The sequence below is a fragment of the Gilliamella sp. B3172 genome (assembly GCF_026536465.1).
Taxonomy (GTDB): Bacteria; Pseudomonadota; Gammaproteobacteria; order Enterobacterales; family Orbaceae; genus Gilliamella.
Genome location: NZ_JAFNOA010000006.1, coordinates 57,672 through 115,342 on the forward strand (window position 1 = coordinate 57,672; position 57,671 = coordinate 115,342).

Genomic DNA, 57,671 nt, shown 5'->3' on the forward strand with positions numbered 1-57,671 from the left:
TAATAACATATGGATTTGTTGCCGATAAACTTTAACACCAATACTAAAATTTATCGCATGAACATTGGCAACTAAGAGTTGTTCTGAAGAATTTTCAATAGGATAAAGCGTGATTAACGCCGACTTAGGTACACGTATAAGCGGCTCTTTTTCACGAAACGACCACAAAGCACTTGGCAATGAATCGGATATCGTCATGACACCTGCATAAATATCATTCAAACAATAGGCGGGGACATGGTCAGCGATTTTATTGTGCTGACTGATAAAGTTAAGCAGCAAAGGGGTATTTTGCGCTTCCTGTAACAATATCAATTTAGCCTTGCTGGCATACAGTTCAAGGATATGGATACAGTCAGCTCTTTTTTGCTTGAAAATATTCCACACTAAAACTGAAAACGACATCTGGTTAACCAATGGTGTGTTAACCATAATTTGATGATTGGGCAATATTAATTCAATATCACTATCACTTTGATATCGTAGTGTATAGTCACGCTGTTTAAACATTTTATATCGTCATTTTTTGTTTTAAATAATCATCAAATGATATTTTGTCACTTTGCTCGATCATCACCTGTTTTTCAAGCGATAAATTGCGTTGTTGAATAAAATCACTATCTGTAAGTAAGCTTAATGGTTCTGTGATAAGCTGTTTTTTATATTGAGTCGCTAAAGCTAAGCCAAATTTAGCCGTGCCTAAATCACTGATAGCCTCAAGCGTTCTTGCAGAAAGCGTTAATTCAGGTTGATCAAACATCAAATCAAGCCGTTCGCAAACTTTACGATAATGTTGTTTATCATCTTGATGATCCAATACATCAGCAACACGGAGCAAATCTTTAAATAATTCGTGGCCGACTTTTGATAATGGCTCACGATAGCTATCACAGCCGATACCAATTTCAAGACCAGGTTTACGCCCTTCCATAATAACTCGATTCCAATTTAATTTTGTACACTCAAGCTCCTCACTACTCATTTCTGGGGCTGGCGCTAGCGCACACCATATTAAAAACAGATCAATAAAGCGAATCTGTTCTTCGGTAATGCCTATCGGTGAAAACGGATTAACATCGAGCGCTCGTACTTCAATATACTCAATTCCACCACGTAGTAAGGCATCAGAAGGTAACTCCCCTGCTCTAGGCACACGTTTAGGGCGAATTGGTGCATAAAACTCATTTTCAATCTGTAATACATTATCATTTAACTGCCGATAATGACCATCAACTTTAATGCCTAACTTTTTAAATGCTTCTGATTTAGTTTGAGTAGCACGTTTTAATCCTTCTACATAAGTATCAAGATGATTAAACGTAATACCCAGTTGTTTCTGGGCATTGTTGGTATAGCCGATATCACTTAATCTTAATGAAGTTGCATAAGGCAAGAAGCAGTTACCATTGGTTTGTTCAATAAAGGCCTTAGCTTTTTGCTTATCTTGAATAAATGAAGAGCACATGGAAGGCGATGCGCCAAACAGGTAAGGAATCACCCAACCAAATCGATAATAATTACGTATTAAAGTAAAATAACCTTCAGAAATGACAGCCTTGCCTTCTTCGGCGTTTTTTACTCCAAATCGGGCTTGCCAAAATGCCATAGGCAAAGAGAAGTTATAATGCACGCCGGATATGGTTTGCATCATGGCGCCATAACGATTTTTCAATCCTTCCCGATAAACCGTTTTAAAACGCCCTTCATTTGAGCTGCCATATTGCGCCAAAATAATATCGTCTTCATTTGCCACAAAACAAGGCATACTTAATGGCCACATCATCTCATCGCCGATACTGACACTGGCATAACGATGTAAATCACGCAAAAACGTGAGCATATAATCAATATTTGTATTAACCGGCGTAATAAATTCAAGCATCGATTCGGCAAAATCGGTTGTTATCCAAGGGTGAGTTAAAGCTGAACCAATTTTATTAGGAAAAGGGGTTTTTGCTAAAGAGCCGTCTGGTAAAATACGAAGTGTTTCACGTTCAACACCCCGTTGAATTCCCTGTAAAATAGTATAGTGCTTTTCCAACCAATTGAGCGCTTTAGAAACGTCAGGAATCATAATATCTCATTTCCTAAATTCAGTTTAAATTGGCTTAATTTTAGCATAGTTTAAGGGTTTAGATAGGCTGTTTTGTGACTATCAAAAAGAAAATAGAAATCTATCAATCGACAAAATTATTTAGATTATTTGAAAATCGCCAACAATAAACCATTACCTATAAAATAGATAATGGTAAGTATCTTTGCGAGTAATTTAGCTTAGTTACTGGCTTGTTGGCTTTTTTGATTAGCGACATAATCTTCATCAACCGGTGTGATAAGATTATTTTGATGATCAACAATATAGGTTTTTCCAAAACCTAACACTAATCTACCGGCTGTCGGTGTGATTTTAAATAAATTAAAATCTTTCATTTCGGCTAACATATAGACCATTTTACTCACCCTTTTAGCAAGCTGGTCAATAATGTTATCAAATAGCTCAGTTTCTCTTTCAACAATGCTTGTTTTTGCATGGAAAGATAGTCGTCTACGAGCATAGATATTCTTAGTATTACTTTCATCATCAATGATTAAAAAAGAGATATTTGAATTATCTTTCATATTCTGACTATGAGGCGCTAAATCTGATATTAAAATATAATAATCATTACCGTCAAAATAATAAGGCGAATAACTCGTATCTACCTCTCCGTTTTTAGTCATTGTTGATAAGATGACTGTGCGGATTGTTTCATGTAAATTTTCTATTGTCTTTTCAACAACATCATTTTTGGACTCAGCCATAATTACTCCTTGTTTTTGTCAATATTGAGTTAATTCATCTAACTACATTGTTATAAATTCAACTGGTAGCATTTATCAAAATAGTTCGAAATATCAGTATGAGAAATTATAATAAAACTACTGTTCGGTAGGTTTGTCTTTAACAATTTCAGCAATTGTTTTTCGGACTGTTTATCTAATGCATTGGTTGTTTCATCCATAAAAATCCAATCAGGTTTATGCATTAAAATTCTTGCAATCATTAGACGTTGCATTTCACCACCGGAAAGTGTTTTTAAATTATCACTGAGTAAATTTCTATCGATAAATTCTGTAGAAAAACCCACTTCTAATAGAAGTTGCTTAATCAAACTTAAATCTTTTTCAAACAACGGCTGCGGATAGCTTATTGCATGAGCTAATCCCCCAACCGGAAAATAGGTATTTTGCGATAAAAATAATGTCTTTAATTTTGGCACTTTAATCTTCCCCTCAAAATTGGGATAAAGGCCAGAAATTACTTTGAAAAATGTTGATTTACCTATACCCGATGCACCAGATATAACAACCGAATCGCCTTTATTAAGAAAAAGATTGGGTAGTGTTAATAACACAGCGCCATCCGGTTTTTTTATAGTTAAATCGTCAATCGAAAATGCATCTTGATTTATCTCTAATTGGCTAGCTGATTGGTATTGACGAGCGGCTTGATTAGCTTTTTCAAAAAACTGGGTTAAACGATAACTACATGCAATAAGTTCGGCAAGTTTATTGTAATTGAAAATAAACCAAGATAAGTTAGTCACAACATTACTAAATGATTTACTAATTTGCATTAAAGAACCTAAGCTAACTTTACCAATTAAATAGATAGGCAGAGAAAAGAAAATAGGCACACTTAACACCGTTAAATAATATGGCCGAGTAAAACAGCCTAAAATAAGTTGTCGTTTAATTAATAAATACCAATTTTTGATAATATGATTGAAATGCTGTTCAAATTGTTGTTTCTCCACTTTTTCACCATTGGCTAACGCGATTGGCTCTTTCGATTCACGAAATCGAGTTAAGGCAAAGCGATAATTTGCCTCTAAGTGTTGTTGTTCAATTAATAAGTTTTTTAATGGGCGCCCGAGCATGTGAGCGATGCAAGAAGTGAATAATACATAGATTGGTGCCAGCCAAATTAAATAATGAGAAATACTTATATCGATATTAAATAGACTAAAATTTAAAACAAAATTATCGGTAATTTGCCACAAAAGCATAAAATAGGAAAACAGACCAATACATTGAGTAATCAGCGAAAAGCCTTCATTAGTTAATCGCTCAATAAATAGCAGACAGTCTTCGGAAATACGCTGATCAGGATTATCAATTTTGTCTTGATGGTTATTTAAATACCAATATGCTTTGTTATTGAGCCACTTATCAAGTATCGAATCATTTAAAACCTTGCGCCATGTAATCACTAAAGTTTTTCTTAAAAACTCAATTATTAAGTAAGTTATTGCCCCCGAAATAGTTAACAACACAAAAACGATTAATTGGGTAATAACGCCTTGCATGTCATATTTTTCTAATGCATTAAAAAAGTTTTTATTCCAATTAATCATTTCAAGACTAATTTTAATTAAAACAATATTTAAACAAATAATAATTAAAGCATAACAGTAACCATATTTACCTTGTCTTGATTTGAAGCAAAGCTTCATAAGCAAGATTATATTTTTCAATGTTTGCACAACTTATACTCTCAAAACTGCCTTTTTTCTACATCAACTCCTGCCAAAAATGTTTTATCAATTTGACAGAAGTATTTAACGTTAATGATTAAAAATTAATAACCGCACTAACGGCAAAAGTTCTTCCCGGCGCGGTTTGAAGCTCGATAGGATTTGTCACTTTTACATTATTTTGTGCATTTTTATAATAACTACTAAACATCGGCCATTTAAAATAGCGGCGATCAAATATATTTAATACCGATCCCCGAATAGTAATATTTTTGCTAGGGTGCCAATTTAAATAGGCATCATAGATTGCATAACCGCTTGGTTTAAATATTTCATCTGATGACGATTTGTCTTTAGAAACGTGTGATACAGCCTTAGAAAAAGTCCCGACGACTTCAGTATCAAAATTAAAATCGGGAACATTCCATTTCAAACCGATATTACCTTGCAGTGGCATGGCTTCATTAAAATAAGTTTTTTTATCACCGGGAGAATCTTGTTTTTTTCCATATTGATATGAGCTTGAAGCATTCAAAGTCCAATTGGGCGCAAAATGCCACTCGCCCGATGCTTCAATTCCCCATAAATTGACGTTGGATAAATTTTTGTAGGTATAATCCTTCGGCCCAACCCGAATAAAATTCTTAATATAGTTACTATAATTAGCTTTGAATAAACCTACACTAAACCAACCTTCTGAAAAATCGCCTCTAATGCCGGTCTCATAAGATTTCACTTTTTCAGGTTTTAGTTTAGGGTTAGGAATCAGATTCATCGTTACCGAAGGCAATGACGTATAAAGCTGTTGAGCCGTTGGCATTTTGAATCCTTCAGCATAACGGGCATAAGCAGAGTATTGATCAGTGATGTTATATAATATGCCTAATTGCGGAATAAGGCGATGTGAACTCAAATCACGAGGCTCTTTGCCTTTAACCACCGCATAATGGCTATCGGTATTGGGTTTAATTTTATAGGTTGCGTATCGTAAACCCGGTTTAATTTTTAAATTTTCAGAGATAAAGTGAAATTCATCTTGAAGATAGATATCTGCACGTTGCGTTTTAGCATTAGCAAAATTAAAGCCGCCACCTATGGTTTTTACGCCATTTTTGGTGCTCTCATTACGATAATAGCTACGGGTAATATCCCCTTGAAAACCATAAGTTAAATCATGCGTTATATTGAAAAAATCCACGTTCGAATTTAACTGAAGATCCAACTGCCAAAACTTTTCTTTATAATCGTTAGTGGTATAGGTATTAATCGGATTTTGTCGTTTATCTTTTTGTTGACGATACGATTTTAAATAACGTTCTTGCGGCGAGTAAGAGAACATGGTTTTGATTTGATCGATAAACGATACTGGGGGCGTCCAACTATCATCAATAGCATACCTTTTACGAGTTTGTATTTGCGTTCTTCGATAATCGCCATTAAATGTTCCGTTAGCTTGTAAACCATAATCATACATCTGTTTAACAAATGAGTTAGAACGGAAATTTTCAAATGTTAACTTTGTTTCTCTAGTGTCATTATGATAAACCAATTTGGTTAACATATTTTCTGCTTTGGCATCTAACGGATTGAGCTTATTACATCTAATGGCATCTTCGCCACGTGGACAGCCCCAAATACCGCCATTCGCTTTAGCTTTAGATAACTTGGCTTCTTGGTAATCTCTTCGGCTAAAGCTTATCAGCCCTTCTAAATTAGGTAGCAATTCAAGCGCTAACATGCTTGTTTTAGTATTTTGTTTATTCAAACTATCATAACCACCACTTAATCGCACTGCATAAGATTTACCTTTCAGCAAATCACTGGGATCTAAAGTTTTAAATGCAACTACCCCACCAACGGCATCAGCGCCCCATAATACCGATCCCGGTCCACGAATAACTTCAACAGCTTTTATGTTTGCTAAATCAATAAAATTTCTATTGCCGTCTTGGATACTTTCAATCACTCTTGCACCGTCGACTTGCATTTGAATACGATTACCCGCCATACCACGTATTCTAATACCGCCTAAATTACCAAAAGGGTCAGTACCTGAAGTTTGTCTGTTAACTGAGATTCCCGGTAAATATCTGACTAAATCTTCCATTGTTGACATTTGATGATCATCAATGTTCTTGCTAGTGATAACATCAACGGTTTCCGGAATAGCTAATTTGGCTCTCTTTTGTCTGGTAGCCGTAACCGTCATAGTTTCCAATTCATCATCAGCCGCAAAAACTGATAGTGGTAATGAAGCAGCTAAAACGGTTAAAAATATTTTACTTATTTTCATTTTTCACCATAAACTTATGTTATTGAACTGCTCGCATTAAATTTCCAATTTTTGATAATTATCATTTTTTCGTAAATCTATCAAAAATAATAAATAAGATCAAAAATAATGATAACCATTACCATTTGCTAATAATTATCATTAACATTAAAATGAAAAACATAAAAATATTAGTAAGTTAGAGACGTGTTTGAAGATTAATTGATATCAAAGCGACAAAGTTTAAGAGGTAAAATGAGGAAATTGATGATTAATACTTATTAATCATCAATTAATAAAAACTAGCCTATATGTTTAAAAAGTTATTGCGATTTTTCCAATAAAACCAACACTTCCATATGTGAAGTATGAGGGAACATATCAAACAGTTGTACTTTACTAATTTGATAATCCGATAACAAGCGAACATCAGCAACTAACGATGATAAGTTACAACTTGAATATAAGATAAAGTTGGGTGACATTTGTTGTAAATATTGTATCAATTGGCTCCCTGCCCCACGTCTGGGTGGATTAAGTAAGACTAAATCCGCTACAGCTTGCTCGGTAATTGCATATTGGGTTGCATCCAATGATTTAAATGTCAAATTATTAAATCCTAGTTGTTTGGCCGATTGGGTTGCGCAATCGATAGCATCGGCACTTATTTCAATACCCGTCAATTGAATCTGTTTATCCATTGCTTGAACGCAATGCAAACCAAAACCACCGACACCACAAAATAGATCCCAAATGGACTTAATATCTAAATCAGCAATCCACTCACTTGCTGTCTTATACAGGTTTTGAGCAATATAAGTATTGGTTTGAAAAAAGCTTTTCGATTTAATAAAAAGCGGAATTTGATTTATCGTCATGGGTAAATAAGGATTATTAGTCAAAACTAACTCTTCTTCCCCTTCTAAAATCGCGGCATGATTCGGCTGAATATTAATTGAAACGACTTGCAAATTTTGAATTGTCGCTTGTAGTTGGTGAAAAGAGTTTTTAATTTTACTCACCAATTTATGTGATTTTAAAACAAATCGTAACATAAAGCCGCTTGATTGAGACATTGAGCTTTGGGTAATGATCACATATTTTAATTCGCCTTTTCGTTTATTGATATTATAGGGCACCAGACCTTGTTTACGAATATAACTACGCACTATTTTCAATATACTTTGCATACCGGCGCTATATAGCGGACAATCACATAAATCGACAGCTTGATCACCATTTTCAATCCCTAGTATCGGCTTTTCAACGGTACCTAATACCGCCATTTTCGCTTTATTTCGAAAAGCAGAATCAGGGCTAGCAAACGGCGCCATAACTTCTTTGGGTTGTAAGGTAGCTAGCTGCTTTAATAACTCATGTTGTTTGTCTTCGAGTTGCTTTGGGTAAGGACGATTAATCCACTGGCAAGATAAACATTTCTTTTGTTGATAATAGTGACATTGCATTACGATAAAACCTTTTTTTATAATTGGTAATTATATACTTAAAAGTCGTTTTACCAGTATTACTTTTCATTTTTATACTCAAACATAGGTAAAATCTGAAACTTCTTTACAGAATATTGATTAACTCTTGATAACCTGTCGCATAATAGCCTCGCTATAATTTGACGAAAAAATGGTATATGGTAGGATATTGTCATCAATATTACAGGAATATTTGAATGTCTATTAAGTTAAAAACCCCAGAACAAATTGAAAAAATGCGTATTGCAGGAAAGCTTGCAGCAGAAGTATTAGAAATGATTGAGCCTTATGTCAAACCTGGCATTAGTACCGGTGAGCTAGATAAAATTTGTTATGATTATATCGTCAATGTCCAAAAAGCAATTCCGGCTAATATTGGCTATAGTGGATATCAACATACCAGTTGTATTTCAATTAATGACGTAGTATGTCACGGCATCCCGAGCTTTGAAAAAAAATTAAAAGACGGGGATATTTTAAACATCGATGTGACTGTCATCAAAGACGGTTATCATGGCGATACCTCTCGCATGTACATTGCTGGCAAACCAACAGTTGCGGGCGAAAAACTTTGCCAAGTCACTCAACAAAGCTTGTATGAAGCAATCAAAATTATTAAACCGGGTATTCGTTTAAGAGAGATCGGTAAAACTATCCAAAAATATGTCGATAAATTTGGTTTTTCATCGGTACGTGAATATTGCGGGCACGGCATTGGCGAAGTCTATCATGATGAGCCGCAAGTACTCCATTATGATGCTGATGACGGCGGTGTGATTTTAAAAGCCGGCATGACATTTACTATCGAACCGATGATAAATACCGGCGACTGGCGAACTCGTACCATGAAAGATGGTTGGACAGTGAAAACCAAAGACCATGGTCTTTCAGCGCAATACGAACACACGATTTTAGTGACCGAAAATGGCGTTGAGGTTTTAACGCTTCGAAAAGACGAAGACTTCCCTAGAGTCATAGAACACTAAAAAACAAAAGATTCAACAATTTAACATTGTTGAATCTCCGCTTATTTTATTCTTCTATTATCATCGTAACGTTCACTTGTTGTTAATCTGTCAAACTTCAGATCGAAAACCAACAAGTGACCTCATCAAAACCGACTAACAATTAATAAAGTAAAGTATAGAGTTTACGACGATAAGTTCCGGCTAACGAATTACTGGTACCTAAGGCCGCGAGCAGATCCAGTAAGGTCTTTTTAATGCGCCCTTCCCCTGCATTGAGATCTTTGGTAAGCGGTTTATAGAGCAATTCTAAAGCCTCTTCATGTCGACCAACCTGCATTAATTGTGAGGATAGTTGAATCATCAAATCGATATTATCTGGTTGTTCGGCTAATTGTGCTTGTAGTAACTGCAATTGAGGTGAGTTTGCCGCTTGCTCAAGTAATTCAATCTCAGCTTGTAAACCATGGAAAACCGAATCTTGATCTTGTAATGGTATCGTTGCCAGTACCTCTTTAGCATCAGCCAGTTGCTTTAATTCGATTTGCGCTTTTGCCAGCATCAACGCAATATCAGATCGTGGTTTCCCTAAATGGTCAGTAAGATTTTGCCAGGCTTGTTTTAATAAAGGTAATGCTTGTTCATATTTCCCTTCATTATATAAATTTTGTGCTTCAACAAGTTTTAATTCATCTTCATTTGGCAACACTTTAGCTAAAAATTGTTTAATCACTTCTTCAGTCTGTGGACCTTGAAAACCATCAACCGGTTGACCATTTTGAAATAGATAGACGGTAGGAATAGCACGAAGACCGAATTGGGCAGCTAACATTTGCTGTTCATCACAATTGATACTCGCCAAAATAAATTGACCATGATGCTCATTAGTGAGTTTGGTCAATGTTTGAGTCATTGCCTCGTAATTGGGACTTCTTGCAGACCAGAAATAGAATAGCACTGGCAATCGAGAAGATTGCTCGATGATCTGTTGAATATTTTGTTCATTGACATCAAAAATAAATTGCTGTTGCATATCGTGTCCTATCAATAATATGGTTAGGTATTATTTATTTTGTAAAATTTTATCCATTAATCTATCCGGAAGCAAACGTTTAGCTATTGCTGCCAACTTCGTTACCATGGTGACCCTGTAACGTATTTTTGGTCTAGCATGCTCTAACGCATGTATCAAATAGGGTAAAATGGCTTGCGCTGGTAAGGTAAAGCGTTTAGCTATAGGCGGATTTTTGACAATTTTATCCTTGTCGGTTTGATTAACATTGGCTGAAAAGTCGGTTTTCAATGGCCCGGGTTCAATCAAGCAGACTTTAATATTGGTTTTAGCTAACTCTAATCTTAACACATCAGACCACGCTTCTAACGCATATTTACTGGCTGAATAAGCACCTCGACCGGGGGTTGCGACAACACCGACAATTGAACTGGTTTGAATAATTCGCCCTTCGTTGTGCGCTAACATAGCCGGCAAAAGTAACTGGGTTAATTGATGAACACCGAAAAAATTTGTCGAAAATTGAGATTCTAACTGTTCACGGCTAATCGTATTTAAGCGCCCATAAACACCAAATCCGGCATTATTAAAAAGTGCATACAATTTACCATTGGTTAAGCTTAAAACCTCGTTAGCCGCCTGCGTGACCGATTGCGGATCATCCAGATCCAGTAGCACGGTTTCAAATCCTTGATCAATTAATTTTTGTTGGTCTGATATTTTTCGGCAAGAAGCAATAACACGATAACCCCGTTGCTTTAATGTCAAAGCTGAGATTAGCCCGATACCACTAGAACAACCTGTTATAAAAATTGTGCGCAAAGTTCAACTCCATTAGTTTGATATATTGTCAAGTTTGAAGACTGCAATTATGATAGCATATTTATCCTAATATTATGCCCGTTAGCTAAGAGGAAATTATGAAAATTGCTATCATCGCTGCAATGGAAGAAGAAGTTGCTATCTTAAAAAGTAAAATCACTAATTATCATATCGAACACCATTTAGGTTGCGATTTTCATGTTGGTCAAATAGCCGGATGTGATATTGTATTACTTCAATCGGGAATTGGTAAAGTAGCAGCCGCCTCCGGCACCACACTTTTACTTAATCATTATCAGGTTGAAGCGGTGATTAATACCGGTTCAGCGGGTGGGCTATCTAGCGCATTAAACATTGGTGATATTGTTGTATCGAAAGATGTTTTTTACCATGATGTCGATTTAACTGCTTTTGGTTATCAACCGGGACAAATGTCGGGTTGTCCGGTAACATTCGCCGCCGATTCAAAATATCAAGCGTTAGCAAAATCTTGCATCAAAAAACAGGGCGTTAATGCGGTTGAAGGATCAATTGGTAGTGGTGATGCATTTATCAATGGTAAAGAAAATCTGCAAAGAATCAAACAAACCTTCCCGGATGCAATCGCCGTTGAAATGGAAGCCGCTGCAATTGGCCATGTTTGTTGGTTATTTAAGACCCCATTTGTTGTGGTACGAGCGATTTCAGATAATGGTGACAGTGAATCAGCGGTTGATTTTCAATCATTTTTAAAACTGGCCGCCACCCACTCCTCAGCGATTGTCGAGTCAATGCTTGCTGAACTGGCGTAAATCAGACTAATTTGGGTGACCAATCAAGAAAAAATCGATTTTGTTTTGATAAGCTGTTTTGATAATAATAAAGCTTACCCATTGCCAGTTTTTCGCCCTTGGGTTTAATTACATCAGCAGGTATGACCTGCTGACTTTTAAATACCAAACTTTTCAAATAAAGGTTTACGCCAACCCTGTAATATTTCGGGCTCAGCACTGGTTTTATCCGCTTGCCATTTTACATATTGATTAATCAACCGCCTTGAAAGCAATAAATCCGGATTAAGCCCGGTTTGAGAAGCAATGGTTTGTGCCGCATTTTTCAATTGTTCACAGATATCTTTGTAATTAGGATAACGGTTAACCCGGCAAATTGGTGCAATATCCGGCGTCGGCTGAGCTAAAATATCTAAAATCATCTGACCATACAGGCGTATTTCTTTCCCTTTCATGCCTAATTGACTCAGCTCACTGAGCGATGAAGGTAAAAAACGGGCTATTTTAAATAAGACTTCTTCATGCACCACAAAATTTAGCGCAATATCTTGCTCTTTCGCTATCAGATATCGAAAACGGGCTAATTTATACAATTGCCCTAAATTTTTTCCTTTTAATTGCCAACTATTTTTAATATTGAGATACGCATCATCAGGATTCATTACCTCACACTTACGGCTTATCACCATTTGACACTCTTGATACGCAGCGGATAAATAATGATTGTCTGCTAACAGTGATTTCAATTTATTCATCAATGGCAAAAGATACAGTACATCATTGATAGCATATTGGCATTGTTTATCCGTTAAAGGTCGTTTAAGCCAATCAGTTCGTGTTTCACTTTTATCCAGTTCTACCGCTAAATATTTATTAACTAAACTGGCATAGCCACTACTGAGTGGGTTATCCAAAAACGAAGCGAGAATTTGACTATCAATGATTGGCGTTGGTACACAACCAAAGTGATGTAAAAACACTTCAATATCTTCAGAACAAGAGTGAAAATACTTTTCAATTTTTGGATTATTTAATACCGCCAAAAAATCTTGCCAGTCAGTTATCGCTATGGGATCAATCAATGCTGCATGCTCGCCATTAAATACTTGTAACAAGCCTAAATGAGGGAAAAACGTACGAGTACGTACAAATTCTGTATCTAATGCTAAAGCTGAACTATTTTGAATGTTCAAACAAAATTCAGCTAGCTGGTCATTATGGGTAATAAGCTTATAAGACAAATTAAGATTCCTATTGAGACAAGTTTACGGTTTAGTGTTAAAAGTCACATCAATCACCCCAATTTCACCCTGTGTCATTAAGCGAATAGGAGGACTACCAAAACCAAATCCGCTACTAACAATACTGGTAAAATGGTGTGTGGTATCTTGATATAAACCATAGGGATTTTTATACATTATATCAACAACTAAATTAATTGGGAAAATTTGCCCGCCATGGGTATGCCCTGATAGCATCAGATCGACACCTAAATTAGCGGCTTTATCAAGATTGCTGGGCTGATGATCAAGCAAGATTATAGGTGTATTGCTATCACTAAACATCATCAAATCAGCAAGTGACGCTCGTTTAGCATGATAACGGTAGGACGAAAGATCATCACGGCCGATTAATGTTATGCCAACATCATCCAGATAAATAACATCATCTTTTAATACTTTCATATTGGCTTGCTCAAAAGCATCAATAATATCTTGCTCATGATTGTCGGCGTGTTTGGAATGGTAATATTCATGATTACCAAAAATTACAAAAGTACCATATTTCGACTTCAATTGTTGAAACTGTTTAGCAAAACCTCGTTGAGTAAATGGCGCTAAGCGCCTATCTAATGTATCACCGGTGATCACAATAAAATCGGCCTGTTGTTGGTTTACCTCTTCCACCATTTGTTCAATTCTTTTCGGTGATGTTAATTCACTTAGATGAATATCGCTTAGATGCACAAAACGTAGATGATCGACATTTGCCGACTTATCAATATTGACATGATAATGCACAATTGTTGGATTAACAGCCATACTATACCCATAAAAACACAACGAAATAACCGCAACCACATAGCAGATTTTAAACCACAGCTTCGGTTTAAACCGCTTTTTACTCGCCAAATAAATGGCATCCGCCAGTAAAATTAACAAACTTGCGCAAATCACGACAGATGCCAGACAATTAAAAAATAGCACTAGGTGTGGAACAGCAAAATTATTTGCTAATCGAGCAATTATCAAAGAGTAAATCGCAATAGCCACCAATGACCAATACATTAATCGATAACAACCCGTTAACTTAATATCAAACCAAAACTGCCACCTTTTTCCTAAATAAAACGTTGCTAAGCCGCTAACAAAAATAGCGATTAAAGGAGTGAAAAGATCTACAAAAGCCATAATAAACCAAACAATTTATCGCAAAAAAGTGATATGATAACAAAATTATTTTTTCCAGTACCAATAACTTTTATGAGTATCAAAAAAGACCAATTATTCATGGCGCCAATTGAAAAGCTAGGCGATTGGACGTTTGATGAAAAAGTCGCTGAAGTTTTCCCCGATATGGTGCAACGTTCTGTCCCGGGTTATTCAAATATTATTTCAATGATTGGTATGCTTGCAAAGCGATTTGTCCAGCCAAACTCTGTGATTTATGACTTAGGTTGTTCATTAGGTGCCGCTACCCTTTCAATTCGTCGTCATGTTAATCAGCCTAACTGTAAAATTATTGCGGTTGATAACTCTTTACCGATGATTGAACGGTGCAAACGCCACATAGAGTCTTATAAAGCAACAACGCCAGTCGAAGTGATTTGCGATGATATTTGTAATATTGAAATGCAAAATGCTTCAATGGTAGTGCTTAATTTCACCTTGCAATTTTTAACGCCTGAAAATCGTCAACAAGTGTTAAATCGCATCTATCAAGCGCTTAATCCTAACGGAATATTAGTCTTATCAGAAAAGTTTAGCTTTACCGATCCCATTATTGATGAGTTGCTATTTAACATGCATCATGATTTTAAACGCGCTAACGGCTATAGCGAGCTGGAAATTAGCCAAAAGCGCAATATGTTAGAAAACGTCATGTTAACTGACAGTATCGAAACACATAAACAACGTTTATCACAAGCCGGATTTGCGCATATTGATACCTGGTTTCAATGTTTCAATTTTGGCTCCATCATTGCCATTAAATAGCCCGCTTTTTTAGTGTAATTAATAAGGAAAATAGCATGATTGATTTTGGTGATTTTTACCAGATTATTGCAAAAAATAAGCTCAGCCATTGGCTTGAAGTGTTACCGGCACAATTAGCCCATTGGCAAAAACACAATATTGATAATCGTTTTAATCAATGGCTAAATAGCATAAAACATTTACCGACAATCACGCCCTATTACATTGACCTATTACACAGTGTAACGGCCAAAACCGAGCATCCGCTAAGCGCAGGCGAGCAACAACGAATTGAACAACTATTGAAAACCATGATGCCGTGGCGTAAAGGCCCTTTTCATTTGTATGATATTGAGATTGATACTGAATGGCGCTCTGATTGGAAATGGGAACGATTGATTAACCACATTGACTGTCTTGAAGGCAAAACGGTATTAGACGTAGGTTGTAATAGTGGCTATCATTTATGGCGAATGGTCGGAGCAGGCGCAAAACTTGCAGTGGGAATCGATCCTATGGCGCTTTACCTTTGTCAATTTGAAGCAATACGAAAACTATTAGGTAATGATAAGCGAGCACATCTATTACCATTAGGGATTGAACAGCTTCCAAAACTTAATGCTTTTGATACGGTATTTTCCATGGGCGTTTTATATCATCGCCGTTCACCACTCGATCATCTTTACCAACTAAAAGATCAACTTGTTAACGGTGGACAGTTAATACTTGAAACACTGGTTATCGAAGGTGAATTGCATCAAGCACTAATGCCGGGAGAACGTTATGCACAAATGCGTAATGTCTATTTTATACCGTCTGTACCTACCATGATCAATTGGTTACAAAAATGTGGCTTTAGTGAAGTAAAATTGGTGGATATTTCGCAAACTAGCTTAGATGAGCAACGCAAAACGCCGTGGATGACATCAGATTCATTAGCTGACTTTTTAGATCCTAACGATAGCTCAAAAACGATTGAGGGTTATCCCGCCCCAACTAGAGCTGTATTTGTTGCCAGAAAATAAAACTTAATAAATCTGAGCGAATCAATAAAACATTAACACTGATAGGCATCAAAATTGGATTTAGACCAATATGGTAGGTTATTCAATTTTTGATTGCCAATCAAATGTTACATCCCCTATCTTCACAATATTAATTAACCTATTATTGTGTTTAAAAACGCCGCCCAAACACGCTGCTTGATAAGCCGAAAACTTGCCCAAAAATAGTAATGATTGCGCTCCCAAAATCTGATCAATTCTAAATATTTTTGATTGTCAATCACCACCTTTATCCATCACGTATGATTGAATGGTTTTAACCAATTTCATTTAAGATAATTCACAAACATAATCGCATGAAATATCGCCAGAAAAAGACTGTTTTTTGCCATTTTTTTCTATCTTATTTTTACATAAAGATGTATAATTCTTTACAATTTCTTTTCAAAGTCTATTTACAGGGATTTGTTTAAAAAAACACTTGTAAAGAAGTTTCAGAAATACCATACGTTTCAGTATAAATACAATAATTTTTATCAAATCTATCTATAAGGAATAAGTATACAATGGGGTTACTTCGATCTATTCTTGAATTGCCTTTTTACCTATTACAAAAAGGTTGGGAAATAATACGCTATTTTATTATTTTCTTATTTTACTTAATCAAAGGAATCTTCTGGCTATTTACCCCAATAATTGGTGAGATAAATTGCCATTGGTCTTTACCCAACTGGTTAGCAAAAATAAAAACTTCCTATGATTCAATTGGCATGGCGCTTAATAAAAGAAAGCTGTTGATCGGTTCAACAATTATCGTCACTGCAATTGCGATAATTTCTATCAACTATCTATATCATTGGAATCTAAACCGCCCTAAACCCGTAGAAGCAGCCACCAATGTTAAGAACACTTATACTGTCAGAATAGATCCGCCTACTTTCAAAGATTATCGATTGAAAGTTAACTTTTTGGGATCGTCTCACTCGCCAGCCCCATTAGAACTAATCAATAAAGAAATTACTCAAGGGATTTCTATTTCGCCTAAAATAGAAGGTACTTGGGTATGGGCTAATGACAATACCATAATATTCGAACCGCTCACAAAGTCGTGGCCACTAGGAGAAACATATCAAGTAAACTTAGATGATAAAAAACTGTTAGCCGATAATAATTTTTTAAAAAAAAATTCTGTATACCACACGTTTATTTCACCTGAATTTGACTACAAATTAAATCCAACAGGCAAACTTTTTTACGATCCGACACAAGATTACGCGCTCAAAGTCATCAATTCAATTACCTTTAATTATCCTGTAGATAAACAAACTTTAGAAAAAAACATAAAACTTTCACTTTATGAAATAATTGATGACAAAGATAAAGATGATAAATTTTTAGAAAATATCGATTTTACTCTTGCTTATAATGAAGATAATACTGTTGCCTATATCACTAGTAGTGCGCTTCCAATACTGAAAAATCCTGGTTATCTCAAAATAGAGATAGATAAAGGTGTTACATCCTCACTCGGTGGTGCTCCGGTTTTCACAACAGTTGCTTCAACTATCAACCTACCGGGTAAATATAATCTTGAAATCATTGACAGTGAACTAGATATTGTTTCAGGCACTAATAATGACCTAAAACAAGTATTAAATATTTCTTTATCTCAAGTAGTCAACGATGAAGAATTAGCTAAAATGATTAGAGTTTGGCAACTACCTGAAGATAACAATAAAAATAATAACGATGAAGAAAAAAAATATGATGATGATGATGATGATGATGATGATGATGATTATAATTATAGTTTTGAGAGATATTTTGAACAAAGCTCTATTTACGTCGATGAGAAATTACTCGCACAAGCTAAACCTGTTGAATTAAAACTAAGAAAAGGTGAAGACAATGATAATAAGGTAGTGAGTTTTGACTTACAAGCTGATCAGAAATCTAAGCTTTATATTGTTATCGACCGAAATTTAGTTGCGCAAAATGGTTATATTCTTGGCGAAGAATATAAAAAAGTTTTAACCGTACCAAAATATTCGAAATTTGCTAGCTTTACTTCATCAGGTTCTTTGTTATCGCTTTCTGGTGAGAAGAAAATACTATTGGTTTCTCGAAACATTAAACATTTGAAACTTCAAATTGATCGTGTTATCCCTTCTCAGCTTCATCATTTACCTTCATTTAATAGAGGTTATTCTTTGGAAGATATGGACTTTGGACGTAATTCTAATGACCATTTTGTCGATAGATTTGTATTTACTAAAGAAATAACGGGTCCAGCTCAATCAGTTCAAGAGACCGCCTTCGATCTAACCAGTTACTTAACTAAAAATACCAATGATGTTAAAAATCGAGGCGTCTTTATACTCTCCGTTTATGGTAATGATGGTCTTAATGATGATGGTAAACATCAAAAACCAAATAAAATCAAATATAATTTTATGCAATCACGTCTTATTGTCGTAACAGATTTGGGAATTATTGCCAAGAAATCTCTCGACAACTCTTATGATCTGTTTATCCAGTCAATAAATACAGGGGAACCGGTCAGCAACGCAAAAGTGACTGTCATGGGTATCAACGGTGTGACTATTACGTCACAAGTGACTGATGAAAGCGGACATGTCAAATTTTTACCGTTATCTGAATATGATCAAGGTGTAAAACCAGTTGTATTTATTGTTGAGAAAGATCAAGATTTATCGTTTCTGCCGATTGACAAAAGCTCGACAAATTTAGAATTTTCACGATTTGGGACATATGGTGAAGAAGAAACCGTTGACGGTGGTCAGTTACGCTCACATATCTTTACTGATCGTGGTATTTACCGCCCCGGCGATACTTTACATGTCGGTACCATTGTTAAAGCACAAAAATGGGCTAAATCATTAGCCGGCATAACGTTAGAAGCAGAAATCCATGATGCCAAATCTAATATAGCACTGAAAAAACCAATAGTGCTTGATAATTCAGGTTTTAATGAAATCAGTTATAAAACCAGTTATAGTTCCCCTACCGGTGAATGGTTTATCTATTTATATCTAAAAAATGACAATGAAAAGCAACGAATTTTATTAGGCATTGAATCATTTATTGTTCGTGAATTTGAACCGGATAAAACACAGGTATCACTAAAATTATTACCAGAAATTAAAGCAGGCTGGAGAAAACCTGAAACATTAAAAGCACAAATTACCGCTAAGAATTTGATTGGAACAGATGCAGCTAATCGCCGTGTAACAAATACATTAATTCTTCAGCCGTTTTCCACTCAATTTACAAAATATGAAGATTATTATTTTTATAGTTCTTCTTTAGTTAACGATCAAAGTTTCAAGGTAGAATTAGACGAACAAAATACCGATGAAAATGGTATTGTTAATGTCGATATTTATAAAAATCTCAATAGTTTTAAAGGCAATTACATACTCAAAATGCTAACCGAAGTCTTTGAACCTGATAGTGGGCGAAGTGTCGCTGCAACAGCAACAACATTAGTATCGCCTAATGATTACCTTGTTGGGGTTAAAAAAGACAATTATGATTGGAATTTTTTCAAAGATTCTAAAAATTATTTGGAATTTATTGCTATCAATCCATTACTGGAAAAAATTGATCTCAATGATTTGAAACTCTCAGTTTTTGAAGAGAAAAAAGTTTCTGTTTTGGTTAAGCAACCGTCTAATAACTATCAATATGAATCACGTTCAAAAGTCTCGCTAATATCACAGAAGCCTTTTGCGATCAGCAAAGATAAAACAATTTATCAGTTTGATACGCAAAACCCGGGTAATTTTATTATTGAAATCAGGGATAAGAATGATAATTTACTACACAAAATTCAGTACGAAGTTAAAGGGGATTCAAATTATGAACGTTCATTTTACCGTAATTCAGGGTTAGATCTTAAAATTGATAAAACCAATTATAATCCGGGAGATGAGATAGAAATCGCTATTAAAACCCCATATGTTGGTAGCGGTATAATCACTATCGAGCGGGATAAGGTTTATGCATGGAAATGGTTCCACACTGATACAACTAGCTCAATACAAAAGATCACAATACCGCAAGATATTGTCGGTAATGCTTATATTAATATACAGTTTATTCGAGATCCAAACTCTGAAGAAATATTCCTCAGTCCGCTTAGCTATGGTGTTGTACCATTTAGAATTAGTACTACCCAGTTTGACGATAAACTCACCTTGCAAGTACCAGAAAAAATAAAATCGGGTAATAAACTTCCTATTACCTTGCATAGTAATTCCCCGCAAAAAGCCATTATTTTTGCGGTTGATGAAGGTATCTTACAAATTACAAAATATAGGCTCGTAAATCCTTTAAACAGTTTCTTTGCTAAAAAGCAACTATCTGTTAAAACTTTACAAATTATGAATATGATTTTGCCAGAGTTTAGACACCTAATTTATAGTTCTGCACCAGGGGGAGATAACGGAAATAATATGGAATTTGCCGGTCATCTCAATCCATTTAAACGCAAAGGCGATGAGCCGATAGTTTATTGGTCAGGTATTATTGATGTAAACGGAGATAAAACCGTTGAATATCAAGTCCCTAACTATTTTAACGGTGAGTTAAGAATAATGGCTGTCTCAGTGGGTGAAAACACCATGGGGCGCACGCAAACATCAACAACAGTACATAATGATATTGTGTTGCAACCAAACGCGCCTTATTTTGCAACGCCAAATGATGAATTTGAAGTTAGCCTTAATCTGACAAATTTAATTGAAAATATGGGTGATAAAACTATTCCAATTAGTGTTAATGTCACAACTACCCCACACCTCTCAATTATCGGTGAAAGCGAAAAAACAATCGAGCTGGCAACCGGTAAAAATGGCGTATTGAATTTTAACTTTAAAGTCAATTCTCAGCTTGGCAATGCTGATCTGCACTTCACTGCCGTAGCTGGTGATATTAAGGTAACAAGAGATATCAGTCTTTCTGTTCGACCGAGTAGCGAATATCGTCTCACCACGATGATGGGACGAATCGATGGTCACAAACAAGAGTTTACTGGCTTTAGGGATATGTACAGTGAATTTAGTAAACGTCAGGCATCGGCATCCTATTCACCATTTGTACTGAGTAAAGGTTTGGGGACATATTTGCAGAATTATCCTCACAACTGCTCTGAGCAAATTATTAGTCGTGCTATTCCTGCTTTAGTCGCAAAGAAATATGCTGATTTTGATTTAATTTCTCAAGAAGAAAATATTTCTCTATCAGATGTGTTCCAAATTCTGCAATCACGCCAAAATAGTTCAGGTGTTATTGGATTATGGTATCCAACCAATGAAGAGGATCCGTTTGTGACATTATATGCGGTTCACTTTATGCTTGACGCAAAAGATATGGGACAAGCTATTCCACAAAAAATGCTCGATAATGCTAATCACTATCTAGAATATTTAGTAAATCGTGTTGCTTTTGATTTAAATCAAGTACGTTCACGAGCTTACGCTATTTATTTATTGACCCGGCAAAATAAAATAATGACCAACTATCTAGCATCCCTTTTAACCGATTTAAATAGAAAATATGATGCTTCTGAATGGGAAACCGATATTATGGCTATGTATATCGCATCTTCTTACAAGATGCTCAAAATGGATAAACAAGCTGAAGAATTATTAAAACCTGTCTGGAAAAAAATGGAAAAAGCTTATGATAATGCATGGTGGACAAATAACTACTATGATCCATTAGTGGTAGATGCAAGCAAAATTTACCTAATTAACAAGCATTTCTCAGAAAAAGCACAAGATATTCCTGCCCAAGCGTTGGAAAATATGGTGTTAATGCTCAATAAGCAAAAATACACAACGCTATCAGCAGCAATGACAATAATGGCATTAAGCAATTATTCTTCAAATATTGTCAATGCTCAATTAACCAACGATTCACTACAAATTAGTACAGCATCAAGAGGTAGCGATAAACAAAAATTGATTGCCAATTTACAAGGTATACTGGCGAAAGCGAAATTTGCTGCTGAGGATAATACCCTATATGTAAATAACGTTACCGATTTACCTGCATGGTATATGATTTCACAGCAAGGCTATGATAAAAACATTTCAAGCGAGCCGATTAAATCCGGACTTGAAATCTATCGTGAATTTACCGATAAAAATGGCAAACCTGTTGAACAAGTCGAACTGGGAGAGACAATTAATGTCACGATCAAAGTTCAAGCCCTATCTCAAGAAGGTGCGACCAACATTGCAGTTGTAGATCTATTGCCTGCCGGCTTTGAAGTGGTACAACAAGCCATGAACTCAGAGCAAAGTGATAATGAGGATGACAATGGCGATGAGCAAAACGGTTGGCAATCGCCGATAGCCATAAAACCCCATGGCTACACTTGGTATCCTGATTATACCGACGTCCGTGAAGATCGAGTCATTATCTATGGTTCTACCGACCAAGGCGCGGTAAAAGAATTCTCTTATCAAATAAAAGCCACCAATGTTGGAACTTATACCATACCACCTTCATTTGCTGAAGCAATGTATAATCGTGATATTCAAGCGATATCAAAAGCAGGCAACAAAATTAAAGTGGTATCACCACCACAATGATTAAACAACTAGACATATCGATTTTAAAACGGGCTTATCGCCCGTTTTTTTTACCGAATATTTAACGAAGAAAAAACAAATGATCGCATTAATGATCAACAAATAGCGAAACTATTAACTTCCTCTCAATAAACCCTATGAAAATACAAATACATATCACCAGCGCATACCTAAAAAAGATCGTAAATTAAGATTTTTAATATCATGTTTTTACGCAAAGTAGTATAATTTATCACTTGTTTTATTAATTATATTTGTTGGTCTTTTCTAATCCTTGTCAAGAAGTTTCAGAAATACCCTACGTTTTAGTAAAAAATAATCATTATAAAGCTTTATAAGATCTGATCTGTCTATAAGCATTAAGGGATAAGTTAAAATGGAATTACTACGATCTATTCTGCAATTACCTTTTTACATTTTGCAAAAAGGTTGGGAAATAATACGCTATTTCATCGTATTTTTATTTTATTTGATTAAAGCTATTTTCTGGCTTTTTAGCCCAATTATTGGTGAAATTAATTGGTCTACACCGAGTTGGTTACCAAAGGCAAAAGCCATTTATAATACAATTGGTAATGCATTGAATAAAAGAAAATTGTTGATAGGATCGACAATAATTCTTGGAACACTTACTTATATGGGGGCAAACTATGCTTACCATTGGTATTTAAACCGTCCACAACCTATCATACCTGCCCCAATTGTTAAACAAAATTACAGTGTGCGAATTACGCCGCCAAATAGATCTTATGATCAATTAACCCTCTATTTTGTTGGCGATATTCGCTCTCCTGCCCCTTTAGACAAAGTAAATAAAGAAATTACCGAAGGAATAACGATAACACCGCAAATTGAAGGAACGTGGAAATGGAGCGATGATAGAACGATTACTTTCAAGCCTAACGTTGCCTATTGGCCACTTGGCGCTGAGTATAACATTACCTTAGATGACTCTAAATTGTTAGCAGAAAACAGTTATCTACCGGGAGATTTACCCGGCATCACTTTCACCACACCTTCTTTCAATTACAGTTTAGGCTATCAAGGTAAACTCTACTCAGATCCGACTCAAGACAATGTGAGAAATGTTTTATATACAGTATATTTTTCCCACACAGTAGATAAGCCCACTTTTGAAAAAAACATAAAGCTTGCAATGTACGAAGATGGAGTAGATTATCACCAAGACAAATTTCTCAATAATATCGATTTTACTATCGCTTACGAACAAGATGACACCATTGCCCATATCAAAAGTAGCCCTGTCCCATTTTTAGAAAAACCGGGGTATGCGAAACTAACCATTATGGAAGGTGTAAGTTCCACTATGGGTGGCAAACCAGTTGAATCAATTGCCAATTCAAAAGTTGCCATTCCGGACAAATATAATCTTGGTATTATTAATGCTGATGTGAAACTTGTTGAAGAGAGCAATGAAAAGATACAACAAGTATTAATTGTCTCTTTAACACATCCGGTAAAATCGGAAGATCTCACTAAGGTGGTTAAAGTTTGGCAATTAAGTGAAAGCACAAGCAACTACGAACATCACTACTATTACGATGAAATAACAGGTAGAAACCAAAGTATCTTTAAGGTACCAGAAAAAGAGCTAGAAAAAGCTAAACCGATTGAGATAAAACCAATCGCAACTGAACACGCTTATCAAACTGCACTGAGTTTCAAAATAGATGCAGATCAAAAATCAAAACTTTATATCGAAGTTAACCAACCTTTATCTGCTCAAAATGGTTATTTCTTAAAAAATAGTTATCGGCATATATTAACCGTTCCGGAATATCCAAAACTTGTTGATTTTGCCGCATCAGGATCGTTATTATCACTATCGGGCGAGAAAAAAATAGCACTCCTCTCCCGTAACTTTAGTAATTTAAGACTTGAAATCGATCGGGTTATCCCTTCTCAATTACAACATTTAATCTCATTTAACCAATCTTACGACTTTGAAGATATGGATTTTGGCGAAATGGATAATGATCACTTTGTCGAAAAATATACAGTCAGGAAAGAGGTAAAAGGCTCCCTTCAAGCCATTACACAAACAGAAGTTGATCTTTCTAAATATTTAACAGCCAATAATAAAGATAGAAAAAATCGAGGGGTATTTTTACTTAGAGCCTATGGCGATGATTATGATGGCGACCGTTTTATGAGTTCACGCTTTATGGTAGTGACCGACCTGGGAATTATTGCCAAAAAGTCGCTCGACAAATCTTATGACCTGTTTATCCAATCAATTGCAAGTGGTGCTCCGGTTAGTAATGCTAAAGTAACGGTTATGGGAATGAATGGCGTTGCCATTACTTCCAAAAAGACCGATCACACAGGACATGTTAAATTCTCAGCATTGTCAGAATACTATCGAGGTATTAAACCACTGTTATTTGTGGTTGAAAAAGATAGAGATTTATCTTTCTTACCTATCTCCAGCTATGATCGTGATCTTAACTTATCACGATTTGATATAGGTGGTATTGTTGAGACAATCAAAGGTGGTGAATTACGTTCCCATATCTTCTCAGATCGCGGCGTTTACCGTCCGGGTGACACGTTTCATATTGGAACCATTGTCAGAGCACAAAACTGGGCTAATTCATTGACTGGCATAACATTGGAAGCAGAAATTTATGATGCTCAATCTAATTTGGTATTAAAAAAACCCATTGTCCTTGATAAATCAGGATTCAATGAATTAAGTTATAAAACCAACTACAGCTCCCCAACGGGTGATTGGTATATCTATTTATATCTTAAAGACGATAACGAAGATGAACGAATCTTATTAGGCACAAGTTCGATTGTGATTCGTGAGTTTGAACCGGATAAAACGACCGTCTCGTTAAAATTATTACCGGACATTAAACAAGGTTGGGTGAAACCCGAACAGTTACAAGCTGAAATTACCGCTAAAAATTTAATCGGTACTGATGCCGCTGATCGCCGTGTAACAAATAGTGTAATCCTTGAACCTTCTTACCCGCACTTCAAAAAGTATGAAGATTATAGCTTTTATGAATCGATTTCAGCGCATCGAAAAAGCTTCAAAGTCGAGTTAGATGAAGAAGAAACCGATGAAAATGGTCAAGTTAAAATCGACCTTCATAAAAATATGGAAAGCTTTGAAGGCAATTACATGCTTAAAATGCTAACCGAAGTATTTGAGCCGGATAGTGGCCGAAGTGTAGCTGCAACTGCAACAACATTTGTATCACCTAGTGATTATATTGTCGGTGCTAAATCTGACGGCAATTTATCTTATATTAATAAAGATTCAGATCGTTATTTAGATATTATTGCTATCAACCCAATTCTTGAAAAAATTGAACTGAGTGATTTAACACTGTCTGTCACCGAACAAAAATATGTTTCAATTTTGGTTAAGCAACCGTCAAATACTTATCAATTTGAGTCACGTTTGAAAGAGTCAGTTATCTCAGAGCAACCTTTTGCGATTAACAAAGATAAAACAATTTATCAGTTAGATACGCAAAATCCGGGTAATTATATTATTCAAATTATGGATAAAGATAATCAGCTATTGTATAAAACTCGTTACACCGTTGTAGGTAATTCAAATGTGACACGTCAATTAGACCGCAATGCAGAGTTAGAACTTAAGATCAATAAAACCCAGTTTAATCCGGGCGATGAAATTGAGATCGCAATCAACGCGCCATATGTCGGTAGCGGTATTATCACTATCGAGCGGGATAAAGTTTATGCATGGAAATGGTTCCATACTAATACAACCAGTTCCGTCCAAAAAATCAAACTACCTAAAAATATGAGTGGTAATGGCTACATTAATGTTCAATTTATTCGTGATCCAAATTCCGATGAAATATTTATGAGCCCGTTAAGCTACGGCGTTATACCATTTAAAATTACCAACAATCAGTTTGACGATAAACTGTCGCTGCAAGCACCAGCAAAAATAAAATCGGGTGACAAACTCCCAATTACTTTGCATACCAACAGCCCTCAAAAAGTGGTAATTTTTGCGGTAGATGAAGGGATCTTACAAGTTTCGAATTATAAACTTAAAGATCCGTTAAACAGCTTTTTACGTAAAAAGGCGCTCTCAGTACGAACGTCACAAATTTTAGATCAGATATTGCCGGAGTTTCGTCATTTAATCGCCCATTCAGCACCGGGAGGCGACGGCGATAATGATGATGTGCTATCCGGTCATCTTAATCCATTTAAACGTAAAATAGATGAACCTGTCGCTTATTGGTCGGGTATTATTGATGTTAACGGTAATAAAACCGTTGAATATCAAGTACCTAATCATTTTAATGGGAAAATTCGAATCATGGCCGTTTCGGTAGGCGAGAAAACCATGGGTCATACCCAAATGTCAACCACGGTAAGTAATGATATTGTATTGCAACCTAATGCCCCCTACTTTGCCGCACCAAATGATGAATTTGAAGTGGCGCTTAATGTGACTAATTTGATTGAAAATGCTGACGATAAAGCTACCGCAATTAATATCGATGTCACAACAACCCCACACCTTTCAATTATCGGTGAGAGCAAAAAAACGATTGAGCTGGCTAATGGCAAAAATGGGGTACTGAAGTTTAAGTTTAAAGCCAATACTCAATTTGGCAGCGCTGATCTGCATTTCACCGCGACCGCAGGTAAAATTAAAGTCGAGCATGACGTAAGTCTATCTGTTCGCCCACTTACTGAATATCGCTTAACCACCATGATGGGACGAATGGATGGACATAAACAAACCTTTACTGATTTAAGGGATATGTTTAATAGTTATAGTAAACGTGATGCATTGGTCTCTTTCTCGCCATTTGTGCTGAGCAAAGGTTTAGCGACCTATTTGCAGGACTATCCACACTACTGTTCAGAGCAAATTCTAAGTCGGGCGATTCCTGTTTTAGTTGGCGGCAGCTATCGTGAATTTAATTTAGCAGCCAAAGAAGGCATTACCCCTTTATCGGAATTGTTCCAAATTTTGCAATCACGTCAAAATAGTGAAGGCGCTATTGGATTATGGTATTCAACTTATAATGTTGATCCGTTTATTACATTATATGCGGTTAACTTTATGCTTGAAGCAAAAGATATGGGGCAAGCTGTTCCACAAAAAATGCTCGATAATGCCAATAAATATTTGGAGAAATTAGCTACATCTTATAAGAAAGATTTCTATAATTTACGGTTACGTGCTTATGCCAGTTATTTATTAACTCGACAAGATAGGATAACGACCAGCTATTTAGCATCCATTTTACAAGATCTCAATAATAACTATGATTCATCAGCATGGGAAACTGATATTATCGCTATGTACATTGCATCTTCTTACAAGATGCTCAAAATGGACAAAGAGGCAGATAAAATCTTAAAACCAATTTGGCAAGAAATGTCAAAAGCTTATAACAAAGCTTGGTGGACGCATAACTATTATGATCCATTAGTCATCAATGCCAGCAATATCCACTTTATCAGTAAACATTTCCCTGAAAAAGTGAAAGACATCCCTGCTCAAGCGTTGGAAAACATGGTTTTAATGCTCAATAAGCAAAAATACACAACCCAATCGGCGGCAATGACAATATTAGCCTTAAGCAGTTATTCATCAAGTATCGCCAATGCGCAATTAAAGCCTGATTCACTCCAGATTAGTGCGACATCAAAAGATACCGATAAACAAAGAATCATTGCTAATTTGAAAGGCATTTTAACCAAAGGACAATTTAGCGAAGCGGATAAAACCTTGAATGTGAAAAACAGTACCGATTACCCTGCATGGTATATGATTTCACAACAAGGTTATGATAAAAATATTCCAAGCGAGCCGATTAAGTCCGGGCTTGAAATCTATCGAGAATACACCGACCAAAATGGTGCGCCGATTGAGCAAGTCAAACTGGGAGATAAAATCAATGTAACGGTCAAAGTACGTGCCATAGCTGATCAAGGTGCGACCAATATTGCCATTGTTGATTTACTACCAGCCGGATTTGAAGTCGTACAACAAGCGATTAATCCAGAGCAAAAGGATGCTGACGAGGATGAAAATGAGTACGATGATCAATACGCCGAGGATGAAAGCTACGATTACAGTTGGCGATCACCGATAGCGATAAAAACTGGTGGCAACACATGGTATCCTGAATATACTGATGTCCGTGAAGATCGGGTCATTATTTATGGCTCTACCTACAACAATAAGATTCAAGCATTCACTTATCAAATAAAAGCCACAAATATAGGTAGTTATCACGTTCCGCCTGCATTTGGTGAAGCAATGTATGATCGTGATATTCATGCGGTTTCTAAAGGTGGAAGCAAAATCATGGTTGTGCCACAACAATAATCATTTATCTTAATTGTTGGGTAATACAGTTTAAACGGGCTTATCGCCCGTTTTTATATTTTAATTGCCGATATTCATCACCTTGTAAGCAAATCGATACGGCTTTTATCAATCGATTTAAGATTGGCTTTCATATTGGAATTGAAATGGGCATAATGCCCAATTATTTACTGTTCAATCAGTTTTAAAGTGGCAATAACCGGAATATGATCACTCACTAAAGGCCATTTAATCCCGTTCCACTCTTCACCATTATTTGGAATAATTAATTTTTCAACTTCCCATACCTGATTACGGCTAGTGAATATATGGTCAAGATCTAATCCGGGATTTCCGGCTGGCCATGTTCGGGTATCGACATTTTCTTGTTTAACTAAAGTCCAATATTTTTCAAACTCTTTAACAACCCGATCATTTTTAACCGAATTAAAATCACCCAATAAAATCATTATGCCGGAAGCAAGATTCGGAAACTCCTCGTCTAAATCCAGATCATCAAAAACGATGCTATTAATAAATCGTGCTTGTGACATTCTTACCTCATCTTCTTCATGCCAATCAAAGTGAGAGTTAAAAATATAGATAGGAGAATCAAAACCCGGCACGTTGATTTTACTTAGCATCAATGCTCGTTGTTCATAATCGCCCGACGGCAACAAAAACACCTTAGTTTTTTCAATTGGATACTTAGATAATATTGCATTACCATAATTGCCGCCTTTCATATCGGTAGCTTTACCAAAGGCGTAATACATACCGGTTTTTTCGGCAATGATTTTGGCTTGATCTAAGCCGTTACTGCGTGTGGTATTTTGATCGACTTCTTCCAGTGTGACGATATCCGCATTCATCGATTTAATCGCTTTAGCGACTAAATCAAGATCAACGGTATGCTTTCTTAATCCACCCGCTATATTGTAATTTGCAACGGTAATTTGCGGTTGTTTATCTTTTTCATATACTTTGTTTGGCGAGCTATAATACTGCGACTGAACTAAATCTTGTGATGCATAAGCATGAGAAAACCAAGCCAATAATCCAACTAGCCCTAATACAAAAAATTGTTTTTTCATCTGTTTTTTCCTATAGCAAAATGTGCTTAAAAGTTTGAATTTTTTCAAACTTACCTATACTAAAATAGATATACGCTTTTAAATGCGATCTGTATCACAAGTTAAATTTTTATTATTAAATAAGTTATTATTACTTTTCTAACAACAATAAAAAAGCCATGAGATAACTGCATGGCTTTTTAGCGTATAAGACTAAATTATTTAGTATTTTTTATTATCATTTGCACCGGATAGTGATCGGAATAATTATCAGTAAATTCATCTTTCAAAACTTGAACATCCATGACATCATCTTTCAGTTTGGGTGACACATAAATATAATCATAGCGAAGTGGTGTAGATGCTTGATCATAAAATACTTTGGTTGGTGCAGTGGCAATAAAATCTTTATTCTTTATTTTTAATGCATCAATAAAGCCTGCATCAATAAGATTTTGTTGTACAGTATAACTGAGCTGACCGTTGACTAAGTTTTCTAAGATAGGTCTTTTTTTCTGTTTTTCTTTAATATCATTAAGTAAATTACTTGAGTCATACTCTTTCTTATCTGCCGGCGAGAATGAATTTAAGTCCCCTGCTATAATCCATTTACCGTTAGGATCACGACTGTACTTAATTGAATCGATAATTAAATTCATCTCATCAATTCTTTTCGCTGTCCAGAAAGGATTCATATGGGTGACAACAAAATGGTAATTACCGATATCAGCATATAGCGCACCATGCCATAAATTATCGACAACTTTTTGCACATTAATTATCGGATATTTAGAAGTAATAGCTACCGGGAAAAACGCAGGATCATCAGGTGATTCTTTCAATAAAACCGCATACTTATGCCCATAACTGGCGGCAAATTTTTCGAGCTTTTCACGGGTAAAAAAGTTCATCTCTTGCCAGGCGATTATATCGGCATCCTGTGCTTTCGCCCAATCAATAAACTTCTGTTTACCCTCTGATTCATCTAATTTCATGCCGTTATAGACATTATAGCTAATCATCTTGAGCTCTTTAACATCTTCAATTGCAGCCAATGCGGTTGAGGTACTGAAAATAAGACTACCAATCAGTGCGGCCATTTTTAATTTGTTTTTAATCATAAGATATTCCTTTCTATAATATTAATTGTTATAACAAGTATCATATTGATTGCTATTTCTACAAAACGGTTTTTACAATTTATGTGACCTATGTCAATATTATTCATCTTTAACTCATTGACGAATATCATAAATCAATTTAATTCGATAAGAAAAAAGGGAAAATCTAAAGCTTTTTACAGATAGAACTTGGGTTAAAATTTTTTCATCAAACAGCCAGCCAAATTAAAAGCTTTATTAAAACTTTTTTAGTCATTTCAACTTATTTTAAAAAACAGTTTAATCGGTTTTAAATTAGCTAAGCGTTTTTTCAATCTATTGGGTAAAGATAATCGGATAGAAAAAATATCCTAATTGTCTAATTAGGATATGTTAAACTCAGCAACGTGATAATGAATTAACCTTGCGGCCAAATAAAACGCCCTTTGGCTTCGGGATCTTCATTGATAAACTTTCTTAATGCTTCAGATTGATAAAGTTGTTTAACATCTTTTGCCCATTGGGTATTAAGATTCTCTTTTTTAACAACAACCATTAATTCCAGATTCGGTGATAATTTTTCCTGAACTAATACATTATCAGCCGGCACTTTGCTAAGCCATGCTACACCGCCCGGCATAATTGCATAATCCACTTCACCCAAGGTGCGGGGAATAATTTCAGATAATAAAAGTTTAAACTGCAAATTGTATTTATTTTCGGCAATATCATTCAGACTGGCGGTACCGGTTGGGGTATTTGGCTTAAGTTTGATCCAATTTAACTCTTGCAGTAATAACAGTGCCCGAGCAGTATTAGAAGGATCATTAGGAATAGCAATTGTTTGATTAGGGGCTATCTCATTGACAGAACGATGTGTTTGGGAAAACAGTGCTGCGGATATAGAAGGAATGTGAACTAACGAAACCAAATCATTATTTGTCTCTTTATTGTAGACATCAAGATAAGCTTGATGCTGAGCGGCATTCATATCAATACTTCCTTCAACCAGCGCCGTATTAGCATCTCTTAATGAACTAAAATTAACTAATTTAACTGTGTAGCCCTTTTTTTCCAGTTCCGGTTTAACGACTTTTTCCATTAAAATGTTATGCATACTTGGTGGCAAACCTACCACGATTTCTTTTTTGTCAGCGCTATTGGCTTGCTCCGATTCTGATTTACGATCACAACCAATCAAAGACAGTCCTAACATCATAAACAATGGCAAATAGAGATATTTTTTCATTATTACTCCTTTTTATTCTATTGATTAAATGAATCGTTCAACTCATTTAGGAAAATGTGTATTACTTATCGTAATAACATTATAGATAGGTATGATAAAACGTGATAATACAGAAAAATTATATAGTTATTCTAATAAAGAATATATATTGATTAAAAATTAAATTGCTCTGATGTTTATGCTTAAGTGAAACAGAAACATCAAAGCGATTCATTAATAATAACAAAAAGGTATAAAGTCAAACAAAATTAAATAAGTTTTTAATCAAGCAAGGCGTGGTATTATTGAAGGGAGATTACAAATAATAACGCTTTTTTATCGTACTATTGATAAATCTGTTCTAAATAACCGTCTAACCTGCATGTAAAATCTAATTAATTCGATTCATACTCTCTTTCACCCATTTAATAAATGCCCTTATTTTAGGATTACGCTGGTTACTTCCGGTAATAATATAGTAACGCTGTTTGCAAGTTGCAACCATATCCGGGAACGGGATAATCAATTCACCCGACTCAATGTATTTTTTAATGATATGATGCCGTCCCATTGCAATACCGGTATGATTCATAGCTGCGGTTAACGCCAAATCAGAACGGTCAAATAACATCATCGGAATCGAATAAAAATCATAATTTAGATTAAATTGTCGCTGCCATGTCTCCCATTCATCAAAGTTTGAATCATAACCCCATGCTTGATAATCGTGTAATAAAAAACAGTGTTTAAGGTTATCAAAGTGATCATTTAAATTATATCTCTCTGCATACTTTGCACTACAAACAGGGGTAATCGATTCATGCATTAAATGGTAACAATTTAAATCCTTATGTTCTAAATCATCATAATAGATCGCCAGATCAATGCGATGCTGGTTAAAATTAATCATTTCATTACCTGTTAAAATATTGACCGTGATATACGGGTGTTTGGTAATGAATTCTGAGATTCTAGGCACCAGCCAGCCTTGAGCAAAAGTCGGTCTGGCATAAATCGTTAATTGGCCGGCTAACTCCTGACTTTTGATTTCTAAAATCTCTTTATTTAACTGAGCCAAAGATTTTTTTAGAATATTAAATAGATTTTCACCGTCATTGGTTAATTTAATACGCCGATGTGACCGAATAAACAGTTTAAAACCTAACTCCTCCTCCAGCTTATTAATTTGATGACTAACAGCACTCGGACTAATACATAACTCATCAGCTGCTTGAATAAAAGAACAGTAACGCGCGGCTGCTTCAAAAGTGTGAAACTTTGCTAATTGATAACGTGAAACCAATCGATTAGTTGTAAAAATGCGATCATCATCAAACATTACTCTCTCCTTTCTGAAAAATTCCGTTATTAAACTATAAATATTGCTGAAAACATATCCAATTGATCACAAATTATTAATTTCATGATACAAATCACATCTTTAACTGAAACTAGTTCATGCTAACGTGATTATTAATCATTTGTCAGTTTGGGATGCTTAAAATCTAATACTCACTCACTCTTTACTATACAAGGAAAACATGATGGATTCACAATTTTGGGTTTTAGGTGTTTTAGTAACAAGTATTTTGTTAATTGTAATTAGTATCGTCAAATGTAAACTTCATCCTTTTTTAGCCTTATTATTATCCAGTTTTTATGTGGGTGCTTTAATGGGAATGAAACCACTAACAATGATATCATCGATTCAAGATGGCATCGGTGGCACGCTGGGTTTTTTAGCTGCCGTCATCGGTTTAGGAACAATTTTAGGTAAAATGATGGAGATTTCCGGTGCCGCAGAGCGCATTGGGATCACCCTACAAAAATGCCGTTGGTTATCCCCTGATGTCATTATGGTGTTAGTCGGTTTAATCTGTGGTATCACTCTATTTGTTGAGGTTGGGGTTGTATTACTTATCCCGTTAGCATTCTCAATAGCTAAAAAAACCAAAACCTCGTTATTATTGTTAGCCATCCCTTTATGTACTGCGTTAATGGCAGTGCACTGCATTGTACCACCACACCCTGCTGCATTATATGTCACCAATGCATTAGGCGCGGATATTGGTAGTGTGATTATTTATGGTTTAATTATCGGATTAATTGCGTCATTAGCGGGCGGTCCGATTTTTTTACGAATGATTAAAAATAAAATTCCCTTCAAAGCTGTACCGGAACAATTTTCCGATTTAAAAGTGCGAACTGAAGATGAGTTACCTTCATTAGGCGCAACCCTGTTTACCGTATTGCTGCCTATTATTCTTATGTTGATTAAAACCACCGCTGAATTAAATATGGACAAAACCAGCACCGTCTACTCCATACTTGAATTTATCGGTAATCCAATTACCGCTATGTTTATTGCTGCATTTGTCGCCTATTATATTCTAGGTATTAAGCGCCATATGAGCATGGCAACATTATTGACAAAAACAGAAGATTGTTTTTCATCTATTGCCAATATTCTGTTAATTATTGGGGCTGGCGGCGCATTTAATGGTATCTTAAAAGCCAGCGGATTAAGTGATAGTTTAGCGGGCATTTTATCACATCTGGATATGCACCCTATTTTATTAGCCTGGTTAGTCGCCATTATCTTACATGCCGCTGTAGGCTCAGCGACAGTTGCCATGATGGGGGCAACGGCTATTGTTTCGCCAATGATGTCGATGTATCCCGGTATCAGTCCGGAGATTATCACATTAGCTATTGGATCTGGCGCTATTGGTTGTACGATTGTCACTGACTCACTATTTTGGCTCGTCAAACAATATTGCGGAGCAACAATGAGCGAAATTTTCAAGTATTACACAACAGCCACCTTTATTGCATCAATTGTTGCACTAATAGGCACTTTCGTGTTATCTAATTTTATTTAATGATTCAACAACAAGGAGCGTATATGAGTCAAATCGATACGAAAGCACTAGTTAATGATAAACCACTAGTAGATAAACTGATCAAACTTCAACCATGCAGTTGGTTCAATCCCAACATAACCACATTGGACATTGCCTTACCTTACGTCGGGCTTGATCAATCGGATATTACTGATGCCAGCGAACGGCTTAAACGCTTTGCACCTTATCTTGCTTTAGCTTTTCCGGAAACCGCAGCAACACAAGGGATTATTGAATCGCCTGTTGTTGAAATTGCCAATATGAAAAAAGCAATGGAAGAGCGTTATAAAACCAATTTTGCCGGTCAGCTATTTTTAAAAAAAGACAGCCATTTACCTATTTCGGGGTCGATTAAAGCACGAGGGGGCATTTATGAAGTGTTAACCCATGCTGAAAAATTGGCAATAGAAAATGGTTTACTCACTAAAAACGATGACTATAGCAAGTTGTTCTCTGATGATTTCAAACAGTTTTTTAGTCAATACAGTATTGCAGTCGGTTCAACCGGTAATCTTGGCTTATCTATTGGTATTATGAGTGCCAAATTAGGGTTTAAAGTCAGTGTTCATATGTCAGCCGATGCCCGTGAATGGAAAAAACAGAAATTACGATCACACGGGGTTAACGTTGTCGAATATGAACAAGATTATGGCGTAGCTGTTGAACAAGGGCGAAAAGCGGCACAATCCGATCCTAAATGTTTCTTTATTGATGATGAAAATTCAACAACACTATTTTTAGGCTATTCGGTTGCCGGAGAACGATTAAAACAACAGTTCGATCATATGGGTATTAAAGTCGATAAACAGCATCCGTTATTTGTCTATCTGCCTTGTGGCGTTGGTGGTGGACCGGGCGGTGTTGCTTTTGGGCTAAAAATGGCATTTGGTGATAATGTTCATTGTATTTTTGCCGAACCAACCCACTCGCCTTGTATGTTATTAGGTGTCTATACCGGTCTGCACGATGAAATCGCGGTACAAGATATCGGCATTGATAATCTTACAGCAGCGGACGGCTTAGCAGTTGGACGAGCTTCAGGATTTGTCGGTAGAGCGATGGAACGTCTGTTAGACGGCTATTATACGCTGTCAGATCAGGACATGTATGATCTATTGGCATTACTTGATAAAACTGAACATATTCAACTTGAACCTTCAGCACTGGCCGGAATGTTAGGGCCAATTGTGGTAACAAGCGATGCGCCATACTTAGAGCGTATGCAATTTACCGCTGAACAGTTGCAAAATGCAACCCACCTTGTTTGGGCAACCGGCGGTGGAATGGTACCAAGTGAAGAGATGCAAAAATATTTGCAAGCGGGAAGAAGTTAAAACTTCCCTTACTGACAAATATCACCTTGATATTTGTCAGTAAATCACAAATCTAAAACAAATAATTAAAGTGCGCCGACAATTGGATGCGCTACATAAAGCTCTTCAAGATAGGTTATCTCGTCATCGGATAATGATACCGACAAAGCTCCGACAGCATCATCAAGATATTGTGTTTTTGTGGCACCAACAATTGGTGACGTCACTCCTTTGGCAAATTGCCATGCTAAAGCAATTTGCGTCATAGTGACATGATGTTTTTCGGCAAGTTCCTGCACTCTTTGCACAATTTTTATATCGGCGCTCTCCATTCCGTCATATTTGGCGATAGCGGTTTGATCTGTTTGGCTACGTAACGTATCGGTATGCCATTGCGAGCGTGCCAACCTACCCGCAGCTAAAGGACTATACGGCGTTAATGAAACATTAAATTGTTTACAAATCGGAATCAATTCACGCTCGTCTTCACGATATAATAAATTATAGTGATTTTGCATCGACACAAACTTGGTCCAGCCGTTTTTTTCAGCGGCAAGTTGCAGATTAAAAAATTGATAGCCATACATAGCGGATGCGCCTAAAGCTCTTACTTTCCCGGCTTTAACCAGCTTGTGCAATGCTTCCATGGTCTCTTCAATTGGCGTACTATAGTCAAAACGGTGAATAATATACAAATCAATATAATCGGTACCTAGTCTTTTTAACGAGCCTTCAATCTCTTTTTCAATCGCGCCCTTAGATAAATGGCCTTCATTAAAATAGACTTTAGTGGCTAAAACCACCTTATCTCGCTGGATATTTCTCTTAATTGCTCGACCTACATATTCTTCACTGGTGCCGGCCGAGTAGGTGTTTGCGGTATCAAAAAAATTAATGCCTAAATCAAGTGCATGCTTAATAATTGTTTCACTCTCATCCGGATTGAGCGTCCAAGCGTGCATTTTACTGGCTGGATCGCCAAAACTCATGCAACCCAAACAAAAACGTGAAACTTTAATATCGGTATTGCCTAGTTTTACATAATCCATAATATCCTCTCTTTAACTGCGACATGATGATCTAAAGACCTATTTTGCGATCGGCACATAGCCCTTAGCTGATAAAATCATTGTAATCACAATATTGATTGAGATAAATAAGTGATTGATTTATAGTATCATGAATAATATTCATCAATATACTGCATATGTATAACTTTAATGAGTTAAATTACTTTATCACAATCGCCAAAGCCGGGAGCTTTGTCAAAGCGGCAAAATCCCTAGGCGTCTCTTCCTCCGCCCTCTCCCATAGTATGCAGAGTCTTGAAAGTCGTTTAAATCTTCGTTTATTTAATCGAACAACAAGAAGCATGTCGTTAACCGAAGCAGGTGATCAACTCTATAAGCAAATCGCCCCATTATTTCATTCCATTAATAACGAAGTTAACGCCTTATCTGACTTTCTAAGTACACCTTCGGGAACAATTAAAATTAATGCGTCCAGTCTGGCAACGCAAACAATTCTTTACCCCAAACTGCGCCATATATTAAAACGTTATCCACAAGTTAAAATTGAAATTCAATCTGATAATAATTGGGCGGATATTGTTAAACAAGGATATGATATGGGGTGTCGGATCGGCAATGATCTACCTAAAGAGATGATAGCAGTAAAAATCTCTGATCCATTAAAAATGGCACTGGTAGCAAGCCCGATTTACCTCAAAAATAAAACATTACCGGAAAAAATAAGCGATTTAGATCATCACCAGCTAATCGGATTAAGAATCTCTGCCCAGCATGCTAGCGAATTGACCTGGGAATTTATCGAAAATGGTAAAATCGTCAATTATCAGCCAACCTCTCAATTCACTACCAATAATCATATACGCAAACAAGCAGCCTTAGATGCGCTAGGCATCACGTGGATCGGCCGCCTTGAAGTTGAAGAAGAACTCGCTAATGGAACCTTAATCGAACTTTTACCCAAATTTGCCATAACCTATGAACCTTTTTATATCTACTACTCAAGCCGTAAAGGTCACTCAAACGTTTTCAAATTGGTGGTAGAGGCATTAAAATCCCCCTGACAGGTAACCAATTTCAATCATTCTTCTAGTCTTTATTTTGGATAAAATTTTATTAAATCTAAAGAATATTTAACAATTACTCCCTATTCGCTTTTGAGATAAGTACTTAAGATTGGGGTGTAAAAACTGAGTATTTGCTATTAGGTTTAATAATTAAGAAGTGCGTTATTTGGCGGTTCGATAAAAGAGAGATAATTTATTACATTGGTTTATTTGATGTTTAAGTGGTGCCAGTGGTCGGACTCGAACCGACACGCTTTTAAGGGCGGCGGATTTTGAATCCGCTGCGTCTACCAATTTCGCCACACTGGCATTAAGAAGTGTAAATAAGTAAACGTTGGCATTATACTAAGCTTTGCGATATCTGCAACAGATATTATCGTTAAGCCTTCTGGTTGCCTAAAATTTCAGCTACCATTTGCGTTTCCATGCCGGTAATTTTTTAAGAATGACATAAGCGGTCTGTTTTGCCACCGGATAAATGATATTGTGCTCTTTTGCATAACGTAATGTGACTTCCTGCCATTTTTCATCAAACGTTTTCATCGTCCCGTCTTGATGAGCGCAATGTTTACAATAATTTTTGGAGATATCGTGTAAAGGATAATCGCCGATTGATGTCATTGGCATACCGCAGGCAATACACATTTTCATAATTTAATCCCAATTCACCAAGTGAAAGAAACACATACGGATAACAAAATCCTACTCCGAGTTTAACAGGATTACAAGATGAGTTTAGCAGGATGATAACAGTTTAAAAGTTCAGCTCCATTTGTGGCGTCGTAGATGTGGATTGTTGCTGGCGTTGTTGCTGTATTAGCAAATAGCGACGCCTTAATGCTCGCTGTTTGCATAAACGTAACACGTCTTGTTTTTGACTATTAGATAGCTTTAACCAGTTAAACCGCTCTGCTCTTGATCGATAGCAAGTTAAACAATAGCCTTGCTTATCGGTCTCACAAACACGCTTACAAGGGCTTTGAATATCAAAAAACTCAATCTGATCCAATTTTTACCACATCCTTTTAGGGTGCTGTATAGATGCTTAATGCGCCTTTAACCCTAAAGCTTTACTGAGTACTTTAAAACAATCATCACAATCATGCGCAGCTGCGTGTAATAACGTTTGAGTTGGCGCATGAATCAGTTTATTGGTTAATCGATGCGAAAATTCGGCAAATACCTCATCGATATTCGCACCCTGTTTAATAGCGTTACGAGCCTTGAGTTCTAACTCTCGCTTGATATTTTCGGCATTACGTCGATACTGTACGATATAATCAACCGCTTCTCTGGCTTTTAACCATTCAAGAAAAATTTCCGCTTGCTGTTGAATAATAGCGTGGGCTTCTTTAGCGGCAATTGCACGTTGTTCAAGATTATTCTCAACCGTTTGTTGCAAATCATCAATAGTATAAAGATGAATAGGTTTGAGTTGATTGACTGTCGCTTCTATATCACGAGGCACCGCCAAATCGATAAATAGCATTTGCCGATAATCTCGAGCTTGTAATGCTTGTTTAACCATTGTTTGACTAATAATAGGTGATAAGCTCGCTGTCGAACTAATAACAATATCAACCTCGCTTAGCCGAGCTGCAATATCCGATAAAGCAATCATCTCAGCATCAACAATTGCGGTAAGTTTTAATGCATTTTCAACCGTGCGATTAGCAACAATGATATGATTGAAGTTATGGGGTTTTAAATAACGGGCAATAAGCTCAATAGTTTCCCCTGCCCCAACCAGCATAATATTTAAGCTTGAGGTATCAGTAAATAACTGGCGAGCAACTAAACAGGCAGCATAAGCAACCGATGCGGTATTGGCACCAATATTGGTTTGACTACGCACAATTTTGGCAACATGAAATATCGATTGAAACAGTTTAGTTAATTTGACCGATAAGCAATTTTGTTGCTGTGAATAGTGATAAGCTTGCTTAACCTGACCTAAAATCTGCGGCTCACCAATAATCATCGAATCGATACCACAGGCAACTGACATTAAATGTTCAACGGCTTGTTGCCCTTCATGCCAATAAAATGAATCTCGATAATGACTGATATCAAAATGATGAAATTGCGCTAACCAGTTTTCAACAGACTGTTTAAGCCGTAAATAGTCAGTTTGATGCTCATAACTTAAGTAAATTTCAGTTCGGTTACAAGTCGATAAAATAACACAGCCTTCCACTAAAGGATGTTGGTAAAGACTAGATAACGCTTGTTCGACTAATTCATTAGGAAAAGCCAATTTTTCCCTTAAAGCTAGTGGCGCTGTTTTATGATTAACACCTAATATTGTAATTGACATTGCAATGCTTCTTATTTTAAATTTTTTATTAGAAATAATTATTTTATTAAGCGTTCTTTGGGTTTGTATTATACATAAAAAAAATATAAAGGTTAATTTACAGTTAGATTTTCTTATTCGCTCATTTATCAGTTATAATCATCCTACCCTAGCCTAAACTAACTAAAGAGCTGACTTATGTTTAATAAAATAAAATATGTGCTTGTTATAAGCTTGCCATTGCTAATTACAGCTTGTCAAACGACCAAATATCAAACTACGGCATCATCACAGCAACAATGGCAGATGCATCAACAAGAACTTAAACAAATTACCGCTTTTCAAGTTAAAGGTAGCATAGCCCATATCGGCGAAAAAAACCGCAGCTATGGACGTTTCTTAATCACACAACAATCACCTAATCGTTACGAAATTAGATTAACCACACCGATTGGTACCAATATTTTAACGCTCAGAGCCGAGCCTGATTATGCTCAACTGACTGATAGTGACGGTGGACGTTATGATGATAGAAACGTTGAAAGTTTAATGAGAAGAGTGACTAACGTGAACATTCCGCTTGAGTCATTACACAATTGGTTGAAAGGTTATTCTGATGATCCAAATGCCGATAAATTAGATAATTTGGGTAGATTAGCCGCCACTTCATTTATGCAAAACAATAATAAATGGGCGCTTAAAATTACCAATTATGATACCTATACCTATCACAACAAAAAGATTGATTTACCGGCAACAATTGAACTTACCCATAAAGATGATCTTGTTCGCCTAAAAATCAGCAACTGGACTTTACAATAACGGATAAACCTAATGAAACACTGGTTGTCACCTGCTAAATTGAATTTATTTTTATATATCACTGGTCGTCGTGCTGATAATTACCATAATTTACAAACGCTGTTTCAATTTATTGATTATTGCGACAGCTTAACATTTAACGTTACGGCATGTGATGAGATCAAATTATTAACACCATTTGATCACGTCCCTGCCGATAAAAATTTAATTACCATTGCCGCACAGCGATTAAAAAATTATAGCAATCGGCAGGAATTAGGTGTCGAGATAAGTATTGATAAAAAAATACCAATGGGTGGCGGCCTTGGCGGTGCATCATCCAATGCAGCCACCGTGCTAGTTGCATTAAATCATTTATGGCAACTTAATCTATCAACACAAACATTAATGGAAATCGGGCGTCAAATTGGCGCTGATGTACCGATTTTCATTTACGGACATGCTGCTTTTGCCGAAGGAATTGGCGATCAGTTCCAACGTGTTGATATTGCCGAACATTGGTATTTAGTCAGTTACCCAAATATTGAAGTGTCAACGATAGAGGTATTCAACGATCCTAAGCTGACTCGTGATACACCTTGTCGAACGATTGATGAGCTTCTTTCAATACCCTTTGATAAACTCAGTAATGATTGTGAAAAAGTGGTACGTCAACGTTATCCCAACATTGATGAGTTAATCCATTACCTTTCACAATTTGCCCCTACCCGACTAACCGGCACAGGCGCATGTGTTTTTAGTCAATGCCAATCAAAAGATCATGCTTTGGCATTACAGGCTAAACTTAATAACACCATGTCGGTGAGTAGTTTTATTGCAAGATCATTAAATCATTCGCCTTTGTACCAATCATGAAATCTAACCTTAAGGTGCTCAGTTAAAGCGACTTAAGGTTTATCAAAATTTTTTGCAATTACTATGATTGATTAATTAACCGCATCGCTAGGAATTATAAATAGATGCCCGTTATAGTATTCAACACAGTATAGCCCTTCATAACTGTGATAACCTTGCTCAGCTAATTTCGCTTTTAGCCAATCTTCATCTTTTCCTAAATCTTTAAGTACATCATCTAACGGCTCTTCGTTTTCCAGCACGATTGATGCTATTCCTTTATCGCCTTTTTTAATGACCGACAGTTGCCCATTAGGCTCTAAAATCGCCTTTTCAACTTCGTGTATGGTAAATATGTTTTTCATCCTTAATAAAACGGCAAAACTCGACATGTCTAAATTGACCGCCGCAAATTCATTTAATTTAATTTTGCCTTTATCCATTAATACTATGGGATTACCGACAATAAAGGCTTTGGCATTTTGACTTTTCTTTTTTAAATAGTTGGAAACATACATAATCGTTGTCCACATCAGTAGCACAACCAAAAAATCAAATATCGTTAATTTAGGGTTGTAGATGATGCCGCCAGCAATACCACCCAAAATCATATTACCGATAAAATCAATGCTGGACATTTGAGATAACGATGTTTTACCAGTGATTTTAAGAAATAAAATGATACAAATAAACACGACAAATAATTTCACTGCAATAATTAAGAAATCGTAATAATTCATTTTAGTCTTACTCCAATAGTATTGATAAAACATCAAACAAGTTATAGGGTTATAAAAACAAATGAATAGAACTAAAAACAGCACAGCAGCGAAAGTGACGCTTTTAAGAAAAAATTGACACGATTAATGGTTTAAATGTATTTCGCCCATTTGCGAAATGCCAATGTTGAACACATCTAAAATACCACATAATCTGTTTATTCAATACCACCTGTATTCGGCTGGATCTATTACAGATGATAGTTTAAAGCCAGCAGACTACAGTAACGAACAGCAACGAACCGCAACGCTTAAAGAGCGTGACAAATCTAACCCGATCAAAACCGTTATCGCCTAGTACCGATAACCCAGTCCATGTGCGGTTTTGATTAAAGTTGGATTGAGTGGATCGATTTCTATTTGCTTACGTAACTTAGAAATATGTTGATCTAACGTTCGGCTATTGGGTGAATAATCATAGCCCCATACATAATCAAACAACATATCGCGAGTGACAACCTGATTTTTATGTTGATATAAGCACTCTAAGATTTTTACTTCACGCAATGAAAGCTCAATAACTTGATCATTTCGTTTGGCACAAAGTTCGGTTGGGTAAACCCATAAATCACCAAAAATAAAAAATGGGCTGGATGTTTGATTAGAAGAGAGTTGAGATTTAAGATAACGTTTGGCAATGGCTTTGATTCTTGCTCTGAGTTCGTGGATACCAAAAGGCTTACTCATGTAATCATCGGCACCCAATTCTAAACCAATCACCCGATCAATCTCTTCATCTTTGGCCGATAAAAATAAAATGGGGACATCATCATTAGCTTTGCGAATCTCACGGCAAACAGAGTAACCGTCTAAGTCCGGCATCATAATATCTAAAATAACAAAATCGGGCGGGTTTTTACTAAATAGCTCAAGAGCGATTGTACCATTGGAAGCCTCAATAACGGTGTAGCCTTCCTGCTCTAAAAGATCGGTCATCCCCTTTCGGATATATTGATCATCTTCGACAATTAAAATTTTCATTTTGACTCCATTAAGATTAATGAAAACGCAACGCCTGGTTTCTCATTAGTCACTTTGATACTACCATTGAGCTGTTGGGCTAATTGATTTGCAATAGTTAAACCAATACCAGTGCCCGAAACGCCTTCGGTAATTGAAGAGTTAATTCGATAAAAAGGCTTAAAAATCTTTTTTAATTGATTATTAGCAATACCATTACCATAATCTCGAACGGTAATAATGGCTTTGTGATTTTGTTCAGTCAGAATTAAATCAACTTTTTGGCCATTTGAAGCATATTTCTCAGCGTTACTTAAAAAGTTGCTGATGATCTGTATCACGCTGTCTTGATCCGTATTCATCATAAAATCATAATGAACATCACAAATTAAATTCAGTTCTAAAGACTTGGTTTCCAAAACCGGCCTAAAGGTGAAATAAATTTGCTTTACAAGCTGAGTGATATTGACGGGTTTAATATTGAGTTTAGCTGGCTTATTAAAATTGAGCACATTTTGTACTAATCTTGTCAACCGATTACTTTCACTGGTGATCACATCCAAATAATCCGGTACCGGTTGGACTTCATCAATTAATCGCTCTTTGAGCATTTCAGAATAGAGAGAGATATTGGTTAATGGTGTTTTAAATTCGTGAGACACTTGCCCGACAAAGCTAACTTGTTGTTTTGCCAAACGTAATGTTTGGGTATATTCGCGATAACAATAGAGAGCAAGTCCTAAAATTATCAGAATAAATAAAACAATAACACTGACACCAAAAATATAGATATTGGTTAAATTTGCTGATTGATAATAATAAGTTAATTGCCAATTTTGTAACGGATAATCTAATGAGATCACAATTTCATTAGGGTACTTTTCCCCGTTATTGTAAATCTGCTTTTCATCATTAGATAAATTAAAGCTATCGTTCATTGCCTTTTCATCTAACAGATTGATCACATCTAATGATAATTTAATATTAGAAAGTTCAAAACCGATAATGGTATCTGACTGGATTGACCAATAAACTAGGTAATTATAGGCTTGATACCAACCTGTGCTCGAACGGTGCTGTTCATTTTGAGTATTATGGTTAAATAAAATCGAGTTATCATATCCAATAGATTCAACTAATTGAGACCATTGTTTATCTGTATCATTGCTTAAATATTTAATAACACCATGGTCAATCACAAAAATATTTTTTACATCAGTTTGGATTTGTAACAATTTATCTATATTTGATTCATCATATAATAATATGTCAGACAGACTATTAAAATAGGTCGATCGCTGGGTTAACAGCGATCCAATTAAAGACTTTATATTTTCTGCACGGCTTTGTGCTAACAACTTCTCCTGATTTTCGCGTTTTATTACTTCGTGTTCTAGCGTGCGCCAACCAAGATAGCTAAAAGCCATAATAAATATACAAAGAGATAGGATCGCTGTTAATTTTTTCATAAGTTATTTTTCGATTTTATTTTGTCTCGATTGAAATTGTTTTTCGACCATTTTCTTACGAGCAACTTTTGCATCATCCTTTTCGATTGCATCAGCTAAAGCCTGATTAATACCCATTTGTGCTTTCATCTTTTCGCTAGCTTCGGGAGCGATACCCATGTATCGCATTGATTCTTCTGAAAGCTTCTCTGCAGAAACAGTTAATAGTGATTTAGCTTCTTCCGCTTTTCCTTGATTATACAGTGCCACCGCTTCGTCATTTGCCAGAATAACTTTTTGTATTTCACTTTCAGCAATAATATTTGGATCAACCGCTTTATCTACCACATCTTGTTTATTGGTATAAGCAATATTGACGGTCTGATTTTCTTTTTCTACTTTCTTATTAAGTAAGTCATTATACGAAAATTCGATATTTGCTAAAGTTTTATTTTCGCCAGCTTTTCCTTTTGGTGGAATAACTTCTAATAATACATACCTTTCTTGATTTGCATATAGCTGGTTCATTTTAATAATCACTTTATTACCTTTAATGATACCATCTCGACCCATTAAACGAACAGGTTTTGTGCCATCTTTAAGATTAATGGTAATAACGATATCTTGCGCTACAGTGGACATGACATCTTTAAATTCCCGAACAAATACATTTTCAAGTTTGGAAGTATCATCAACAAATACATGATTACCGTCGCTGTAACTGGCAATTGAAGACATCAGTTGTTCATTATAGTCATCGCCAATACCAAAAGTACTAATGGCAATATTCTTTTTAGCCGCCACAATCGCCAATTCAGATAATTCCGATACAGAAGATGGCCCTATATTAGCTTGTCCGTCCGAAAGGAGGATGATACGGTTAACATTATCCCGTGAAAGTTGTTTAGAAACCTGATTTATCCCTTTACTTACACCGGCAAATAAGGCAGTACCGCCATTTGCAACCAGATTTTTTTCAATTAAACTTATTATTTTTTGTTTATTTTTGACTTTGGTCGAAGACAGAATAACTTCAGCATTAGTATTATAAGCAATAATTGATAAAGTATCGTCCTCATTTAACATATTGACAGCTAAAATAGCGGCTTCTTTCGCTTTTTTGATACGTTCGCCTGACATCGAGCCTGAACGATCAATGACAATTGCCAAATTGATAGGTACACGTCCGGTCGGTTCATTTTTTTCACCAATTAACGATATTCTCAGATAATTCTTTTCTTCACCATTCTCCAGAATAATTGGCTGAGCAAGTTCAGACTGAACTTGAATTCGAGGTTTAACCAAATCGGTAGCCTGACTCATAAAGCTCAATAGGGTAAATCCTACAGCAGTTATTAGTTTAATCATTTTCATTGTTTCATCCCTTTGTGAAAAGTTTATTTAATTATCCAACTTTTGCCAATCAAAATGTCTAATGCATGTATTTATATGTAAAAGTATGTAAAAACAATTACGAGTTTGAAAATAGACCTTTAAACAGGATTGAGGAATAGAATTCCTTTAAAATTTACAGGTTAATATAACAGCAATTGCCTTATTTAACCAACATGTCATTTTTTGTTTATTGCCAGCTTAAAGAGCAAAGGTATATAATAAAAAATTAGCAACTCTTATAGAGAACATATAGAGAATCTTGAATATGACTCAGTTACAAGAAAAACTTGAACTTATCAGAAACAGCATCATCACTATTCCCGATTATCCTAAACCAGGGATTTTATTTCGTGATATTACCAGCTTACTTGAAGACCCTATTGCATTTAAAACCGCTGTTGAATTACTGATTGACCACTATCGAGATAAAAAAATCGATAAAGTTGTCGGCACCGAAGCCCGTGGATTTATCTTTGCCGCCCCTATCGCCTTAGCATTAGGCGTAGGATTTGTACCAGTTAGAAAACCGCATAAGTTACCGCGTCACGTATTTAGCGAAGCGTACCAACTGGAATACGGCACTGATACCCTCGAAATGCATTGCGATGCTATCAAACCTAACGAACGAGTATTAATCATTGATGATCTGCTAGCAACTGGTGGTACTGTTGCTGCAACCGCCAAACTAATTGAAAAAGCAGGAGGCATCGCTCAAGATGCGGCTTTTGTGATTAATTTACCGGATCTGCATGGTAAAACAAAATTAACCGATTTAGGTATTAACTGTTTTACTCTTATCGACTTTCATGGTGAATAACCGACTAAACGGGGGTGAAGCTATCGCCCTCGCACCACCAAAATCAGCATAAAAGCCATGGTTAAGGCTTTACTCATAACTAACGAAATTACTACCATTCTTTAACAGTTCATTAACATATTGCCTTTCCCTTTTCTTTTTTCAAAAGATAATCATCACTTTATCGCTGACCCCAAATCATACATACGCAATCCCCGCATCACAATATAAATGCATAAAAAAGCACATTAATGCTTGATTAAGCCAATAAACTGAATTATTATGCAAAATCTAAGCATAATTATTTATACAGAAAGGAAATGTAAATAGATGAAAAAATTTAGTCATATTATTGCCCGAACACCCGCTAAATCATTGGTTGACGGATTAACTTCAGCAAATTTAGGTAAGCCCGATTATCAAAAAGCCTTAGATCAACATAACAACTATATTCGAGCCTTACAGCAATGTGATGTTGATATTACCATTTTACCCGCCGATGAGCGCTTCCCCGATTCAGTGTTTGTCGAAGATGTCACGCTGTGCACACCGCATTGCGCAATTATCACTCGCCCCGGCGCACCTAGCCGCCGTGAAGAGACTGAAATTATGATCGACACGATTGAACGATTCTACCCAAATAAAGTAGAACGCATTACCGCGCCGGGAACGGTTGAAGCTGGTGATATTATGATGGTTGGTGATCATTACTACATTGGTTTATCTGCCCGCACTAATCAAGAAGGTGCAGATCAAATGATCGCAATTTTGCAAAAATATGGCTTAAGTGGTTCGGTTGTCACTTTAGAAAAAGTGTTACATCTAAAAACCGGCCTTGCTTACCTTGAAAACAATAACTTACTTGCTGCCGGCGAGTTTATTACTAAACCGGAATTTCAACATCTTAATATTATTACCATACCGGAACAAGAAAGTTATGCCGCCAACTGTATATGGGTTAATGGGCGGGTCATTATGCCTTCAGGTTACCCGATAACTAAAGCAAAAATTGAAGCATTAGGTTATATCGTTCTTGAAGTCGATACATCGGAATACCGTAAAATTGACGGTGGTGTAAGTTGTATGTCATTACGATTCTAAACCATAGTTAAACGAGAAATAATAGTTATACGAGAAACAATAATTATACGAGCCTATTTCAATTTAATTGACCAAAAAGAAAACACAATGAATACACCAGTAAGAAAAAAACTCGGCATCCTACCGCTTACCCTTTTGGTGGTAGGTAGTATTGTTGGCAGCGGGATTTTTAGTTTACCGCAAAATATGGCTGAAGGCGCTGGCGCCGGCGCTATTTTGATTGCATGGGTCATTACCCTATTTGGCATGTTAATGCTAACGAGAATATTTCAATATCTCTCAATCCGTTTTTATAAAATTAACGACGGTTTATACGGCTATGTACGTGAAGGCTTTGGCGATTACATCGGCTTTAATGCCGCATGGGGATACTGGATATCAGCATGGATGGCCTGTGCCAGTTATTTAGTGATTCTTTTTAGTGCGATAGGCTCGTTTGATTGTTTTAATTATTTTGGCGACGGAACGACCTTGCCGTCAGTAATTGCCGGACTGATTTTTTTATGGATAGTCCATTTTTTTGTCTTAAAAGGCATCTATCGGGCATTTTTACTTAACTGTTTAGTTACTCTGGCCAAAATCATCCCCATTGGGCTATTTATTATTTGTGTCATTTTGGCATTTAAGGTAAAAACCTTTAAGATCGATTTTTGGGGCTCACCACAGCTTGGCACAATCATCGAGCAGATCGAGCACACCATGCTTTACACGGTTTGGGTCTATTTAGGTATTGAAAGTGCGACCGTCTATGCTGCTCGAGCCAAAAATATGATCAGCATTAGTCGAGCAACATTTTTTGGCTTTGCCATCACCAGTCTGTTATTGGTTTGTGTTTCGGTCTTATCGTTGGGCGTTGTGCCACAAAATGAACTTGCCGAAATGAAAAACCCGTCTATGGCGTTAGTGATTGAGCGAGTCGTCGGCAGTTGGGGTGCAACCTTTATTAATCTGGGTTTGATTGTTTCAGTCAGTGGCGGCTTATTATCATGGCTGATGTTAGCGGCTGAAATGCTCTTTCTCACCGGACAAGGTGAAAAGCATACCGTACCAAAATGCTTTGGTAAACTTAATAAAAACGGCACCCCGGCCAATGCGTTATGGTTAACCACGTGTTTGGTTACCATTTTAATTATTCTGGCGCACTTTCATCAATCCGGTTACAACACCTTGATTCAGTTATCGACATCAATGGTACTTATCCCCTATTTATTAGCGGCGCTGTTTGTGTTTAAACTCGCTTTAAATCGTGGTAAAGCTTATCTGATATTGATTGGCTCAGCCGGATCTATCTACGGATTTTGGCTGATTTATGCAGGTGGCATGTCCTATTTACTGTTATCGATGATTTTATATAGTGTGGGGCTGGTTTTTTATCTTTATGCCCGCAAACAGCGAAACTTACCTGCATTTAGCTATCTGCATGATAAACTTTATGCGATAGCAATCATTACACTGGCAATCATTGCTATCATCTATTTTTATATCCTGCCAAGTTAATATCAGTAAATGGCGTTATTTTCTGAACAGATAAAAGTCAGTTAATAGCGCTCTGAACGCTTTTGAGTAACGCCCGTCAACATCACGCATACAAAGTTGCTGGGTTAAGACATTGTGCGTTGGCTCAAAAGCAAACGCCATTAGTGACAGCGAATAGTCTTTATCTGCACTATAGTTAACATTCATCTGCTGGTGTAAATAGAGCTGATTTGACTCACATAACATCTTAAACTGATCGGCTAAGTGATAAGGCAGGACTAAACAAAAAAGCCCGTTTAACGACAACAGTCGTTTAACTGAGGCAATAAGCTCTGTAAAGCTTAACGTTTCAGTATAACGCGCAAACTGCCGCCTTGTAGTTCGACAGGCAACGGCTGAGGCAAAATAAGGCGGATTGGTCACAATCAGATCATAACAATGGGCTTGATTTAATTGAAACTGATTAAGATCGGCAGTCATCGCATTAATCGATTGAAAATCGGCTTGCAAGCTATTTTGCTGGCACTGTTTAACCGCTTGCTCATCAATATCAATCGCATCGATTTGACAATCGATACCTGCTAAACGTTGCGCTAGCATTAACGCAATCACACCACAACCGCAACCAATATCCAACACCTTTTTGGGCATCGGTTCCAGTGGCGTCCAAGCACCTAATAAACAGCTATCGGTCGTCACTTTCATTGGGCTGTTATCGTGGGCGACAAAAAAGCGCTTAAAGGTAAATCCGCCTTTTTTTAATGCTGTTTGATCAGTTGTCATGGCAAAATTTCTTAAATAAAGGTTTATTGGACGCAACCGCATCCGCCCAGCGTGTCGGCTCCGGTAAGCGATATCCCCGTAAACATAAGTTCACCCATTTGAGTGCACTATCGAAACTAACACGATGACCGGGTGAGATAAATAACGGATTACAGTTATTTTTGCTTTGTAGAACCCAACCAATTTGCGCCTGTTTATCAATTAACGCAGTGACATTACCGGCGACTTTGGCAATCGGCTGAAATTGACCGCAAAGACGCTTTTTAGCCACACCAATAGTTGGCATATCCAATAACAACCCAAGATGGCTGGCGATACCTAAGCGGCGAGGATGGGCAATGCCTTGACCGTCGACAAAAAGCAAATCCGGTTTATGTTCAACTTGTTGCCAGGCGGCAAGTAAAGCCGGATACTCACGGAAAGAGAGATAGCCGGGAATATAGGGAAAGGTCGTCTCTATACGAGCGATATGATGCTCAACCAGCACCAATTGCGGGTAAGTTAAAATCACAATGGCTGCTCGGGTAATTCGACCGTCATCTTCAAAACCCACATCGGTACCACCAATTAATTTCACCGATGAGCTAAACTCATCAGTTAGTTTAACCTGCCCGGCTAATTGTTGTTGTGATTGTTTTAATTGTTCTAAATTGATAGACATTTTTATTTCGCTGAGTATGATCTATGGCAATAAATCGATTTTACCAGAATTAGTATGCCATATACATTAGCAAAACCGACCCAATTCATCGAAGAGATCAAAAAAAGCCGCTTTATTGTTAATGCGGCGCCGGTGGTAAATCCCCAGCAAGCCGGAGAGTTTATTGACCAAATCAGTGATCCAAATGCCACCCACAACTGCTGGGCGTGGAAGATTGGACAGCAGTATCGCTTTAATGATGACGGTGAACCGACCAGCACCGCCGGGCGCCCTATTTTATCGGCCATTGAAGGGCAAGATTGTGATCAAGTCGTGGTGGTGGTTACCCGTTATTTTGGTGGTATAAAACTGGGTACCGGCGGCTTGATACGAGCCTATGGCGGCAGTGCCAGCCACTGTTTACAACAAGCCGAACTAATTGAGCTTATCACACGCATACCGGTCGAATTTCACTGCTATTACAGTGAATGGCCTATCATTGAAAATCGACTTAAAGAGCTTGATGCGATTATTGAAAATCAAGATTTTGATGCGCAAGGCGTCAATGTTAGTTTGGCAATCACTGAAGATAAAACCGCAATACTACAAAAAAACATCAGCGACATAACCCGTGGGCGAGTGATTATCCAATTACCCTAACAACGTGAGTAAGACAATAATACCGTTACTCAACAAGCTGTATAACAAATCAAAACGAAATTGACTTAAATGGCTTGACAAGAAGTTTCAGAAAACACCAACGTTTTAGTATAAAAACGTTTTTAAAAAGATAGACAAATGATATGTACAAAACCAATTCTGCCAGATTAAATACCTTATCCTAAACGTGACTTTGAAACAGATACAAACATTTAAATAAATTAGATTAACACTCAATCTACTTAAAAAGCTTGACAAGAACTTTCAGAAAATACTTATGTTTTAGTATAAAACCTTATATAAAAAAAAATCAACGATGTGCTTAAAACCATTTCTGCCAGATTAAATACCCTATCCTTAGCGTTACTTTGAAACAGATACAGGCATTTAGAAAATCAGATTAACACTTAATTTCCCCAAAATAGTTTGTCAAAAACTTTCAGAAAACACCTATGTTTTAGTAAAAAACGTTTTTAAAAAGATGAATCAATGATGTGCCTAAAAGTATTTCTGTCGGATTAACTATCCTATCCTTAGCGTTCCTTTGAAACAGATATAGGCATTTAGAAAATCAGATTAACACTTAATCGCCCCAAAATAGCTTGACAAGAACTTTCAGAAAATACCTATGTTTCAGTATAAAGGCTTATATAAAAAAATAAATCAATGATGTGCTTAAAACCATTTCTGCCAGATTAAATACCCTATCCTTAGCGTTCCTTTGAAACAGATATAGGCATTTAGAAAATCAGATTAATACTTAATCGCCTCAAAATAGCCTATCAAAAACTTTCAGAAAATACCTATGTTTCAGTATAAAAGCTTATATAAAAAAATAAATCAACGATGTGCTTAAAACTATTTCTGCCAGATTAAATACCCTATCCTTAGCGTTACTTTGAAAAAGATACAGGCATTTAGAAAATCAGATTAACACTTAATTTCCCCAAAATTGCTTGTCAAAAACTTTCAGAAAATACCTATGTTTCAGTATAAAAGCTTATATAAAAAAATAAATCAACGATGTGCTTAAAACCATTTCTGTCGGATTAAATACCCTATCCTTAGCGTTACTTTGAAACAGATACAGGCATTTAGAAAATCAGATTAATACTTTATCGCCTCAAAATAGCTTGTCAAGAACTTTCAGAAAATACCCATGTTTCAGTATAAAACCGTTTTTAAAATAACAATTGATATTTCAATGCAAGTTTATGGCTTTGGGTCAAGTAACGAGATTTGTCCCGGGCGTTTAATACACTCAATATCACTTACCTAAAGTTGTTAAAGCCAATCAGACAAATTCGGCAAGTAGATTGATTTATATTCTCGGTTGCTTGCCTGTGATAATCAAATTACAATAAATCACACTGTCCAAATTTTAGATTCATTATGATTACATACTGTGATGCCACTTTAGATGATTTAGCCTTTATTGTTGATGTGTATAATTCAACCATTGCCAGTCGTTCGGTAACGGCTGATATCAATCCGGTTACTGTTGAAAGTCGGCTCGATTGGTTTAACCAGCACAATCCTCAACATCGCCCCCTTTGGCTAATCAAATATCACAACCAACCTTGTGGCTGGGTGAGTTTGTCATCATTTTATGGTCGGCCGGCTTATGATAAAACTGTTGAGATCAGCCTCTATCTTCATCAGGATTTTAGAGGTAAAAAAATCGGACAAATAATGGTGGCAAAGATTGAAGCATTTGCTCAGCAAGCAGGCATAAACACTATTCTTAGCTTTGTTTTTGGACACAACACCGCCAGTGTCAATTTATTTAAAAAAATGCACTATCAACAATGGGGATTATTGCCAAATGTTGCCGAACTTGACGGTATTTCACGTGATTTAGTCATTTTTGGTAAGCCGCTAAATTAACCGTTTATTGACTGACAATGATATCGCTTTATTCTACTGATTTATCTGAAAGGATTATTTCGTTATGAGTTTATTAAAACAGACACTTTTTTTAGCCAAACAAACCAAAATTACCAGCTCACTTGTGGTAATAAATGTTGCCTATTTTATTATATCCCGAATGCTTGATAGTCGAGGACTTACCACTCATGATAACGCGTTTTTGATTGACTGGGGGGCGGATGTTGCGCAATTGACTTTCTCCGGTCAATATTGGCGCATGTTTACCAATCTTTTTGTCCATATTAGCGTTACCCACTTAGCGATGAATATGCTTGCCTTATGGAGTGTCGGCAGCATTTTAGAAAGAGTCATCCCACCTTTTGCTTTTTTAGGTATCTATTTTCTGTCCGGACTTTATGGCAGTTTAGCCAGTGATATTGCCACAATAAATGTGGTTGTGATTAGCTGTGGGGCATCGGGAGCGATTTTAGGTATTATTACGGCTTTCCTGGCGTTTTCACTTGTTAATCACGTTGATATGGAGCAGCTGCCAATAAAATCAATTATTGTCAGTTTAGTGCTTACCGCCGCAATCGGCTTGCTACCGTCTATCGATAATATGGCGCATATTGGCGGTGCCGCAACCGGATTTATACTCGGTGGGATAGTTTCGGCATGTCTACGAAAGTTTAAATACTCTAGCAGTTTATTAAATATCATTATTGGGATAATTTTTATAATAGCGGCCGTAGGTTTATATCTAGCTTATCTAGATTATCAATTTCCTGCTAACTATCGCTACTATTATTAAACTAAAAAAAGGCGTTATATACATCAATAATAACGCCTTTTTTTAAAATCAATCAGACGATTAAAAGCTATTTAAAATACGTGCCGGATCGATTTTACACGCTCGTCGGGCTGGATAATAACTGGCAATTAAACTTAACAGCATCGCGGTTACAAAGACAATTAACACATCAAGAAAATGAATTTCGGACGGTAAAAAATCGATAAAGTAGATATTACTGTTCAAAATTTTATGCCCCATTAATGACTCAACCCCTTTCATTATGTTTGAAAGTTGCCAAGACATTAGCACCCCTAAAATCACCCCAATGATACTGCCGATCAAGCCTGAGATAACCCCATACCAAATAAAGATATGTCTGATTAGGCGGTTGGTTGCACCAAGGGTTTTTAAAATCGCAATATCTCGTTGTTTATCTTTTACCGCAATAACTAAGGTAGAGACAATATTAAAACAGGCAACGCCAATCACAACAATCATTGCCAGATACATAATTTGCCTGATCATTTGGATATCACGATACATAAAACCGAAACTGTTTTCCCAACTGTTGAAGGTCATATTTTCGTTAAGATTTAATGCCGCCAGGCCGATGATCTGATTGGCTTGATAAAGATTATTCACATTGATCATTAAACCTGTGACACTGTCACCCATATCCAGCAGATTTTGCGCATCACTCAGCGGCACTAAAGCGATATTATTACTTAAACTGCCACTTAATTCTAAAATACCTTGCACTTGTAAACGTACCCTTCTCGGGGATTTAAGCTGATTCGGTTCGCTTGATACCGGAATTAATAACGATACCCAATCTCCTTCGCTCACCGCTAAACTTTTGGCTAACCCAGATCCAAGGATAATTTGTTGCTGGTCTGCCTTAAACGATGACCATTTATCATTTAAAACATAATTAGGTAAAGCGCTGATTTGTTGCTCTTGCACCGGATCAACCCCTTGCACCTCGACCGCCCCCAGCTTAATCCCGTTTTCAACCAAACCGGTAAAACTGACAAAAGGAGCGCTTGAAACTATGTTTGGGCTATTATCTTTTAGCTCTTGTTGGATATCTCGCCAATTATCTAAGTTACCGATTTCCGGATATAATTGACCGTGCGGCACAACCGATAAAACCCGATTATGCAGTTCCCGCTCAAAGCCATTCATGGCACTCAAACCAATAATTAGCGCCGCTATACCTATAGCAATACTAAAGGTTGAAACAATTGAAATTAACGACACCATGCCACTTTTACGGCGCCCTCGGCGAAATCTAATGGCGGTAAAGAGAGATAAAATCATATTAATTACCCATTAAACTTGTGTTGGCTGCACTGCTTTCAGTTAATCGCCCGTCACTCATAATTAACTGTTTATCAAGTTTGTTTGCTAATGCTAAATCATGGGTGACCACTAAAAAGGCGGTACCATGTTCACGGTTTAACTTGATAAGCAGATCAAAAATCGCATCGGCTGTTGATTTATCGAGATTACCGGTTGGCTCATCAGCCATAACTAAAGCCGGATTATTAATTAACGCGCGCCCAATTGCCACTCGCTGACGCTCACCGCCAGACAGTTCAGACGGACGATGATTGGCTCGTTTAACTAAATTAACCGATTCAAGCATCGTCATAGCCCGTTGTTTGGCTTCGTTTGGTTTTACTCCACCAATTAAAAGCGGCATAGCGACATTTTCCAGCGCCGTAAAATCGGGTAAAAGGTGATGAAATTGATAAACAAATCCAATTTGTTGATTACGCAGTTGCGCCTTTTCCTGCTCGGATAACCGATTAAGTTGTTGCGACTTAAACAAAATTTCACCCGATGTCGGTTGATCTAATCCGCCAAGCAGATGCAACAAGGTACTTTTACCTGAGCCGGAACTACCAATAATTGCCATTAATGATTTTGGATAGATATCAAACGTGACATCTTTTAACACCTCTGTCACCATTTTGCCTTCTTGATAGGTTTTACACAGATTTTTAGCTGACAGTAGTTTTTCTGAATTATTCATAACGTAAAGCCTCGGCAGGTTGAATATTAGCGGCACGGTAGGCAGGATAAATAGTTGAAATTAACGATAACATAAGCAATCCAAAAATAATTAATATAATTTGTGTCGGTTCAATCAAAGACGGCAACAAAATACCGGCGAACGATAAGCCTAAAACTTGCATGATTTCATTGAGATAAAGCGCAATCAACAATCCTATCGTACTGCCTAACAAGGTACCAATAATGCCCGATGTCGCACCTTGAATAATAAAAATA

45 protein-coding genes and 1 tRNA gene (2 of these 46 cut by a window edge) are annotated in these 57,671 nt (G+C 36.4%); 18 read left to right on the forward strand and 28 right to left on the reverse strand.

From position 1 onward, the window contains the following. The 6 genes from J3U37_RS07970 to rlmC all read right to left on the reverse strand — a co-directional run. A protein-coding gene (locus J3U37_RS07970) for an endonuclease/exonuclease/phosphatase family protein (protein ID WP_267329658.1) crosses the window boundary here: on the reverse strand, positions 1-510 show its 5' portion. Its footprint begins 264 nt before the window's first position; 510 of the gene's 774 nt are visible here — the first part of the coding sequence; the start codon lies at positions 508-510; the stop codon falls past the left edge of the window. 1 nt (position 511) lies between these two features. Beyond that, positions 512-2,074, reverse strand: a complete 1,563-nt coding sequence (gene gshA / locus J3U37_RS07975) for a glutamate--cysteine ligase (RefSeq protein ID WP_267329657.1) — start codon at positions 2,072-2,074, stop codon at positions 512-514. Positions 2,075-2,274: 200 nt separating this feature from the next. After that, positions 2,275-2,802 carry a HugZ family protein gene (locus J3U37_RS07980; protein WP_220219567.1) on the reverse strand — a complete coding sequence of 176 codons (528 nt, stop codon included), beginning with the start codon at positions 2,800-2,802 and terminating at the stop codon, positions 2,275-2,277. Between the two features lie 50 nt (positions 2,803-2,852). Further along, positions 2,853-4,496, reverse strand: coding sequence for an ABC transporter ATP-binding protein/permease (locus tag J3U37_RS07985; protein ID WP_267374307.1), 1,644 nt, complete (start codon positions 4,494-4,496; stop codon positions 2,853-2,855). Between the two features lie 118 nt (positions 4,497-4,614). Continuing rightward, positions 4,615-6,810 carry a TonB-dependent hemoglobin/transferrin/lactoferrin family receptor gene (locus tag J3U37_RS07990; RefSeq protein WP_267374209.1) on the reverse strand — a complete coding sequence of 732 codons (2,196 nt, stop codon included), beginning with the start codon at positions 6,808-6,810 and terminating at the stop codon, positions 4,615-4,617. Positions 6,811-7,112: 302 nt separating this feature from the next. After that, positions 7,113-8,255 (reverse strand): 23S rRNA (uracil(747)-C(5))-methyltransferase RlmC, encoded by a 1,143-nt coding sequence (gene rlmC / locus J3U37_RS07995; RefSeq protein WP_267374211.1) that lies wholly within the window; start codon positions 8,253-8,255, stop codon positions 7,113-7,115. Positions 8,256-8,473: 218 nt separating this feature from the next. Here rlmC and map point away from each other — a divergent pair, with 218 nt between their 5' ends. Further along, positions 8,474-9,262 (forward strand): type I methionyl aminopeptidase, encoded by a 789-nt coding sequence (gene map / locus J3U37_RS08000; RefSeq protein ID WP_220219563.1) that lies wholly within the window; start codon positions 8,474-8,476, stop codon positions 9,260-9,262. A 142-nt stretch (positions 9,263-9,404) separates the two neighbouring features. Here map and J3U37_RS08005 read toward each other — a convergent pair whose 3' ends face one another. Both J3U37_RS08005 and J3U37_RS08010 read right to left on the reverse strand, forming a co-directional pair. Continuing rightward, entirely contained in the window at positions 9,405-10,274 is an 870-nt protein-coding gene (locus tag J3U37_RS08005; protein ID WP_220219562.1) for a co-chaperone YbbN, read from the reverse strand. Between the two features lie 30 nt (positions 10,275-10,304). Continuing rightward, positions 10,305-11,075 (reverse strand): SDR family oxidoreductase, encoded by a 771-nt coding sequence (locus tag J3U37_RS08010; RefSeq protein ID WP_267329653.1) that lies wholly within the window; start codon positions 11,073-11,075, stop codon positions 10,305-10,307. A 98-nt stretch (positions 11,076-11,173) separates the two neighbouring features. Here J3U37_RS08010 and J3U37_RS08015 point away from each other — a divergent pair, with 98 nt between their 5' ends. Beyond that, positions 11,174-11,866, forward strand: coding sequence for a 5'-methylthioadenosine/adenosylhomocysteine nucleosidase (locus J3U37_RS08015; RefSeq protein WP_267374214.1), 693 nt, complete (start codon positions 11,174-11,176; stop codon positions 11,864-11,866). A 137-nt stretch (positions 11,867-12,003) separates the two neighbouring features. Here the strand turns inward: J3U37_RS08015 and rnd are convergent, their stop codons facing one another. Continuing rightward, complete coding sequence (gene rnd / locus J3U37_RS08020; RefSeq protein ID WP_267374217.1) at positions 12,004-13,086, reverse strand: ribonuclease D; 1,083 nt, start codon at positions 13,084-13,086, stop codon at positions 12,004-12,006. A gap of 24 nt (positions 13,087-13,110) precedes the next feature. Then, entirely contained in the window at positions 13,111-14,256 is a 1,146-nt protein-coding gene (locus J3U37_RS08025; RefSeq protein ID WP_267374219.1) for a metallophosphoesterase, read from the reverse strand. A gap of 72 nt (positions 14,257-14,328) precedes the next feature. Here J3U37_RS08025 and cmoA point away from each other — a divergent pair, with 72 nt between their 5' ends. The 4 genes from cmoA (at position 14,329) to J3U37_RS08045 (ending at position 29,033) form a co-directional block, all read left to right on the forward strand. Continuing rightward, entirely contained in the window at positions 14,329-15,060 is a 732-nt protein-coding gene (cmoA, locus tag J3U37_RS08030; RefSeq protein ID WP_220219557.1) for a carboxy-S-adenosyl-L-methionine synthase CmoA, read from the forward strand. 35 nt (positions 15,061-15,095) lie between these two features. Beyond that, the gene (gene cmoB, locus J3U37_RS08035; protein ID WP_267374222.1) at positions 15,096-16,064 is read left to right on the forward strand and encodes a tRNA 5-methoxyuridine(34)/uridine 5-oxyacetic acid(34) synthase CmoB; all 969 of its coding nucleotides are present in this window, start codon (positions 15,096-15,098) and stop codon (positions 16,062-16,064) included. Positions 16,065-16,609: 545 nt separating this feature from the next. Then, on the forward strand, positions 16,610-22,666 hold the full coding sequence (locus tag J3U37_RS08040) for an alpha-2-macroglobulin family protein (protein WP_267374225.1): 6,057 nt from the start codon (positions 16,610-16,612) through the stop codon (positions 22,664-22,666). 376 nt (positions 22,667-23,042) lie between these two features. Continuing rightward, entirely contained in the window at positions 23,043-29,033 is a 5,991-nt protein-coding gene (locus tag J3U37_RS08045; RefSeq protein ID WP_267374227.1) for an alpha-2-macroglobulin family protein, read from the forward strand. A gap of 167 nt (positions 29,034-29,200) precedes the next feature. On the opposite strand, the gene J3U37_RS08050 is transcribed toward J3U37_RS08045, so the two are convergent. The 4 genes from J3U37_RS08050 to dsdC form a co-directional block, all read right to left on the reverse strand. Beyond that, entirely contained in the window at positions 29,201-30,106 is a 906-nt protein-coding gene (locus tag J3U37_RS08050) for an endonuclease/exonuclease/phosphatase family protein (protein WP_267329646.1), read from the reverse strand. A gap of 197 nt (positions 30,107-30,303) precedes the next feature. Beyond that, a complete protein-coding gene (locus J3U37_RS08055) occupies positions 30,304-31,206 on the reverse strand; it encodes an endonuclease/exonuclease/phosphatase family protein (protein ID WP_267329645.1) in 903 nt (300 codons plus the stop codon). A gap of 397 nt (positions 31,207-31,603) precedes the next feature. After that, positions 31,604-32,434: a MetQ/NlpA family ABC transporter substrate-binding protein gene (locus J3U37_RS08060; RefSeq protein WP_220219551.1), complete on the reverse strand. Its 831-nt coding sequence runs from the start codon at positions 32,432-32,434 to the stop codon at positions 31,604-31,606. 370 nt (positions 32,435-32,804) lie between these two features. Continuing rightward, positions 32,805-33,752 (reverse strand): DNA-binding transcriptional regulator DsdC, encoded by a 948-nt coding sequence (gene dsdC, locus J3U37_RS08065; protein WP_220219550.1) that lies wholly within the window; start codon positions 33,750-33,752, stop codon positions 32,805-32,807. Between the two features lie 205 nt (positions 33,753-33,957). Between dsdC and dsdX the strand changes: the two genes are divergently transcribed. After that, positions 33,958-35,295, forward strand: a complete 1,338-nt coding sequence (dsdX, locus tag J3U37_RS08070) for a D-serine transporter DsdX (RefSeq protein ID WP_267374231.1) — start codon at positions 33,958-33,960, stop codon at positions 35,293-35,295. Between the two features lie 23 nt (positions 35,296-35,318). Next, the gene (gene dsdA, locus J3U37_RS08075) at positions 35,319-36,650 is read left to right on the forward strand and encodes a D-serine ammonia-lyase (RefSeq protein ID WP_267374234.1); all 1,332 of its coding nucleotides are present in this window, start codon (positions 35,319-35,321) and stop codon (positions 36,648-36,650) included. Positions 36,651-36,715: 65 nt separating this feature from the next. On the opposite strand, the gene J3U37_RS08080 is transcribed toward dsdA, so the two are convergent. Further along, a complete protein-coding gene (locus J3U37_RS08080; protein ID WP_220219547.1) occupies positions 36,716-37,678 on the reverse strand; it encodes an aldo/keto reductase in 963 nt (320 codons plus the stop codon). Positions 37,679-37,836: 158 nt separating this feature from the next. On the opposite strand from J3U37_RS08080, the gene J3U37_RS08085 reads away from it, so the two are divergent. After that, entirely contained in the window at positions 37,837-38,721 is an 885-nt protein-coding gene (locus J3U37_RS08085) for a LysR family transcriptional regulator (protein WP_267374238.1), read from the forward strand. Positions 38,722-38,946: 225 nt separating this feature from the next. Here the strand turns inward: J3U37_RS08085 and J3U37_RS08090 are convergent. The 4 genes from J3U37_RS08090 to hemA form a co-directional block, all read right to left on the reverse strand. Next, positions 38,947-39,033: transfer RNA gene (locus J3U37_RS08090), tRNA-Leu, on the reverse strand. Between the two features lie 99 nt (positions 39,034-39,132). Continuing rightward, positions 39,133-39,375 carry a zinc ribbon domain-containing protein gene (locus tag J3U37_RS08095; RefSeq protein ID WP_220219543.1) on the reverse strand — a complete coding sequence of 81 codons (243 nt, stop codon included), beginning with the start codon at positions 39,373-39,375 and terminating at the stop codon, positions 39,133-39,135. Between the two features lie 103 nt (positions 39,376-39,478). Continuing rightward, positions 39,479-39,733: a DUF1289 domain-containing protein gene (locus tag J3U37_RS08100; protein WP_220219542.1), complete on the reverse strand. Its 255-nt coding sequence runs from the start codon at positions 39,731-39,733 to the stop codon at positions 39,479-39,481. Between the two features lie 36 nt (positions 39,734-39,769). Further along, a complete protein-coding gene (hemA, locus tag J3U37_RS08105) occupies positions 39,770-41,041 on the reverse strand; it encodes a glutamyl-tRNA reductase (RefSeq protein WP_267374241.1) in 1,272 nt (423 codons plus the stop codon). Between the two features lie 177 nt (positions 41,042-41,218). Here hemA and lolB point away from each other — a divergent pair, with 177 nt between their 5' ends. Together lolB and ispE are read left to right on the forward strand one after the other, a co-directional pair. Beyond that, entirely contained in the window at positions 41,219-41,842 is a 624-nt protein-coding gene (gene lolB, locus J3U37_RS08110) for a lipoprotein insertase outer membrane protein LolB (RefSeq protein WP_220219540.1), read from the forward strand. 12 nt (positions 41,843-41,854) lie between these two features. Then, positions 41,855-42,697 carry a 4-(cytidine 5'-diphospho)-2-C-methyl-D-erythritol kinase gene (gene ispE, locus J3U37_RS08115; RefSeq protein ID WP_267374243.1) on the forward strand — a complete coding sequence of 281 codons (843 nt, stop codon included), beginning with the start codon at positions 41,855-41,857 and terminating at the stop codon, positions 42,695-42,697. A gap of 71 nt (positions 42,698-42,768) precedes the next feature. On the opposite strand, the gene J3U37_RS08120 is transcribed toward ispE, so the two are convergent. Then, the gene (locus tag J3U37_RS08120; RefSeq protein WP_220219538.1) at positions 42,769-43,416 is read right to left on the reverse strand and encodes a DUF421 domain-containing protein; all 648 of its coding nucleotides are present in this window, start codon (positions 43,414-43,416) and stop codon (positions 42,769-42,771) included. A 163-nt stretch (positions 43,417-43,579) separates the two neighbouring features. On the opposite strand from J3U37_RS08120, the gene J3U37_RS08125 reads away from it, so the two are divergent. Continuing rightward, the gene (locus J3U37_RS08125) at positions 43,580-43,753 is read left to right on the forward strand and encodes a hypothetical protein (RefSeq protein WP_267374246.1); all 174 of its coding nucleotides are present in this window, start codon (positions 43,580-43,582) and stop codon (positions 43,751-43,753) included. Here the strand turns inward: J3U37_RS08125 and J3U37_RS08130 are convergent. From J3U37_RS08130 to J3U37_RS08140, 3 genes are read right to left on the reverse strand one after another with little or no spacing between them, the layout of a single operon-like run. Continuing rightward, positions 43,750-44,436 carry a response regulator transcription factor gene (locus J3U37_RS08130; RefSeq protein WP_220219537.1) on the reverse strand — a complete coding sequence of 229 codons (687 nt, stop codon included), beginning with the start codon at positions 44,434-44,436 and terminating at the stop codon, positions 43,750-43,752. The two genes, J3U37_RS08125 and J3U37_RS08130, sit on opposite strands and share 4 nt — an antisense overlap. Continuing rightward, positions 44,433-45,884: a sensor histidine kinase gene (locus J3U37_RS08135; RefSeq protein ID WP_267329367.1), complete on the reverse strand. Its 1,452-nt coding sequence runs from the start codon at positions 45,882-45,884 to the stop codon at positions 44,433-44,435. The genes J3U37_RS08130 and J3U37_RS08135 overlap by 4 nt, the downstream gene beginning before the upstream one ends. A 3-nt stretch (positions 45,885-45,887) precedes the next feature. Next, positions 45,888-47,237: a vWA domain-containing protein gene (locus tag J3U37_RS08140; protein WP_220219535.1), complete on the reverse strand. Its 1,350-nt coding sequence runs from the start codon at positions 47,235-47,237 to the stop codon at positions 45,888-45,890. A gap of 286 nt (positions 47,238-47,523) precedes the next feature. On the opposite strand from J3U37_RS08140, the gene apt reads away from it, so the two are divergent. From apt to J3U37_RS08155, 3 genes are all read left to right on the forward strand, one after another. Next, entirely contained in the window at positions 47,524-48,075 is a 552-nt protein-coding gene (gene apt / locus J3U37_RS08145; RefSeq protein ID WP_220219534.1) for an adenine phosphoribosyltransferase, read from the forward strand. Between the two features lie 309 nt (positions 48,076-48,384). Next, positions 48,385-49,155, forward strand: a complete 771-nt coding sequence (ddaH, locus tag J3U37_RS08150; protein WP_220219533.1) for a dimethylargininase — start codon at positions 48,385-48,387, stop codon at positions 49,153-49,155. An 87-nt stretch (positions 49,156-49,242) separates the two neighbouring features. Then, the gene (locus J3U37_RS08155) at positions 49,243-50,652 is read left to right on the forward strand and encodes a basic amino acid/polyamine antiporter (protein WP_267374249.1); all 1,410 of its coding nucleotides are present in this window, start codon (positions 49,243-49,245) and stop codon (positions 50,650-50,652) included. A gap of 15 nt (positions 50,653-50,667) precedes the next feature. Here J3U37_RS08155 and J3U37_RS08160 read toward each other — a convergent pair whose 3' ends face one another. Next, complete coding sequence (locus J3U37_RS08160) at positions 50,668-51,414, reverse strand: tRNA1(Val) (adenine(37)-N6)-methyltransferase (RefSeq protein WP_267374251.1); 747 nt, start codon at positions 51,412-51,414, stop codon at positions 50,668-50,670. After that, positions 51,404-52,075, reverse strand: a complete 672-nt coding sequence (nfi, locus tag J3U37_RS08165) for a deoxyribonuclease V (protein ID WP_255556219.1) — start codon at positions 52,073-52,075, stop codon at positions 51,404-51,406. The genes J3U37_RS08160 and nfi overlap by 11 nt, the downstream gene beginning before the upstream one ends. 54 nt (positions 52,076-52,129) lie before the next feature. Between nfi and J3U37_RS08170 the strand changes: the two genes are divergently transcribed. The 3 genes from J3U37_RS08170 (at position 52,130) to J3U37_RS08180 (ending at position 55,394) form a co-directional block, all read left to right on the forward strand. Then, positions 52,130-52,714, forward strand: coding sequence for an IMPACT family protein (locus tag J3U37_RS08170; protein WP_267336242.1), 585 nt, complete (start codon positions 52,130-52,132; stop codon positions 52,712-52,714). A 1,389-nt stretch (positions 52,715-54,103) separates the two neighbouring features. After that, entirely contained in the window at positions 54,104-54,601 is a 498-nt protein-coding gene (locus J3U37_RS08175; protein WP_416379999.1) for a GNAT family N-acetyltransferase, read from the forward strand. A 64-nt stretch (positions 54,602-54,665) separates the two neighbouring features. Next, positions 54,666-55,394, forward strand: a complete 729-nt coding sequence (locus tag J3U37_RS08180) for a rhomboid family intramembrane serine protease (RefSeq protein ID WP_267374256.1) — start codon at positions 54,666-54,668, stop codon at positions 55,392-55,394. Positions 55,395-55,454: 60 nt separating this feature from the next. Here the strand turns inward: J3U37_RS08180 and lolE are convergent, their stop codons facing one another. The 3 genes in view from lolE to lolC are tightly spaced (at most 1 nt apart) and all read right to left on the reverse strand, a layout consistent with a single transcriptional unit that may run on beyond the window. Next, positions 55,455-56,696: a lipoprotein-releasing ABC transporter permease subunit LolE gene (gene lolE, locus J3U37_RS08185; protein WP_267374259.1), complete on the reverse strand. Its 1,242-nt coding sequence runs from the start codon at positions 56,694-56,696 to the stop codon at positions 55,455-55,457. 1 nt (position 56,697) lies between these two features. Continuing rightward, a complete protein-coding gene (gene lolD, locus J3U37_RS08190) occupies positions 56,698-57,414 on the reverse strand; it encodes a lipoprotein-releasing ABC transporter ATP-binding protein LolD (protein WP_267374262.1) in 717 nt (238 codons plus the stop codon). Continuing rightward, on the reverse strand, positions 57,407-57,671 hold the final stretch of the coding sequence (lolC, locus tag J3U37_RS08195; RefSeq protein ID WP_416380000.1) for a lipoprotein-releasing ABC transporter permease subunit LolC. It continues 938 nt past the right edge of the window; 265 of the gene's 1,203 nt are visible here — the last part of the coding sequence; the start codon falls outside the window, past its right edge; the stop codon is at positions 57,407-57,409. Before lolC ends, lolD begins: the two co-directional genes overlap by 8 nt.

What these genes read in the sequence shown, in the direction of transcription:
- gshA (WP_267329657.1), bottom strand. Translation starts at nt 2,074, where the DNA reads ATGATTCCTGACGTTTCTAAAGCGCTCAATTGGTTGGAAAAGCACTAT.
- J3U37_RS07980 (WP_220219567.1), bottom strand. Translation starts at nt 2,802, where the DNA reads ATGGCTGAGTCCAAAAATGATGTTGTTGAAAAGACAATAGAAAATTTA.
- J3U37_RS07985 (WP_267374307.1), bottom strand. Translation starts at nt 4,496, where the DNA reads ATGAAGCTTTGCTTCAAATCAAGACAAGGTAAATATGGTTACTGTTAT.
- J3U37_RS07990 (WP_267374209.1), bottom strand. Translation starts at nt 6,810, where the DNA reads ATGAAAATAAGTAAAATATTTTTAACCGTTTTAGCTGCTTCATTACCA.
- rlmC (WP_267374211.1), bottom strand. Translation starts at nt 8,255, where the DNA reads ATGCAATGTCACTATTATCAACAAAAGAAATGTTTATCTTGCCAGTGG.
- map (WP_220219563.1), top strand. Translation starts at nt 8,474, where the DNA reads ATGTCTATTAAGTTAAAAACCCCAGAACAAATTGAAAAAATGCGTATT.
- J3U37_RS08005 (WP_220219562.1), bottom strand. Translation starts at nt 10,274, where the DNA reads ATGCAACAGCAATTTATTTTTGATGTCAATGAACAAAATATTCAACAG.
- J3U37_RS08015 (WP_267374214.1), top strand. Translation starts at nt 11,174, where the DNA reads ATGAAAATTGCTATCATCGCTGCAATGGAAGAAGAAGTTGCTATCTTA.
- J3U37_RS08025 (WP_267374219.1), bottom strand. Translation starts at nt 14,256, where the DNA reads ATGGCTTTTGTAGATCTTTTCACTCCTTTAATCGCTATTTTTGTTAGC.
- cmoA (WP_220219557.1), top strand. Translation starts at nt 14,329, where the DNA reads ATGAGTATCAAAAAAGACCAATTATTCATGGCGCCAATTGAAAAGCTA.
- cmoB (WP_267374222.1), top strand. Translation starts at nt 15,096, where the DNA reads ATGATTGATTTTGGTGATTTTTACCAGATTATTGCAAAAAATAAGCTC.
- J3U37_RS08040 (WP_267374225.1), top strand. Translation starts at nt 16,610, where the DNA reads ATGGGGTTACTTCGATCTATTCTTGAATTGCCTTTTTACCTATTACAA.
- J3U37_RS08045 (WP_267374227.1), top strand. Translation starts at nt 23,043, where the DNA reads ATGGAATTACTACGATCTATTCTGCAATTACCTTTTTACATTTTGCAA.
- J3U37_RS08050 (WP_267329646.1), bottom strand. Translation starts at nt 30,106, where the DNA reads ATGAAAAAACAATTTTTTGTATTAGGGCTAGTTGGATTATTGGCTTGG.
- J3U37_RS08055 (WP_267329645.1), bottom strand. Translation starts at nt 31,206, where the DNA reads ATGATTAAAAACAAATTAAAAATGGCCGCACTGATTGGTAGTCTTATT.
- J3U37_RS08060 (WP_220219551.1), bottom strand. Translation starts at nt 32,434, where the DNA reads ATGAAAAAATATCTCTATTTGCCATTGTTTATGATGTTAGGACTGTCT.
- dsdC (WP_220219550.1), bottom strand. Translation starts at nt 33,752, where the DNA reads ATGTTTGATGATGATCGCATTTTTACAACTAATCGATTGGTTTCACGT.
- dsdX (WP_267374231.1), top strand. Translation starts at nt 33,958, where the DNA reads ATGGATTCACAATTTTGGGTTTTAGGTGTTTTAGTAACAAGTATTTTG.
- dsdA (WP_267374234.1), top strand. Translation starts at nt 35,319, where the DNA reads ATGAGTCAAATCGATACGAAAGCACTAGTTAATGATAAACCACTAGTA.
- J3U37_RS08080 (WP_220219547.1), bottom strand. Translation starts at nt 37,678, where the DNA reads ATGGATTATGTAAAACTAGGCAATACCGATATTAAAGTTTCACGTTTT.
- J3U37_RS08085 (WP_267374238.1), top strand. Translation starts at nt 37,837, where the DNA reads ATGTATAACTTTAATGAGTTAAATTACTTTATCACAATCGCCAAAGCC.
- J3U37_RS08095 (WP_220219543.1), bottom strand. Translation starts at nt 39,375, where the DNA reads ATGAAAATGTGTATTGCCTGCGGTATGCCAATGACATCAATCGGCGAT.
- hemA (WP_267374241.1), bottom strand. Translation starts at nt 41,041, where the DNA reads ATGTCAATTACAATATTAGGTGTTAATCATAAAACAGCGCCACTAGCT.
- lolB (WP_220219540.1), top strand. Translation starts at nt 41,219, where the DNA reads ATGTTTAATAAAATAAAATATGTGCTTGTTATAAGCTTGCCATTGCTA.
- ispE (WP_267374243.1), top strand. Translation starts at nt 41,855, where the DNA reads ATGAAACACTGGTTGTCACCTGCTAAATTGAATTTATTTTTATATATC.
- J3U37_RS08120 (WP_220219538.1), bottom strand. Translation starts at nt 43,416, where the DNA reads ATGAATTATTACGATTTCTTAATTATTGCAGTGAAATTATTTGTCGTG.
- J3U37_RS08125 (WP_267374246.1), top strand. Translation starts at nt 43,580, where the DNA reads ATGTTGAACACATCTAAAATACCACATAATCTGTTTATTCAATACCAC.
- J3U37_RS08130 (WP_220219537.1), bottom strand. Translation starts at nt 44,436, where the DNA reads ATGAAAATTTTAATTGTCGAAGATGATCAATATATCCGAAAGGGGATG.
- J3U37_RS08135 (WP_267329367.1), bottom strand. Translation starts at nt 45,884, where the DNA reads ATGAAAAAATTAACAGCGATCCTATCTCTTTGTATATTTATTATGGCT.
- J3U37_RS08140 (WP_220219535.1), bottom strand. Translation starts at nt 47,237, where the DNA reads ATGAAAATGATTAAACTAATAACTGCTGTAGGATTTACCCTATTGAGC.
- apt (WP_220219534.1), top strand. Translation starts at nt 47,524, where the DNA reads ATGACTCAGTTACAAGAAAAACTTGAACTTATCAGAAACAGCATCATC.
- ddaH (WP_220219533.1), top strand. Translation starts at nt 48,385, where the DNA reads ATGAAAAAATTTAGTCATATTATTGCCCGAACACCCGCTAAATCATTG.
- J3U37_RS08155 (WP_267374249.1), top strand. Translation starts at nt 49,243, where the DNA reads ATGAATACACCAGTAAGAAAAAAACTCGGCATCCTACCGCTTACCCTT.
- J3U37_RS08160 (WP_267374251.1), bottom strand. Translation starts at nt 51,414, where the DNA reads ATGACAACTGATCAAACAGCATTAAAAAAAGGCGGATTTACCTTTAAG.
- nfi (WP_255556219.1), bottom strand. Translation starts at nt 52,075, where the DNA reads ATGTCTATCAATTTAGAACAATTAAAACAATCACAACAACAATTAGCC.
- J3U37_RS08170 (WP_267336242.1), top strand. Translation starts at nt 52,130, where the DNA reads ATGCCATATACATTAGCAAAACCGACCCAATTCATCGAAGAGATCAAA.
- J3U37_RS08180 (WP_267374256.1), top strand. Translation starts at nt 54,666, where the DNA reads ATGAGTTTATTAAAACAGACACTTTTTTTAGCCAAACAAACCAAAATT.
- lolE (WP_267374259.1), bottom strand. Translation starts at nt 56,696, where the DNA reads ATGATTTTATCTCTCTTTACCGCCATTAGATTTCGCCGAGGGCGCCGT.
- lolD (WP_267374262.1), bottom strand. Translation starts at nt 57,414, where the DNA reads ATGAATAATTCAGAAAAACTACTGTCAGCTAAAAATCTGTGTAAAACC.